The following is a 40,575-nucleotide window of genomic DNA, read 5'->3' as shown; positions in this document are numbered from 1 at the left end:
GCGGCGCTCGATCGCAAAGCCACCCTCACACTAAAGCCCTACACCAGGCCCTCAGTACAACGTGCCGATCAGGCGCCGTGGCACTTCTTGAACTTCTTCTCGCTGCCGCAAGGGCAAGGATCGTTGCGGCCAACGTCCTTCAGGGCGTTACGAACAGGTTCCTGATGGCCGTGGTTGCAGTGCGGGCCGTGCACATGGCCATGGTCGTGATCGTGGTGGTGATCATGATCGTGGTTGCAGTCAGGGCCATGAACATGAGGTTGCTGGGTCATTGCAAAGTTACTCCGGTATGAAATCACCGGGGATTATCTCACCACTGCGCGACAAGTGCAGGTCCCGGTGGAACAGCAACCCGGTGGCCAGCTCGCCCTGCAAGGTGTAATGCAACGGTTGCTCGCTTTTAAGCAGCTTGGCCAGCGGCTTGAGGTGCTGCCACAGGTTGGTCCGCGCGGTGATCTTGAAGGTGCGCCGGGCATGGCCGCCGACGCTGCGCCACACACTGGTCTCATCCTGCACCAGCAGCAGGTCGTTGAGCCGTATCGAATACGCCAGGCTGCGGATGAACAAGCGGCTGTCATTCGGGTTGTCGACGCGCAGGTGCAGCACGAACTCCTGCTCAAGCAGCCTGGCCTTGACCGTTTCGACCCTGACCAGGTGCACCTCAGGTTCGCGCCAGTCGTCGCCGCCCCAGCTGACGCAGCCTGCCAGCAGTGCAAGCAGGGCGCCGAGCAGCAGTACGCGGGCCTGGGCGATCATGCTCAGCTGGCCACGTAACTGGCGCAGCATTTCTTGAACTTCTGACCGCTGGCGCAAGGGCAAGGGTCGTTGCGCCCGGCCTTCAGCCCGACCGTGGGGTCGATGAAGTACCAGCGCCCCTCATGCTGGACGAACGCCGAGCGCTCGCGGTGCTGGTGATCGCCGTCCTCATCGTGCCAGCGCGCGGTGAAGGTGACAAAACCGTGCTCGGGTTGGCCGCCCAGCACCTCGGCGCTTTCCACCTCCAGCCCCAACCAGGTGCTCTGGGCGCTCCAGCTGGCCATGGCGGCGCGGTCCAACGCCGCTTGTTGGGCTGGCAGGGTAGTGCTCACCAGGTAGTCGATCAGGCCCAGCACGTAAGCGCTGTAGCGCGAGCGCATCAGCGTCTGGGCATCCGGCGCCGGGGTTCCGGCATGGTAGTGCCCGCAGCAGGCGTCGAGCAGGTTGCCACTGCCGCAACGGCAGACCGAGACACTCATCATCACCACCAGTACTTTCCAAAATTTTCAGGGTTGGCCCAGAATCGTGCATTGAGCCAGTCCGGGACTTGCTTGTAGTCATGTAGATCATAGGTGAAGAGGCTCAACACCTGCCCTTCACGACGGAATTTTTCACTGGCAGACAAGGCCAGGGCGAAAAAGTCGGTGTCTTGCCAACCGCAGGCCGAGAGGTCGGCCAGCACCGCAACCCGGCTGGCATTAAGGTTACGAATGCCGCCCAGCAGTTCCAGGCCGGTACGCTTGGGCAGGTGCTCCAGGCAGTCCACCAGCACCGCCAGGTCGAAGCGTTGACCGGCAAGGTCTTCCGGCAACGGGCCGGGTGCAGTCGTTGCGATGGCCACCTGCGGGTGTGCCTCGGCAAAGGCGTCCAGTGCGGGGAAGCGCGTGCCTACCAGCAACAGGCGTTGAGGGGTAAAACGCTCGAGCAGGGCCGCCAAGGCCTGCTGGGGCGTGCGCTGGGAAAAACCGTCGGTCATTGCCAATCCTCGTTCAAGTCATCCAAGACTAACGGGCCGCGGCGCCTGGGCAAAGCGGCATGTGACCGCGTCGTGGCTTATTGCTGGCAGGGATGGATTGCGCGGTCTTTACTCCCAGAGATCGGCCTTATGCCGATTCCCCTAGGAGAAGCAACGAAAATGAGCATAGTACGCACAGCGATACCCTTGGTACTGCTCACCAGTGTGTTGACTGGTTGTGCAGGTTTGCAAAAAACCGACTGGCCGAAGTGTGCTGCCGTCGGGGGCGTAGGCGGCGCCGCCTTGGGTGCCATCGAGAGTTCCAGCTGGGCTGGCTGGGGCGCGTTGTTGGGCGGTGGCCTGGCGGCGGGCTATTGCTGGGCCCATGGCGATGGCGACGAGGATGGTGACGGCGTGCCGGACAGCCGTGACAAGTGCCCCGGCACCCCACGCGGTGTGCAGGTCGATGCCAATGGCTGCCCGCCAGAACCGGTCGCGGTGGTCGAGGAAGTCGTGGTGCAGAAGGAAGAAGTCATCGTCATCCGCGATGTGCACTTCGAGTTCGACTCTGCGCGTCTGACCGCCAAGGATAAAGAGCGGCTGAACACCATCGCCACCCGCCTCAAACAGGAAGCACCGAGTGCCCGCCTGAGTGTCAGCGGCCATACCGACAGCGTGGGCTCTGACACCTATAACCAGAAACTGTCCGAGCGCCGTGCCCATTCGGTGACCGATTACCTGGTCGAGAGCGGTGTGCCGCGCAGCAGCTTCGTCTCGATAGTGGGTGCCGGTGAAACCCAGCCAGTGGCTGACAACGCCACGGCCGATGGGCGCGCCATGAACCGTCGCACCGAGATCAAGATCCAGCGGTGACGGCCAGCACCAGCGTCCGCGCCTGGAGCAGTGGCGCGGTCGCAGGCTGCTGGGCAGTTCGATCCGACAAGCGTCACTGCAGGGCCTCTGGCGCACGCCTTGGCATTACAGGTACTGTTGGTCGCACGGCTCGCTCGAACGGGCCGCTTCGACATAACAATAAATGTAGAGGGGCGGGGCTATGAAGTTCATCCTGGGCCTGGGCAAGGTCCTGACCGTTATCTTCTGGGGCGTGGCGCTGTTCAATCTGTTGATGCCGCAACCCTTGCCATTCAATCTTCTGATCAACGCCGCAGGCATTGTCTTGCTGAGCCTGCATGTGCTCGAGGTGTTGTTCTTCAACGCCAGCCTGCGTGGGCGCAGCCACCGCTGGTTCGACCGCTTGCAGATCCTGCTGACGGGGATCTTCCATGTCATGTCCATTCCTCGTGCGCAGGAGGCGCCGCGCAATGCGTAATCTGATGTTGCTGGCGGTGTTGGCCGCGCCCTTGGCCCAGGCCGAAAGCCTTGAAGTGGCTTCCAATTCCATGCTGCGCTTGCCCGACAAGTCGGCCAGCGTGCACCTTGAGTCCCTGCGCGTGGCCGACTCGGCGACGTTGATATTGCCTGCCACGCTTACTGAGTTGAAGGTCGATCACCTGCAGCTGGGGCGTGAGGCGCGTATCGCCATTGCCCCCGCTGACCACCCGCTGCGCATCGAAGCACGCAGTGCCCGGCTGGGTGAGGGCAGCCAGATTAGTGCCCCGGGTGCGCCAGGCACCTACCAGCGTGCGGCCCGTTCCGGGCGAAGCCTGGACTTGAAGCTGGATGAGTTAGAGGCCGAGCAACTGTCGATCGATGCCCGAGGCGGTGCCGGCGCGCCGGGTTATGCAGGCCTCGATGGTGCCAACGGCCAAGCCGGGGGCTGCACCTGGGGCCAGGCCAGCCGCGGCGCCAATGGCGATGATGGCGGCAACGGGCATGACGGTGCGGCGGGTGGGCGAATTCGCCTGAGTGTGCCGCAGGGCTTTGCTCAATCGCGCATTGTGGTGCGCCTGGATGGCGGCGCCCCGGGCCAGGCCGGTACAGCGGGCAAGGCAGGCAAAGGCGGGGCGAGTAAAGGGTGTCTGGTCTATCGCACCGATGCAGGTGCCAGCGGGCGGCCGGGGCAACCGGGCCAGCCAGGTCTGGCCGGTGCCTCGGGTGAGTTGATCCTGCAGCGCCTTTGACCCGCGCGGGCGGCGCGGCACAGGGATCGCGTCGCCTACAGCACCCACCGCGAGCTGGCCACTGCCACCACCGCGATGCCCAGTAGCAGGTTGATGCCGACCATCTGTCGAATCCTGCCCAATACTGCGGCCCCCGTCGCCCAGTCCTCGGCCTGCACGGCTGTTTTCAGCTCTGGCAGCAGCAAGGCCTGGATGCGCATGAACAGGGCGAACATGGCAATGCCGCCACCGATCATCACATGCACGTACTTGGGCGCGGTCTCGAAGCCTGTGAAGCGCATGTGCAACATGCCGATACCGCTGATCGCCAAAATCGCGACAGCCAACCAGACCCATCTGAAGAAGCGTCGGAAAACTTCCACCCACAACCGCAGGCGCGCAGGCCCGTCGAGGGCTGCAACCGTTGCCGGGCGCAGCACTAGCCAGGCGAAGAACATGCCGCCGACCCAGACCAGCGCGGCTAGGACATGCAGTGTGTAGGGGAGGGCAAAGGCAAGCATCCGGATCTCCATGCGGCATAAAGGGCAATAGCGGGGTATGATAGCCGCCCATGCGAAACACTGAAAATATATCCAGCCCTCCGGGCGCCTGCAGACCATGATCAGCAACGAACTCAAAGCCACCATCCAGGGCGCCTACTCGCGTTTTCTCGAAGCCAAGAGCCTCAAGCCGCGCTACGGCCAGCGCCTGATGATCGCCGAAGTGGCCAAGGTGCTCGGCGACATCGCCTGCGACGATGAAGGCCGCCGTGCCGGCGAGCCTGCCGTTGTCGCAGTCGAGGCGGGTACCGGTACCGGCAAGACGGTCGCCTATGCGCTGGCCGCGATCCCGGCCGCCAAGGCTGCCGGCAAGCGCCTGGTCATCGCCACCGCGACCGTCGCCCTGCAAGAGCAGATCGTCTTCAAGGACCTGCCCGACCTGATGCGCAGCAGCGGGCTGAATTTCAGCTTCGCCCTGGCCAAGGGGCGCGGCCGCTACCTGTGTCTGTCCAAGCTCGATGTGCTGCTGCAAGAAGGCCATGCACAATCGGCCACTGCGCAGTTGTTCGAGGAAGAAGGCTTCCACATCGAAGTCGACGAGCGCAGCCAGAAGCTGTTCAACAGCATGATCGAGAAACTGGCGGGCAACCGCTGGGACGGCGACCGCGACAGCTGGTCCGAAGCCCTGGAAGACCAGGACTGGGCACGCCTGACGACCGATCACAGCCAATGCACCGGCCGCCATTGCCCGAACTTCCAGCAGTGCGTGTTCTATAAAGCGCGCGAGGGCATGGGCAAGGTCGACGTGATCGTCACCAACCACGACATGGTCCTGGCTGACCTGGCCCTGGGGGGCGGCGCGGTGTTGCCCGACCCACGCGACACCATGTACGTGTTCGACGAAGGCCACCACCTGCCAGACAAAGCCATTGGCCACTTCGCGCATTACTCGCGCTTGCGCTCCACCGCCGACTGGCTGGAGCAGACCGCCAAGAACCTCACCAAGCTGCTGGCCCAGCACCCGTTGCCGGGTGACCTGGGCAAACTGATCGAACAGGTGCCGGAGCTGGCACGGGAGATCCGCACCCAGCAGCAGTTCATGTTCACCTTGTGCGAACAGGTCGCGGACTTCCGCCCTAGCGAAGACACCGAGGGCCGTGAACGCCCGCGCTATCGCTTCGAAGGGGGCGTAGTGCCAGAGCAGATCCGCGAGGTGGGCATCGAACTGAAAAAGGGCTTCGCCCGCCTCAACGACCTGTTCACTCGCCTGGCTGACCTGCTGAAGGAAGGCATGGACGGTGAAGTGAATATCGGTATCGCCAGCCACCAGGCCGAAGAATGGTACCCGCTGTTCGGCAGCCTGGTGACCCGCGCACAGGGCAACTGGGAGCTGTGGACGGCCTTCACCGCCGAAGACCCCGAAGACAGCCCGCCCATGGCGCGCTGGCTGACCCTGGCCGAAAGTGGGGCGTTGTTCGACATCGAAGTCAACGCCAGCCCCATTCTCGCCGCCGAAATGCTTCGTCGCAGCCTGTGGAGTGTCGCCCACGGCGCGCTGGTGACCTCGGCCACGCTCACCGCCCTGGGCAAGTTTGACCGCTACCGCATGCGTTCGGGCCTGCCGCGTGATGCCGTTACCTGCGTGGTCCCCAGCCCGTTCGTGCATGGCGATGCCGGCCTGCTGCGGGTGCCCGACCTGGGCGCCGACCCACGTGATGCGGCGGCGCACACCGCCGCCATCATCCGCGAATTACCTAACATGCTCGACGATGCCCGCGGTGCGCTGGTGCTGTTCTCGTCGCGCAAGCAGATGCAGGATGTGTTCGACGGCCTGGACCGGGACTGGCGCAAGCTGGTGCTGATCCAGGGCAACCTGTCCAAGCAGGAAACCCTGAACAAGCACAAGGCGCGGGTCGATGACGGCCAGCACAGCGTGTTGTTCGGCCTGGCCAGCTTTGCCGAAGGTGTCGATTTGCCCGGTGCCTATTGCGAGCATGTGGTGATCGCCAAGATCCCCTTCGCCGTGCCCGACGATCCGGTCGAGGCGGCCCTGGCCGAGTGGATCGAAGCCCGCGGCGGCAACCCGTTCATGGAAATTGCCGTGCCCGATGCCTCGTTACGGCTGATCCAGGCCTGTGGTCGGTTGCTGCGGACCGAGCAGGATCGCGGCGTCATCACCTTGCTCGATCGGCGCCTGGTCACCCAGCGCTACGGCAAGGCTATTCTCAATGCGCTGCCGCCCTTCCGGCGGGAGATTTCCTGACGGCCGGAGCACACTGCTCCGGCTTGTTGTCCATCACTCAGTCTTGGGCTCACGAGGGCCCTGAAGGAGAGCCCCAGCCCTATGGTCCGCCGTACCCTGCCTGTCGTATTCGCCCTGTTGTTCAGCTCGCCCTTGCTGGCCGGGCAGCAGACGCTGTTCAGCTTCGTGCGCCCGGCCTCGGTGGTCAACGTGGTGACCGAAGATGCCGGCATGCCGCAGTACAACGCAGAGCAAACGGCCGGGGGGGAGGTGCTGCGGCGTGTGGTGTTCAACCCGGTCGAGCGGCCGACCCTGCGCCTGAGCCCACAAAGCGGTGCCTGGGACTGGTCGGCCGGGCAGTTCCTGACCTTGCGCCTGCAAAGCGCCATGGATTGGGCGCTGACTGTGGATGTCACCGTGCTGGGCACTGATGGCCGCACGCTGACCAGCCGCATCGACCTGCCAGCCGGGCCGGCCCAGACGGTGATGGTGCCGCTCACGGCCACCTCGCCGTTGAGCCAGGGTATGCGCGCTGGCCCGCCAATGCCGTGGATGTATGCCGGCCAGCGCCTGTTGCTGACCAGTAGTGCGGGCGCGGTAGACCTCAAGCAAGTGGCCTCTGTCAGCCTGACGATCCCCAACCCCAAGGTGGCACAGAGCCTGCTGATCGAGAAAGTGGGTATTCAGGATGACGACCAGGCCTACAAAGCTGCCTACCACGAGCTGATTGACGCTTATGGCCAGTCCACGCGTGGCCAATGGCCTGAAAAAATCGGCAGCGACGAGCAGCTCAAGGCTGCCGATGTGCGCGAACAGCAGCAACTCAAGGGCTGGCTGGCAGAGCTTGGCAAGCAGCCCCTGGACACCTATGGCGGGCTGCTGGACGGGGCGGCGTTCGAGGCCAAGGGCTTTTTCCGAACCGAGAAGCGTGATGGCCGTTGGTACCTGGTAACGCCGGATGGGCACCCGTTCTACTCGCTGGGTGTCAACGCCGTGGCCGCAGATGGCGGGCGCACCTACGTCGAAGGCCGTGACGGCATGTTCAAGGCGCTGCCCGGCGATAGTGATCCGCTGGCGGCGTTCTATGGCAAGGGTAACAACGACGACGGCAATGCCTCGTCGCAAGGGCGCAACTTCAAGCAGGGGCGATGGTTCGACTTCTATGCCGCCAATATCCAGCGCACCTATGGCAAACCTTGCCCGCCCAGCGTTGAGGGGCAGCCTGCGGCTGAGTGCCCGCCGGTGCTGCTGGATGCCTCGCGCTGGCAGACGCACGCGCTCGATCGTCTGCAAGCCTGGGGTTTCAACACCCTGGGTAACTGGAGCGATCCGGCGTTCGGCCAGGCCAAGCGCATGCCCTACACCTTGCCGCTGTCGATTGTCGGTGACTACGCCAGCATCAGCACGGGCATGGACTGGTGGGGCAGCATGCCCGACCCCTTCGACCCCCGGTTCGCCATGGCCACCGAACGCGCGGTCGCCATCGCCGCCCGGGACCACCGTGATGACCCGTGGCTGATCGGCTACTTCGCTGACAACGAGCTGGCCTGGGCCGCACCGGGCAATGACCCCAAGGCCCGCTACGGGCTGGCCTACGGCACACTGCGCCTGACCACCGACGTGCCCGCCAAGCGCGCCTTCCTTAAGCAACTGCGGGACAAATACCGCAACCAGGAGGGCCTGTCCAAGGCTTGGGGGATTGAACTGTCCGCCTGGGAGCTGATGGAAGACCCCGGTTTCGAGGCCCCCTTGCCCAACCCGGAGCACCCGGAAATCGAGCGGGATTACCAGTACTTCCAGCAGGTGTTCGCCGAGACCTATTTCAAGACCATCGCTGACTCGTTGAAGTGGCACGCGCCCAACCACTTACTGCTCGGCGGCCGCTACGCGGTGAGCACGCCAGAAGCGGTCAAGGCCTGCGCGGAGTTCTGCGACGTGCTGAGTTTCAACTTCTATACCCTCAAGCCTGAGGACGGTTACGACTTCGCCCGTCTTGCCGAACTGGACAAACCGGTGCTGGTGTCCGAGTTCCAGTTCGGCTCCCGCGACCGCGGGCCGTTCTGGCCGGGGCCGTTGGAGGTGGCGCGTGAAGAAGACCGTGGGCCGGCCTATGGCAACTTCCTCAAGGCCGCGTTGGCGCAGCCGATGATCGTCGGTGCGCATTGGTTCCAGTACCTGGACCAACCGGCCAGTGGGCGGCTGCTCGATGGTGAGAATGGGCACCTGGGGCTGGTGGCCATCACCGATGTGCCCTATCCAGGGTTCGTCGAGGCGGTGCGTAAAAACAACCAGCAGGCCATTGGTCAGTTGCGCGCGCAGTTGGCCAAGCCGCAGCCGTGAGCCATCGGGGCCGTCAAACGGCCCCTTTACCTGCGACCACCCAGCCTAAGCCAGTTTGCAAAACCGCCAACTACTGAAACAATGCACGCCATTTTCAGAAGGTCGTACGGAGAACAGTGGGTGCAGATCCAGGGTCACTATGAGCTGAAGTTCGAGGCGGTGCGTGAAGCCTTCGCCGAGTTGTTCGATGATCCCCAGGAGCGTGGCGCGGCGCTGTGCATCCAGGTGGGCGGCGAGACCGTGATCGACCTGTGGGCGGGCACCAGCGACAAGGACGGGCAGCAGGCCTGGCACAGCGACACCATCGCCAACCTGTTCTCCTGCACCAAGACCTTCACCGCCGTCACCGCCTTGCAACTGGTAGGCGAGGGCAAATTGGCGCTGGATGTTCCGGTCGCGCGTTACTGGCCCGAATTCGCTCAGGCCGGCAAGCAGTCCATCACCCTGCGCCAGTTGCTCAGCCATCGCGCTGGCCTGCCGGCCATCCGTGAGTTGCTGCCTGCCGAGGCGTTGTATGACTGGCAGGCGATGGTCGATGCCTTGGCCGCCGAAACCCCGTGGTGGGCGCCTGGCACCGAACACGGCTACGCCGCCATCACTTATGGCTGGCTGATCGGGGAGCTGATCCGCCGTGCAGACGGCCGTGGCCCAGGCGATTCGATCGTGGCCCGTACGGCCCGGCCGTTGGGGCTGGACTTCCATGTCGGCCTGGCGGATGAAGCGTTTTACCGCGTGGCGCATATCGCACGCGGCAAAGGTAACCCCGGCGATGCCGCGGCCCAGCGCTTGCTGCAGGTGACCATGCGTGAGCCCGAGGCGCTGTCGACCCGTGCGTTCACCAACCCGCCAGCGATTCTCACCAGTACCAATAAGCCCGAGTGGCGGCGCATGCAGCAACCGGCGGCCAATGGCCACGGCAATGCCCGCAGCCTGGCAGGCTTCTATGCCGGTCTGCTCGATGGCAGCCTGCTCGAGTCCGAACTGCTCGACGAACTCACCCGCGAGCACAGTATCGGCCAGGATCGCACCTTGCTGACCCAGACCCGTTTCGGCCTGGGCTGCATGCTTGACCAGCCCGAGGTGGCCAATGCCACCTTTGGCCTCGGTGCCCGTGCGTTCGGGCATCCCGGCGCGGGCGGCTCGGTAGGTTTCGCCGACCCAGAGCACGATGTGGCATTCGGTTTTGTGGTCAATACCCTTGGCCCGTATGTGCTCATGGACCCAAGAGCCCAGAAGTTGGTCCGCGTCCTTGCCAGTTGCCTTTGATCGGGTAATGCGGGTATTGGCTGACCCCTTTGACTATCCTCAATGTCTACGCGTTAAGTGCGTTGGCAAAATTTCCTTCTATTTCATGGTGTATCGCTGATGTCTTCACATAAAACCTTAGCACTCGCCCTGTGCCTGACCGCCGTTACCGGCTGCGCCAGCCACTCCCCGGACGCCGCGAAGGACAGTGGTTTCAACTGGTGGCCTTTTGGGTCGGACCAGGTTGCCGAGCAGGAAGTGAAGCAAGCCGTCACCGAAAAAGTCGCCAAGGCCGATGCCAAGTCCGAGAGTGCCAGCCGCTGGTGGTGGCCGTTCGGTGGCGACGACACGGCCAAAGGGCCTGTTGTACCGAAGATCGACCAGAAAGCCACCCAGGCCTGGTTGGACGAATACGAGCCCAAGCTGCGTGAAGCGATCAAGGACAGCAAGCTGGAACTGGAGCGCCGTGACAACGTGCTGGCGGTGACCATTCCGGTGGACAGCTCGTACAACCCTGATCGCCCGAACATGCTGCTGCCGATGACCCTGGGCCCGATCACCCGTGTGGCCAAGACCGTCGAGGGCGATTCCAAGACCGCCGTGTTGGTGCTGGGCCATGCCGACAGCAGCGGTGTTGCAGTGGCTAACCAGAAGCTCAGCCTGGAGCGCGCCGCCTCGGTGTCGGCGATTTTCCGCCTGAGCGGCCTGCAACGTGATCGCCTGAGCCTGAAGGGGATGGGGTCGGTGATGCCGCGTGCCGCCAACGACAGTGCCGAAGGCCGTGCACTGAACCGCCGTGTGGAATTGCTGCTGACGCCACAGAACACCATGGTCGCGCTGCTGGCCAAATACCAACAGGCCGCGCCAGCACCGACCCCAGCGTCGATGGTCGCGGTTCAGGATGCCAAGGCACCTGCCGCCAAAGCCGTCAGCACCAAGCCGGCTGCCAAGGCCGCTGCCAAACCGGCCGCGAAAAAGCCTGTCGCCAAGGCCAAGGCACCCGCCAAGACGGCTGCAAAAAGCAAAGCCGCGCCGGCCAAGCCCGCTACCAAGAAGGCGACCACCGACAAGAAAGTAGCCGCCAACAGCCCTGCGAAGACCAACTGATCGTCAAGGAAACGCAGCCATGACTCAAACCCTGGCCGATATGCGCCGCGACTACACCCGTGACGGCCTGGCAGAAGCCCAGGCCCCGGGGGAGCCGTTCGCTTTGTTCCACCAGTGGTTCGCCGATGCGGTGAAGACTGAACAACCCCCGGTCGAGGCCAACGCCTTGACCCTCGCCACGGTCGATGGCGAGGGCCGGCCCCATTGCCGCGTCTTGCTGCTCAAGGGGCTCGATGACCGTGGTTTCACCTTCTTCACCAACTACGAAAGTGCCAAGGGCCAGCAACTGCAGGCCAACCCTTTCGCCGCCATGACGTTCTTCTGGCCGGCGCTTGAGCGCCAGGTACGCATCGAAGGGCGTGTGGAAAAGGTCACGGCCAAGGAGTCGGACGACTACTACCAGGTGCGACCGCTGGGCAGTCGCCTGGGGGCTTGGGCCTCGCCGCAAAGCCGGGTAATTACCGGCCGCGAAGCATTGGAAGCGCTGGTAAAGGCGACCGAGGCGCGGTTCTGTGACACTCAGCCGCATTGCCCCGAGCACTGGGGAGGGTACCGTCTGTTGCCTGAGCGTATCGAGTTCTGGCAGGGGCGGGCGAGCCGCCTGCATGACCGGTTGAACTATCGAGTGGTCGATGGGCAATGGCTGCGAGAGCGGTTGGCGCCTTGAAAACCCTGGGGCCGCTTGCGGCCCCAGGTGTTTATTCCGCTACGCCGGGATAAGCCTCGGCCTCACGTGCCAACCAACTCGCCAGCGCCTTGCGCTTGACCTTCTCTCTGCGTGCCTGCTCCAGCCGCTGCAACATGTAGTCACGCTTCTGCGCATCCTTCCCGGCCATCGATAGCGCCAGGTCGCGGTCCATCCAGCGGCGCATGCGCACATACAGCCACCCATGGAAGTACAGCCCTGCGACAGTTGTCACCACGACGATGAAGTAATCCATGGCTATCCTTGGTCTCACTTGAAAGGCCCCACGATACAGTCCATGCAGGCTGTACCCAGGCTGAATGAAAACAATTTTATTGCGTCTGCGTCGTGACAGCCGTCAACGCGCAGCGTCTAATGGACACCGATGACTTTTGGAGATTTTACCTATGCGTAAATCCGCTTTGCTGGTGGCGACCTTTACCACCATGTCGCTGTTGCTGGGGGGCTGTGCCTCGAGCCTGACCGGCGATAGCTACTCCCGTGATGAGGCCCGTCGCGTGCAGACAGTGCGTATGGGTACCATCGAATCCCTCCGTCCGGTCAAGATCGAAGGCACCAAGACCCCAATCGGCGGTGGCGCTGGCGCCATTGTCGGTGGCGTTGCCGGCAGTGCAGTCGGTGGTGGCCGCGGCAGCATCGTTGCGGCCGTAATTGGTGCAGTGGCCGGTGGCCTGGCAGGCTCTGCCGCCGAGGAAGGCATCACTCGCACCCAGGGTGTTGAAATCACCGTGCGTGAAGATGACGGCAGCATGCGTGCCTATGTGCAGGCCGTTCAGGAAAACGAGATTTTCCGGGTTGGCGACCGTGTTCGCATCATGACCGTTGACGGTACCAGCCGCGTCTCGCACTGAGCCTTGACCCGGTTGTAGCGCAACAATAAAAAACCCCGACATGGCCACGCCAGTCGGGGTTTTTAATGCCACAGTTTTTTAGCTTGCGAGGGGTTTGCGGCTGGCCATGGCAGTGACGGCATAGCCGATGACCGCGGCGAAGAACGAGCCCGTGAGGATACCCATGCGGTCCATGCCCGCATAATCGCTACTGCCTGGCACGAATGCCAGCGAGCCCACGAACAAGCTCATGGTGAAGCCGATGCCACAGAGGATCGCCACCCCCAGCAATTGCCCCCAGTTTGCGCCTGCCGGCAACGCGGCCAGGCCAAGTTTGATCGCGATCCAGGTCAGGCCAAAGACCCCTACCATCTTACCCAGCAGCAAGCCAACAGCGATACCCAGCGGTACTGGATGAGTGAAGCTTTCCAGGTTCATGCCTGCCAGCGAAACACCGGCGTTGGCGAAGGCGAACAGCGGCAGAATGGCGTAGGCAACCCAAGGGTGCAGGGCATGCTCCAGGGACAGCAGCGGCGACGTTTCGGCGTTGCGGGTGCGCAGTGGGATGCACAGCGCCAGGGCGACACCCGCCAGCGTGGCGTGAACACCGCTCTTGAGCACGCACACCCAAAGCACCAGGCCGATGATCAGGTAGGGCCCGAGTTTGACCACGCCAAGCCGGTTCATGGCCAGCAGCGCTACCAGGCAGGCGCCGGCCAGCAGCAGCGAGACGCTCGACAAGGTGCCCGAATAGAACAGGGCAATGACGATGATCGCACCCAGGTCATCGATGATCGCCAGGGTCATCAGGAACAGCTTCAGCGAAACCGGTACGCGCTTGCCCAGCAGTGCCAGCACGCCAAGGGCGAAGGCAATGTCGGTGGCGGTGGGGATGGCCCAGCCGGCGACCGCAGCCGGGTCGTCGCGGTTAATGAACCAGTAGATCAGTGCTGGTATCACCATGCCACCCACCGCAGCGGTAGCGGGCAGGACTATCTGCGAGGGCTTGGAGAGGTGGCCGTCGACCACCTCGCGCTTGACCTCCAGGCCGATGAGCAGGAAGAACAGCGCCATCAGGCCGTCGTTGATCCACAGCAGCAAGGGCTTGGCGATTTCCAGCGCGCCAACCTTGACCGCTACCGGGACGTCGAGCAGGCCGTTGTACAGGTAGGACAAAGGTGAGTTGTTGATGACCAGCGCAAGAACGGCCGCGGCGATCAGCAGCAGACCGCTGGCAGCTTCGAGCTGAAAGAATCGGGTGAAGAGGCTACGCACGGGCTATGGGCTCTCCCTGAGAGATTAAGGATGAAACGGGTGTACACCCTAGCCTGTGGCGATATGCTTTCAAACAAAAACTATATTCGTTTTTGTTATATGTTATTGCTGCCTGGGCTGTGGCAAGCCTAGACGGTGTTGCGGAATACGCGGGTAGGGCAAATCTGATTATCTCTGCAGACTTTTCTTGAGCCCCCGCAGACTCGATTCCGTGTAGGAGCAGCCTTGCGCTGCGAAGAGGCCAGTGGCAGCACATAGATCTTCGCTGTTTTCACCGGCCTCTTCGCAGCACAAGGCTGCTCTTACCCGAAGCGGGCCTTATGCGTTCAGCCCGAGCATATCCCGCGCCACCGCCTCGGCAATGCGAATGCCATCGACGCCAGCGGACAGAATACCGCCCGCATAACCCGCACCTTCGCCTGCCGGGAACAGCCCCTTCAGGTTCAGGCTCTGGAAGTCTTCACCCCGGGTAATGCGCAGCGGCGAAGACGTGCGCGTCTCGATGCCGGTCAGCACAGCATCGTGCAGGTTGTAGCCCTTGATCTGCCGATCGAATGCCGGCAGTGCTTCGCGGATCGCCTCGATGGCGAAGTCCGGCAAGCTGGGCGCCAGGTCGCCCAGGGTCACGCCCGGTTTATAAGACGGTTCGACACTGCCCAGGGCAGTGGACGGCCTGCCGGCCACGAAGTCGCCAACCAGCTGCGCCGGTGCCTGGTAGTTGCTGCCACCCATCACGTAGGCGTGGGCTTCCAGGCGCTCCTGCAGCTCAATACCGGCCAACGGGCCACCCGGGTAGTCGCGTTCCGGGTCGATGCCGACGACGATGCCGGAGTTGGCATTGCGTTCGTTGCGCGAGTACTGGCTCATGCCGTTGGTGACGACACGGCCAGGCTCGCTGGTGGCCGCGACCACGGTGCCGCCCGGGCACATGCAGAAGCTGTAGACCGAACGGCCGTTTTTGGCGTGATACACCAGCTTGTAGTCGGCGGCGCCGAGCTTCGGGTGGCCGGCGTACTTGCCCAGGCGCGCCTTGTCGATCAGCGTTTGCGGGTGCTCGATACGGAAGCCGACCGAGAAGGGTTTGGCCTCCATGAACACGCCCTTGGCGTGCAGCATGCGGAACGTGTCGCGGGCACTGTGGCCCAGGGCCAGCACCACATGGCGCGAATGCAGCTGCTCGCCGCTTTCCAATACCACGCCGGTCAGCTGCCCATCATCGGTCAGCAGGTCGGTGACTTTCTCCTGGAAGCGCACTTCGCCGCCCAGGGCGATGATGTCCTGACGCATCTGCTCGACCATGCCGGTCAGGCGGAAGGTACCGATGTGCGGCTTGTTGATGTAGAGGATCTCATCGGGCGCACCGGCCTTGACGAACTCTTCCAGCACCTTGCGGCCGTGGTGCAGCGGGTCCTTGATCTGGCTGTACAGCTTGCCGTCCGAGAACGTCCCGGCGCCGCCTTCGCCGAACTGCACGTTGGACTCCGGGTTGAGCACGCTTTTGCGCCACAGGCCCCAGGTGTCCTTGGTGCGCTGGCGCACTTCTTTGCCGCGCTCGAGGATGATCGGCTTGAAGCCCATCTGCGCCAGCAACAAGCCGGCAAAGATACCGCAGGGGCCGAAGCCGACCACGATCGGGCGTTGCTCGACCTCGGCAGGGGCGTGGCCGACGTACTTGTAGGTAACGTCAGGCGCGACGCCGATGTTGCGATCGTCTTCGAATGTGTGAAGCAGCTCGGCTTCGTTGCTGGCTTCGAGGTCGATGGTGTAGATGAACAGCAGTTCGCTGTTTTTCTTGCGTGCGTCGTAGCTGCGCTTGAACAGGTTGAAGCTGAGCAATTGCTCATCGCGGATGCCCAGGCGCTGGACGATGGCTTCGCGCAGGGCTTCTTCAGGATGGTCCAGGGGCAGCTTCAGTTCGGTGATTCGTAGCATGGCAGGGTCCAGTATCCCGGCCATGGGCGGCCGGCGGCTTTACACAAACCGCCAAGTATAAGCTGTTCGCCACCTTGACTGGCAGGATAAAAGTGCCCGGCGATCAGTTGTCGCGTGCACCACCGTAGTAACCGCAGCCTTGCAGGGTCTTGCCATCGATGCGCAGCTCGGCGCGCAAGTGACGGACTGCCCCGGTCGCGCTGTCCACGCAGCGTTGCGGTGCGACCCAAAGCTCCACGTGCTGGCCGTTGGCTTCGCTGGTCAGGGTCAGGCCGCCACCGGGTACTTCTTCTTCCAGGAACGGCAGGGGCAGCGGCGCCTGGCCTACGCGGCTGACGACCATGCCTTTGCCGCTGGCTTTGATGTCCCAGTCGGGTTCGTGGCCGTTGGCACGCAGGGTCAGCTGTTTGAAGTTGGGGTCTTCGCAGGCCCGGGTCGAGGGCTCCAGGCGGTACAGGCGGCGGACGTCGAGTTGGCCGTCGGTGTTGGCCTGCTTGCTGCCAGTCAGGCGGCCGCGCACGTCGGCGAACAGCTTGTCGCCAGCATCCTTGGCGAGGTTGGCGGCTTCCTGCAGGATGCCAGTGCTGGCGGCGTCGTTGATCACGAAACGGCGGCTTTCATTACAGGGTTTGAACAGCAACTGGCCCCCGGCGGCGCTCAGTTCGCCCTGCATGCGCGTGGTGCCGATGTTCGGGTCGGTCGGCGTGGCAGCCATGAGCTGGCAGCCAGCGAACAGGGGTAGCATGGCGGCGAGCAGCAGGGAGGGGGTGAGGCGCATGGGGCGGGCTCCGGCGATCGTTGCAAAAGAGCTGGCCACGTTACTCAGGGTGCGCGGCGATCACAAGCTTTGTTGATAGCCTGTGCCGGCCTCTTCGCGGGTAAACCCGCTCCCACAGACCCGCAGAGACTTTCAAAGCTGTGCCATACCTGTGGGAGCGGGTTTACCCGCGAAGAGGCCGGCACAGGCCATATAAATGCAGCAGGTAGAACAAAGGGCCCGAAGGCCCTTTGCTCATCAACCACCCAGATACGCGTCACGCACCTTCGGATCACTCAGCAGCGCTTCACCCGTGCCCTGCATCACCACCCTTCCGTTTTCCAGTACATAGGCACGGTCGGCGATCTTCAGCGCCTGGTTGGCGTTCTGCTCCACCAGGAACACGGTCACGCCGTCACGGCGCAGCTGTTCGATGATGTCGAATATCTGCTGGATGATGATCGGCGCCAGGCCCAGCGAGGGCTCGTCGAGCAACAGCAACTTGGGTTTGCTCATCAGCGCCCGGCCAATGGCGAGCATCTGCTGCTCGCCACCAGACATGGTGCCGCCGCGCTGGATATAGCGCTCCTTCAGGCGCGGGAACAGCTGCAGGACCTTGTCCAGCTGCTCCTGGTAATCGCCCTTGTCGGTGAAGAAACCACCCATGGCGAGGTTCTCTTCGACCGTCAGGCGGGCGAACACGCGGCGCCCTTCGGGGACTACAGCGATGCTCTTGCGCATGATGTGCGAGGAGGTCTGGCCGACCAGTTCTTCACCCAGGTACTTGATGCTGCCACTGTGCGCCTGTGGCGAGCCGCACAAGGTCATCAGCAAGGTCGACTTGCCTGCGCCGTTGGCGCCGATCAAGGTGACGATCTCGCCCTGGTTGATTTCCACGTTGACGCTGTGCAGTGCCTGGATCTTGCCGTAGAAGGTGGAAACGTTCTCGAACTTCAGCATTTACGCTTCCCCCAGGTAAGCCTTGATCACATCAGGATTGTCGCGAATCTGCTCCGGCGTGCCGTCGGCCAGGGGGGTGCCCTGGTTGATCACCACGATATGGTCGGAGATGCTCATCACCAGCTTCATGTCGTGCTCGATCAGCAGCACGGTGACGTTGTGTGATTCGCGCAGGTAGGCGATCAGGGCCTTGAGGTCTTCGGTCTCTTTCGGGTTCAGGCCTGCTGCCGGTTCGTCGAGCATGATGATCCGTGGCTGGGTCATCATGCAGCGGGCGATTTCCAGGCGGCGTTGCTGGCCGTAGGCGAGGGTGCCGGCGGTGCGGTTGGCGAATTCGGTCAGGTTGACCTTCTCCAGCCAGTACTGCGCGCGTTCCATGGCTTCCTTCTCGCTGCGGCGGAAGCTCGGGGTCTTGAACAGGCCTGCGAAGAAGTTGGTGTTCAAGTGCCGGTGCTGGGCGATCAGCAGGTTCTCCAGCGCGGTCATTTCCTTGAACAGGCGGACGTTCTGGAAGGTCCGTACCACGCCCTTGCGGGCGATCTGGTGGCCGGCCAGGCCCTGGATCGGCTGGCCATCGAGCAGGATGGTGCCGCCGCTGGGCTTGTAGAAGCCAGTCAGGCAGTTGAACACGGTGGTCTTGCCAGCGCCGTTCGGGCCGATCAGCGCCACCACCTGTTTTTCCTTGACGGTCAGGGCCACGCCGTTGACCGCCAACAAGCCGCCGAAGCGCATGCTCAGGCCGCTGACTTGCAGAATTTCGCGGCTCATCGACGCAGCTCCATGTGTGGACGTTGCATAGGCAGCAGGCCTTGCGGACGCCAGATCATCATCAACACCATCAGCGCACCGAACATCAGCATCCGGTATTCGCTGAACTCGCGCATCAGCTCAGGCAGCAGGATCATCACGATGGCCGCGAGGATCACGCCCAGTTGTGAGCCCATGCCGCCGAGCACGACGATGGCGAGGATGATTGCCGATTCGATGAAGGTGAACGACTCGGGGGTCACCAGGCCTTGGCGAGCCGCGAAGAAGCTGCCGGCGAAACCGGCGAAGCAGGCACCCAGGGTGAATGCCGAGAGCTTGATCACGGTAGGGTTCAGGCCCAGTGCGCGGCAGGCGATTTCGTCTTCACGCAAGGCTTCCCAGGCCCGACCGATCGGCATGCGCAGCAGGCGGTTGATGACGAACAGCGCCAGCAAGGCCAGCAGCAGCGCTACCAGGTAGAGGAAGATCACCTTGTTGATCGAGTTGTATTCCAGCCCGAAGAACTCGTGGAAGGTCTGCATACCCTCGGCGGCACGGCGTTCGAAGGTCAGGCCGAAGAACTCTGGCTTAGGGATGTTGCTGATGCCGTTAGGGCCGCCGGTCCAGTCGGTGAGGTTACGCAGGAACAGGCGGATGATCTCGCCGAAGCCCAGGGTCACGATCGCCAGGTAGTCACCGCGCAAGCGCAGCACCGGGAAGCCGAGCAGGAAGCCAAAGGTGGCGGCCATCAGGCCGGCGATCGGCAGGCAGACCCAGAAGCTCCAGCCCAGGTAATGCGACAGCATGGCATAGCTGTAGGCACCTACGGCGTAGAAGCCCACATAACCCAGGTCGAGCAGGCCCGCGAGGCCGACCACGATGTTCAGGCCCAGGCCCAACAACACGTAGATCAGAATCAGCGTGGCGATGTCGACCGCACCGCGCGAGCCGAAGAACGGCCAGACCAGCGCAGCCACGATCAGCCCCATGATGATCCAGCGCTGGGTCTTGGGCAGGGTCAGGTAGTTGCTCACCGCAGGCGGGACCAGCTTGCGATCCGAGCGGCGGCCCATGACCGAACTCCACTGCTTGTCGAACAGCACGCGCAGGAACATCAGCACCGAGCAGACGGCGATGATGCTGATGGTGAACGACCCTTGGCTGTGAACTGCCAGGCTGATGCCGTCGATGCTCAGTTTCAGGCCGAGCACCGGGAAGGCCACGGCCCAGACCAGCAAGGCGCTGAAGAACGCCTGTTTAAGATTTTTGTTCATACTTTTTCAACCTCCGGGCGGCCCAGGATGCCGGTCGGCCGGAACAGCAGGACAAGTACCAAGAGACCGAATGCCACCACATCCTTGTACTGGTCGCCGAAAATGTCGGCGCCGAAAGCTTCGGCCACACCCAGCACCAGCCCACCGAGCATGGCGCCCGGAATGCTGCCGATGCCACCCAGCACAGCGGCGGTGAAGGCTTTGAGGCCCACCAGGAAGCCGGCGTTGGGGTTGATCACCCCGTACTGCATGCTCAGCAGCACGGCCGCCACCGCCGCCAGTGCGGCACCGATGACGAAGGTGAGGGCGATGATGTTGTTGGTGTTGATGCCCAGCAGGTTGGCCATCTTGATGTCCTCGGCGCAGGCACGGCAGGCGCGGCCCAGGCGGGAACGGGAGATGAACAGGGTAAGCAGCGTCATGGCCACCAGGGTGACGACGAACACCAGGATCTGCATGTAGCTGATCAGTACTTCTTCAGCACCGCCTGGCCCGAAGGAGAAACTCCCAGGGATCAGGTTGGGGATGGATTTGTCCTTGGAGTCCTGCGAAAGCAAGACGGTGTTCTGCAGGAAAATCGACATGCCGATGGCGGAAATCAGCGGGATCAGACGGTTGCTGTTGCGCAGAGGGCGGTAGGCAACCCGTTCGATGCTGTAACCATAGGCACTGGTGACGAAGATCGTCGCGACGAAGGCGACGGTCATCAGGATCGGCAGCGAATGGATACCCATCATGGCCAGGCCCGCCAGGGCGATGAAGGCCACGTAGGAACCGATCATGTACACCTCGCCGTGGGCGAAGTTGATCATGCCAATGATGCCGTACACCATCGTGTAACCGATGGCGATCAAGGCATAGGTGCTGCCGATGGTCAATCCATTAACCAGTTGTTGGAAGAAATGGTAGATCTCAGGCATTACAGCGCTCCTAAAAACCTGATTTGCATTTCACTGGCAGGGGTACGGCCAGGAAACCGCGGGTGACGGTTTTAAGATTTTCAGGTGGACCGGCCCCCGGATCGCGGGGATCAGGCCCATGAACCTCGTAAAACAAAGCCCACTGCTCGCACAGTGGGCTTCTACGGTCAGCTATTTAGTCACGCAGTTACTGAGGGGAAACTTCAGTCTTCGGCTTGCCGAAGTGCCATTCGTAGACGACGAATTTGAAGTCTTTCAGGTCGCCCTTGGCGTCGTACGACAGGTCGCCGGTAGGGGTCTTGAAGGTGCCGTTGTGGATGGCTTCGGCAACCTTGGCGGTGTCTTCGGACTTGGCGGCTTCGATACCTTTGGCGATCAGCTCGACAGCCGAGTAGGCCGGGAACACGAACGGGCCGCTTGGGTCTTTGCCGTCAGCCTTGATGGCGTCGACGATGGCCTTGTTCTCTGGGTCTGCGTCGAACGACTTCGGCAGGGTAACCAGCAGGCCTTCGGAAGCGCCCTGGGCGATCTGCGAAATGGAGTCGTTGCCGACACCTTCCGGCCCCATGAACTTGGCTTTCAGGCCTTTTTCCTGAGCTTGTCGCAGGATCAGGCCCAGCTCTGGGTGGTAGCCGCCGTAGTAGACGAAGTCGACGTTGTTCTGCTTGAGCTTCTGGATGATCGAGGAGAAGTCCTTGTCACCGGCGTTCAGGCCTTCGAAGACGGCAACCTTGGTGCCTTTCTTCTCAAGGGTCTGCTTGACTGCGGTGGCGATGCCTTCACCGTACTGCTGCTTGTCGTGCAGGACCGCAACGACCTTGGGCTTGACGTGGTCGGCGATGTAGTTGCCGGCTGCCGGGCCCTGGGCGCTGTCCAGGCCGATGGTGCGGAAGATCAGATTGTAACCACGGGCGGTGATTTCTGGACTGGTGGCGGCGGGGGTGATCATGATCACGCCTTCGTCTTCGTAGATGTCGGACGCAGGCTGGGTGGAGCTGGAGCACAGGTGGCCGATGACGAACTTGACGCCGTCGTTGACCACTTTGTTGGCGACTGCCACGGCTTGTTTAGGGTCGCAGGCGTCGTCGTATTCCTTGGCTTCGAGCATCTTGCCATCGACGCCGCCCTTGGCGTTGATGTCTTTGATGGCTTGCTTGGCGCCGATGAACTGCATGTCGCCGTACTGGGTGACAGGGCCGGTCTTAGGCCCTGCGATCCCGATCTTGATGGTATCGGCGGCAAACGAATGGCTGGCTACCCCGGCCAGAACCATTGCGGCGAACAGCTTGGAAATCTTGATCATAGTGCTCCACTCATTCTGTTGTAATTCTTATAGTCCTGGCGGCCAGGGCTACAGACCGGGCGGGATTTGCGGCATGGCCACGCCATACTGCATGCCCACCTTCCCCCGGAACATGTCCCGGAACTGTACCGGTACAGTGTAGAGCGCTGTTCGAGCGCTTGAAAAGCGGTCAAAAAGAGCCTGTTTCCTGGGTTGTCGCTTGATCGACACAAAGATACAGAAAGGCGCCATCAATTTGCCTGTATCTGCGGCCCCACCCCACAAGTTCGGGGCCGATCGACCAAATTACATATTTGAAACCGGGTTTTTCTGCAAAAATACCGTCCTTTTTTATTGGCCGATTTTTGCGGGTACAAACCCATGACTGATCAAACAAGCACCCTCTATGCCAAATTGCTTGGCGAGACGGCAATCATCGAGTGGAAAGCACTGGAGCGCTTCTGGGCGAAGGGTGACCTGATTTGGGTCGACCCTAGCCTGGACCTGATCGCCGTTGCCGAAGCAATGGCCGAGAATCGCAGCGAGATCTTCGCCAAGTGGCGCAGTGATGGCACTGTGGGGCCGGTGACTGCTGAGCAGGCATTGGACCTGCAAAACCGCGATCCAGAGATCTGGGCGGTGGTGGTTTCACCGTTTATCGTGATTCAAGCGAAGCGTTCGGAATCGGCGTGATCGTTTTTGGTGCGTGAAAATGCGCAGCCGCCTCAAACGGGTGCTTGAGGGCGATCAGCCGGGTAGAGGTAAGTAACAATTCGGCGTGGCGGTAACAGTTTACGGGATGCGTAATGTGGCCGCTGCGCGCCCCTTCGCGGGTACACCCGCGCCTTAGGCCCTGACTGCGGCCTCAAAAAATAATAATGTGCCAGGAGTCGTTAATGAGTTCACAACTACCTTCGCTAGGATTCGCCGGCATTGGCCTGATGGGCCTGCCGATGTGTCGGCGCCTGCTGGCTGCCGGCTACCCCTTGACGGTGTGGAACCGCAGCCCGGAAAAATGCGCCGAACTGGTGGCGGCTGGCGCGCGCCTGGCAGAAAGCCCGGCCGCGTTGTGCCGCGACAGCGACATGGTGCTGCTGTGCCTGGCTGACACGCCGGTGGTGCGCGAGGTGGTGTTTGGTGAACAGGGCATTGCCCAGGGCGGGCGCAGTGGCCAACTGCTGATCGACTTCTCAAGCCTCGAACCGACCGCCACCCGTGAGATGGCTGCCGAGCTCGCTGCGCTGTGTGGCATGGCCTGGCTGGATGCGCCGGTGTCCGGTGGCACGCCGGGCGCCGAGGCCGGCACCCTGGCAATCATGGTCGGTGGCGAAGCGGCTGACTTGCAACGCGCGCAGCCGGTGCTGCTGACCCTGGGCCAACGTGTAACGCACATGGGCGCCGTGGGTGCAGGCCAGGTGACCAAGGCTTGCAACCAGATGATCGTGGCCTGCAATGCGTTGGTGATTGCCGAAGTGGTGGCGTTGGCCGAGCAATCGGGGGTTGATGCGACACTGATCGCTGAGGCGTTGGCGGGAGGTTTTGCCGATTCGAAACCCTTGCAGATCCTTGCTCCGCAAATGGCCGAAAGCCGCTTCGAGCCGATCAAGTGGCATGTGCGCACGCTGCTTAAAGACCTCGACAGCGCGGTCAAATTCGCCCGCGAGCAGGGCTCGGCGACACCGCTTAGTGGCCTCGCCGCGCAATTGATGCGCTTGCACGGTAGCCAGGGCTACTTGCAAAAAGATCCGGCGACCCTGGTATCGCTGTATCGCAGCAAGGGCTGAGCACGCCTTTGTGGCGCTCCAGCCGCTCCAGGATGGGCCGCAATTCGCCCAACGCCACCGGGCGGCCGAGCAGGTAGCCTTGCAGGTAGTCGCAGCCGTGGGTTTCGAGGAATTCAAGTTGCTCGACGGTTTCCACCCCCTCACTGACTACCTGCAAGTGCAGGGTGTGGGCCATGACGATGATGGCCTGGACGATCTCGCGGTCTTTCTGGCTGCCGGGTACCTCCTGCAGGAAGGTCCGGTCGATTTTCAGCACGTCCAGCGGCAGGCGCTTGAGGTAGGCCAGTGACGAATAACCGGTGCCAAAGTCATCGATCGACAAGGCCACGCCGAGGGCGCGCACGCGCTTGAGCAGGTTGACCGTGCGATGAATATCGCCCATCAAGGCATTCTCGGTGACTTCAAGCTCCAGGTGGCGGGGCGCCAGCGCCGAGTGATACAGCGCTTTCTCCACTTCGCTGGGTAGCTCATCGTGGCTGAGGGTTACTGCCGAGCAGTTGACGGTGACCTTAAGGTCAGCAAAGCCGTGACGGTGCAGTTGCGCCAGGTCGGCGCAGGCGTGGCGCAGCACCCACAGGTCGAGGTCGATGATCAAACCATTGGCTTCGGCGATACCGATGAATCGGTCGGGCCCGAGCAAGCCGTGTTGCGGGTGCTGCCAGCGGACCAAGGCTTCGAGCTTGGCCACCTGGCCATTGCGCAGGTCGAAGATGGGCTGGTAGTGCACGCACAGCCCGCGTTCCTCCAGGAGCGCGATGCGCAGTTCTTCTTCCAGCTGCAGGGCGAGGGTGGCGCGGGTTTTCAGGCTGTCGTTGAAGAAGTTGAGGCTGTTGCGGCCGTTGCCTTTGGACTGGTACAGGGCAAGGTCGGCGTGTTTGAGCAGCTCTTCAGCGGTGTGGCCATCGTCGGGGAAAATGCTGATGCCGATACTGGTGGTCATGACCATGCGCCGGCCACCCAGGTCGATGGGTTCCTTCATCCGTTGCATGATGCGCTGCGCCAGGTGACGTGCCTCGTCACGGTTGTTGAGGCTGGTGACCACGCAAAACTCGTCGCCGCCGAAACGCGCCACCAGGTCGTGGCTGCGGGTGGCTGCCTTGATGTGGTTGGCAATCACCTTGAGTAGTTCGTCGCCGGCGGCATGGCCAAGGCTGTCGTTGATCCGCTTGAAATGGTCGATGTCGAGGAACATCACCGCCAGGCGGTTTTGACTGGTGGTCTGTTCGGCGAGGCGTTCGGCGAATACCTGATTGAAACCGCGGCGGTTGATCAAGTTGGTCAGGGCGTCGTAATGCGCGGCCTGTTGCAGCGAGGCCCGTGCCTGGTCGAGCTGGCTGAGCAGGATGCTGACCCGACGCAGGTCGTGCTCCTTGCTTTGCAGCTTCTTGTCGGCCAGTGCTGCACTGATGCTGGCGCCACTGATCAGCAGGGTAATGAAGGCAATGGTCAGCCCCAGTTGCAGGCTGTTGTCAGTCGAGGGCAGGCGCAGGGCTGTATCGGCGGGGATGACCAGGGTCATGGCCGACATCGCGGTGAAGTGGGTCGCGACGATGCCACCGGCCATCACCAGGCTGGCGCCGTATTTCAGGGCTTGGTGCAGCGTGCCGCTGCCATTGCGGAAATACCGCGCCAACAGCAACGCCGCGAGGCTGGTGAGCATAGCGATGACCACGCAGGCCAGTAACAGCCCGGTCTGGTAGTACTGCCGGGCGCCGGTCTCGAGGGCGGCCATGCCGACAAAGTGCATCAGGATAATACCGGCACCAATCAGCGCGGCACTTTGCAGGTAATGCTGCACTCGCATTTGGCTGCGGTTGAGGCTGTTCATGCCCAGCCAGGCAACGATCAATGCAATGAGCAACGAGAGGACGGTTAGCGAGACGTCGTAGTGGACTTCCACCGGCGCCTGGAAGGCCAGCATGCTGATGAAGTGCATGGCCCAGACACCGCCAGCCAGGCAACAGGCGCCAAGCACGCGCCACTGGCGTTGCGCTGTGGGGTGTTCGTTGTGGGATTGGCGCTCGGCCATGTCCAGGGTCGCGAAGCAAGCCGCGCAGGCCACGCTAAAGGCGAGCAGAACAAGGAAAGGCTCGTGGCGACAATCGATGACGATGCGTCCGGTTGCCGGCAGATCGGCGAACAGTTGCAGTCCCAACCAGTCCATTGCGTGCCTCTTGGCCGAGTTTTCACGCGTCTCCGGTACACCGCCTTGGGAGACTGTCCAGAGGCAGTATAGGAAGAGGTGGTTAGGCCTTCCTGACTAATGGCACTTTGATTTCTACGATTTGGTTATGCGCTCAATAGCAGCCAGGAATATGGCTACTGGTGCCGCGCCACCTGTAGGAGCAGCCTTGCGCTGCGAAGAGGCCGGTAAAGCCACAGCATTGGCTGTGCCTGAACTGGCCTCTTCGCAGCGCAAGGCTGCTCCTACAGGGGCGGGGTGTATCAGCCGGCTACCAGCACGCGAATGGCTTCGAGGCGCAAGGCAGCTTTCTCAAGCATCGCCAGGCCTTCTTCACGCTGCTTGCGCAGGGCGTCGATTTCGCTGTCGCGCACGCTTGGGTTGACGGCTTGCAGGGCAACCATGCGCGCCAGCTCTTCGTCGGCCTCGGCCTGCAAGCGACGCTGCGCTTCGGCCACACGCTCGACGTGGGTCGGCATGATCTTGGCTTCACCACCACTGATGCGCTGGGCCAGCACATCACGTTGCGCCTGGACGAACTTGTTGGCGCTGGCGCGCGGCACGCTTTCGAGCTGGTCGTTGAGCGTTTCGAATGCCACGCGCGACGCCAGGTCGTTGCCGTTGGTGTCGAGCAAGCAGCGCAGGGCTGCCGGAGGCAGGTAACGGCCCAACTGCAGGGCGCGCGGTGCCACCACCTCGCTGACGAACAGCAGCTCGAGCAGCACGGTACCCGGCTTCAGCGCCTTGTTCTTGATCAGCGCAACGGCGGTGTTGCCCATCGAGCCGGACAGCACCAGGTCCATGCCACCCTGAACCATCGGGTGCTCCCAGGTCAGGAACTGCATGTCCTCGCGGGACAACGCCTGGGCGCGGTCGTAGGTGATGGTCACGCCTTCGTCGTCACCCAGCGGGAAGCTGGCGTCGAGCATCTTCTCGCTCGGCTTGAGGATCAGGGCGTTTTCCGAATGGTCTTCGCTGTCGATGCCGAACGCGTCGAACAGGGTTTCCATGTAGATCGGCAGGGCGAACTGGTCATCCTGCTCGAGAATCGCCTCGACCAGTGCCTGGCCTTCACCGGCCCCGCCGGAATTGAGCTCCAGCAGGCGGTCGCGGCCGCTGTGCAGCTCGGCTTCCAGGCGCTCGCGTTCGCCGCGGGCATCGGCCACCAGTGCATCCCAGGCTTTGCTGTCACCGCTTTCAAGCAGCGGCAGCAGGCGAGGGCCGAACTGATGCTGCAGGGCATTGCCGGTCGGGCAGGTGTTGAGGAAGGCGTTGAGCGCTTCGTGGTACCACTGGAACAGGCGCTCTTGCGGGCTGTCCTGCAGGTAGGGCACGTGCAACTGGATGGTGTGCTTCTGGCCAATCCGGTCGAGACGGCCGATACGCTGCTCGAGCAGGTCCGGGTGGGCCGGCAGGTCGAACATCACCAGGTGATGAGAGAACTGGAAGTTGCGGCCTTCGCTACCGATCTCGGAACAGATCAGCACCTGGGCGCCGAACTCTTCGTCTGCGAAGTAGGCGGCGGCGCGGTCACGCTCGAGAATGCTCATGCCTTCGTGGAAGACCGAGGCAGGAATGCCGGAGCGCACGCGCAGGGCGTCTTCCAGGTCCATGGCGGTTTCGGCATGGGCGCAGATCACCAGTACTTTGGTGCGCTTGAGCATCTTCAGGGTATCGATCAGCCAGTCGACCCGAGGGTCGAAACGCCACCAGCGCTCGTCGTCAGTGATGTCGCCCTGCGCCTGGAAGGCGACTTCCGGGTACAGCTCGGCTTTTTCGCCAGGCGGCAGGTCGCGGTACTGCTCCGGCATCGCTACCGGGTAGGCATGCAACTCGCGCTCGGGGAAGCCCTGAACGGCTGCGCGGGTGTTACGGAACAGCACGCGGCCAGTGCCGTGGCGGTCGAGCAACTCGCGGATCAGGCGCGCGCTGGCTTGGGTATCGCCATCGCTGACGGCTGCCAGCAAGGCTTCGCCTTCGGCCCCGAGGAAACCATGGATGGTGGCGTGGGCCTCCGGCGACAGGCGACCTTCGTCGAGCAGCTCCTGTACCGCCTCGGCGACCGGGCGATAGTTTTCGCTCTCGGCACGGAACGCCACAAGGTCGTGGAAACGGTTGGGGTCTAGCAGGCGCAGCCGGGCGAAGTGGCTGTCCTGGCCGAGCTGTTCGGGGGTGGCGGTGAGCAGCAGCACGCCAGGGATCACCTGGGCCAGTTGCTCGACCAGGCCGTACTCGGCGCTGACCTGGTCTTCATGCCAGACCAGGTGGTGGGCTTCGTCGACCACCATCAGGTCCCAGCCTGCGGCAAACAGCGCGTCCTGGGCTTTTTCGTCGTCAACCAACCATTCCAGGGCCACCAGCGCGAGCTGGGCGTCTTCGAACGGGTTGCTGGCATCGCTCTCGATGAAGCGCTCGGCGTCGAACAACGCCACTTGCAGGTTGAAGCGCCGGCGCATTTCCACCAGCCATTGGTGCTGGAGGTTTTCCGGGACCAGGATCAGTACGCGGCTGGCGCGCCCTGAGAGCAGCTGGCGATGGATGATCAGGCCTGCCTCGATGGTTTTGCCCAGGCCGACTTCGTCCGCCAGCAGCACCCGGGGTGCGCTGCGGTCAGCGACTTCACGGGCAATGTGCAACTGGTGGGCGATCGGTTGTGCGCGGCAGCCACCCAGGCCCCAGAGCGATGACTGCATCTGCTTGCTGGTGTGCTGCAAGGTGTTGTAACGCAGGCTGAACCACGACAGCGGGTCGATCTGGCCGGCGAACAGGCGGTCGCTGGCTAGGCGGAACTGAATGAAGTTCGACAGTTGGGTTTCCGGCAGGGTACGCGGCTGGTTTTGCGCGTCCAGGCCGTGGTACACCAACAGGCCATCGACATCGTCGACCTCGCGCACGGTCAGCTTCCAACCGTCGAAGTGGGTGATCTGGTCACCTGGCGAGAAGCGCACGCGGGTCAGCGGCGCATTGCGCAGGGAATACTGGCGGGTGTCGCCAGTGGCCGGGTAGAGCACGGTCAACAGGCGGCCATCCTGCGCCAGGATGGTACCCAGGCCGAGCTCTGCTTCGCTGTCGCTGATCCAGCGTTGCCCCGGTTGATACTGCTGCGCCATACTGCCTGAACTCCCGCGATGAAAAGCCGGCTATGTTAACGGATCGGCCGGTCAGACCAAAGTGTTGAAGTGCACCGAAAGGTGCCGAAGACCAACAGTCTAGCCGTTTCATCGACCAACACCGTCTTGTAGACGAGGGCCGCGCACCAACATGTCCGCCAAGCACCGCTGGTTGAACGTATCCCTGGCCGTGAGCAGCCTTGTGCTGCTGGCCGGCTGCGAGCAAAAAAGCTTCGAGACCTTGCCGGCGATTACGCCCGGGCAGCTTGAGGCACTGGGCGTGCAGACGCCGATCAAGAGCGTGCACTTTCGTGACCGCGACGGCGAAGGCCTGCTGGTGCTGAGCCGCACCGACGGCCAGGCCACCGACGCGGAAAACCAGCAGGAAGTGGACAAGGTGGTGCTCAAGGCCACGCTGTATGGGCGCACGGCCGAAAGCGATGCGTTCAAGGCACGTTGGCAGATTGAGCAGGAAACCACCTGCCCGGGGCTGGACCTGGATGTCGACTTCTATTCCGATGTCAGCGATGTCAGTGACCTGAACAAGGACGGTATCGCCGAACTGACGGTTGCCAGCCATGCCTTCTGCGGCGGCGGCATCGACCCCCACGATATCGCCATCGAAATGCGCGAAGGCCAGGCCATCTACACCATTACCGGCCAATCGCTGATCACCCCGGCGGGCGAGGAGCCGATCGGCGGCGAGCGCGAAGACAGCGCCTCGCTCAAAAGCGCGCCGCAGGTACTGCGCGAGCACATGGACGCAGTCTGGCAGCAGGTCTACAAGCGGCCCTGGAGCGAGGCGAGCCCGCCGAGCGATGACGACCCCGATGACGAAGTCGAATAAGCGTTGTCTCTATTCAAGGTAGGAAAACGCCCGCCGATACAGGGGTAATAGGAGACTTTCCATGTTGCCGCCGATTATTCCGCTCAGTGCAGCCCCGGTAACCTCGCAACAGGACCCGGTCAAACCCACCCCCGACATCAAGCCGGTGGTGCCCGCGCAGCCGACCTCCGGTGAAAGCGCCATCAACCTCAAGCAGCAGCGCGATCCACAGGAGCAGGCCTTGATCCTGCGTGATGAACAGCGTCGTCAACAGCAACGTCGGCAAAAAAGCGACAGCGAGCTTTACAGCGCGTTACCGGGCGATGAAGTCAACGCCGACAACACCGTACCGGTCGCCCCCTTGATGGGCGAGAGCCCACGTCAGGGGCTGTTGGTCGACATCGAAGTCTGACGCGGGGCTGGTCAGGGTCACTGGCTGGCTTCATCATGCAAGTCTCTGTTGATCGTCGAGCCCACCCATGAGCCAAGACAACCTCATCGATTTCGATGCCGAACGTGCCAAGCGCGTCCACGACCTCAAGGAAAAGCGCCTGAACGAAGTGCGCCAGGCCTTCGAGCAAGCCATGCCCTTGAGCGCGGCAAAGAAAAAGAAGCCCAAGGGCAAGCCCAAGAAGCGCTGAAACTTGACGCAGGTCAACCCTGCGCCCGCCCCGCGTGCCCGGTCCCGGGCACCATTGACCCCGGTCAATTTTCCCCGCCCCCACATTCGTTACCTTGCATCCATCGGACAACGGCAAACGAAGAGGGAGGCCGACATGTTCTTCGACAACGTGGTTATCGCAGGTGTGGTAACGGTCGGGTTGATGGTCGCATTCTTTGCCGGTCTGGGCATTTTCATCTGGAAGGACTCGAACAAGCGCAAGCCGCGCTGACCTTCCCGGTTCACGAGCACGCAAGGCATTTAGGGCGACTTCGGTCGCCCATTTTTTTTGCCTGCGAAAAGTCGGGCAGCGCATTTCAATAAAGATGATTAGCTAGCTAATTAATCGTTTCCGCATTATCCTTCGCTTCATTGTCTATCGTTTACCTGATCATCCCCGCAAGGTCCGCCTCGTGCCCATCACTCTCCAGGCCCTGTTCGCACCCAGCAGCCTCGCCCTCAAGTTCGCCATCAAGACCGTGCTCGGTGGCGGCTTGGCGCTATGGCTGGCGATGCGTTGGGGGTTGGAGCAGCCGTCATGGGCTTTGATGACGGCGTTCATCGTGGCTCAGCCGTTGTCCGGCATGGTAGTGCAGAAGGGCCTTGCGCGCTTGGCCGGCACCCTGGTCGGTACGTTCATGTCGGTAGTCTTTATGGGCTTGTTCGCCCAGACGCCAGGCCTGTTCCTGATCACCCTCGCGCTCTGGCTGGCACTGTGCACGGCCGCGTCGACGCAACTGCGCAGTGCCTGGGCCTACGCCTTTGTGCTGGCCGGCTACACCGCCGCGATAATCGCCCTGCCGGCCATCGACCACCCGTTGCAGGTGTTCGACCAGGCCGTGGCGCGCTGCACCGAGATCTGCCTGGGGATTTTCTGCGCTACCGCCACCAGCGCCCTGATCTGGCCACTGCGCGTGGAGCAGCAACTGGGCGGGCAAGCTCGGCAGGCTTGGCAAAATGGCTTGCAGGCGGCCAGTGCCATGCTGGGGGGAGAGGATGAAGCGCGCAAAGGGCTGCTGGAAAGCCTTGGGCGCATCGTCGCCATCGACAGCCAGCGCGAACACGCCTGGTTCGAGGGCAATCGGGGGCGTCAGCGGGCGCGCGCCATTCGCGGCCTGAGCCAAAAGCTGATGGTGCTGCTGCGTATCTCCCGCTCGGTGCGCCGGCAGTGGCGCCAGCTCGATGAAGGCGAAGCTCGGCACCTGGCGCCCTGGCTGGAGGAGGTGCGCGCGCAGTTGGGTGCACCCGACCAACCCGGCCTGTTGCTGTTGCGCCAACGCATCTGGGATGCCGCCCATGATGAGCGGATAAGCGCTGCCGAACATTACTGCCTGGCGCGCATGACGCTGTTGCTGGACTACGCGATGGCCGCGACCCAGGCGCTGGACGACGTTGAAGCGGGCAGGGCGCCCAAGGATGTGTCCCAGGGCCTGGCCGCACACCGCGACTGGTCGCTGGCACTGTTGTTCGGTTCACGCAGCGCGCTGGCGTTTCTGGTGATGAGTGGCTTCTGGCTGGCAACCGCCTGGCCCTCTGCGCCGGGCGGCCTGGTGCTGACCTGTGTGGTCTGCAGCCTGTTTGCCAGCCGCGAAAATGGCGCTCAGATCGGCCTTAGTTTCTTGCGCGGCATCTTTCTGGCGATCCCCGCGGCGTTTCTGGTCGGGCAGATTCTTTTGCCGCAGTGGAGCAGCTTCGCCATGCTCTGCCTGGGCATGGGTGTGCCGCTGTTTCTGGGTGCGCTGGGCATGGCCCACCCGCGTACCGGCGCGACCGCGACTTCTTATTGCCTGCACTTCATCGTGTTGGTATCACCGCTCAATGCCATGCAGTTTGGCGTCGCCAGCATGCTCAACAGCGCGCTGGCGATGCTGGTGGGCGTGTCTGCTGCGGTGATGGCCTTTCGTTTGTTGGTGTTCCGTCACCCGGCCTGGCTGGGCCGGCGCTTGCGGGCGGCGACCCAAAGCGACCTGGTGCGCCTGACCCGGCGCGACCTGCGTGGCGCCGACAGCTGGTTTGGCGGGCGTATGGCCGATCGCCTCTTGCAACTGGCGCGGCATGCCGGCGAATTGCCCGAAAGCGAGCGCAAGCGTTGGGATGACGGCTTGCACGGCCTGGACATCGGCGACGAACTGGTGCACCTGCGCATGTGCCTGGCGGTCGCCCAGGCGCCGTTGGGCCGCGCTGAGCGCGAGTACCTGCAGCAGGTGGAGGCGGTACTGGCCAAGGGGCCGGCGGCGGGCCGCGGGCAACGCCTGGACAGCGCCAGTGAACAATTCATCGCCGCCTTGCGTCGGCTGCCGGCAAGCGACCCGTTGCGCCTGGCTGAAGGTGCAGTGCTGCAGTTGCAGAAGAGCTGGGGCAAGTGGTGCCGCTGGCAGGAGGACGTGCATGGGGTTGCGTGAATGGGCGCTGGGCGGCGTGCTGCTGAGCCCGTTTCTGATTTATGTGCTGCTGGCGCTGGTGCTCACCGGGGTGTTGCGCTTGTTGGTTCAGGCCACGCCGTTGGGGCGCTGGATCTGGCATGAAGCGCTGTTCGACTCGGCGTTGTTCGTGTGTGTGTTGTTCCTGGTGGTGCGAGTACTGGGGGCTGCCTAAAGGCTCTTGTAACGTTTTTTGTAAGGAGTGATTCAATGCGTGCCGCCGTACGTACCCTGGTAACCCTGTGTGTGGTTGCCCTTGCGCTGTTGGCAGGCTACCAACTGTGGCAGTACTACATGCTGACACCCTGGACCCGCGATGCCCGGGTGCGCGCCGACGTGGTGGTGATCGCACCGGACGTTTCCGGTTGGGTGCGCGAGCTGAAGGTGCATGACAACCAGCAGGTCAAGGCGGGCGATTTGCTCATGAGCATCGACCGTGAACGCTTCCAGGCAGCCTTCGACCAGGCCAGCGCCGTGACCGAGACCCGCGCTCAGCAACTGCGCTTGCGCGAGCGCGAAGCGGCGCGGCGTACTGCCCTGGGGCCGGAGGCAATCAGTGCCGAGCTGCGTGAAAATGCCCAGATCAACGCCGCCATCGCCCGCGGTGAACTGCATGAGGCTGAGGCGCAACTGCAAGTGGCCAAGATCAACCTGGCGCGCAGCGAAGTGCGGGCGCCGCGCAGTGGCCATATCACCAACCTGCGCCTGGCCCAGGGCAACTACGTGAACACCGGGGAGTCGGTGATGGCCCTGGTGGACGATTCGACCTTCTATATCCAGGCCTATTTCGAAGAAACCAAACTGCCGCGCATCCGCGTCGGTGGCACGGTCAAGGTCTGGTTGATGGGGGCGGGCGAGGCAATGCAGGGGCATGTGGAGAGCATCAGCCGGGGTATCACCGACCGCAACAGTAATCCGGACAGCCAACTGTTGCCGGAGGTGGAGCCGACCTTCAACTGGGTGCGCCTGGCGCAGCGGATACCTGTGCGGATCCGCCTGGACGAGATCCCGCAGGGCATGAACCTGAGTGCCGGCATGACTGCCAGCGTGCAGGTGCACGAGGACCGGGTTACGCAATGAAGGAATGCCGAACCCTCTTACGGGGCTGCCGGCGGCACGCGGAAAACCTTGGCGAATGTGCGGTGACTTGCGTTAGGCTGGCCGCTGCGAGTTGCCCGGCAGAGGCGACCGTTTGCAGCCCGGCGTGCGTCACTTTCGACTTGATTGCGAGGTTACGGCATGGCCATCACTTCCCAGGACATCTGCAACGCGGCGGAGCAGCTCAACGGTTTCGTTGGCTTTCATGGCAAGCGCGGCATTCATATCGTGCGTTTTTCCGAGGACTCGTTCGGCATGGACGTGGCCGACGACAGTATCACCCCCTGCAGCGAATTCGTCTGGCGGCCCGAGCAAGGCCCGCGTATGGCGTTGTGCCGAGAACGCCTGGCACTGCTGCTGGACCAGCATGTGGATGACCGCTTGAACATTGGCGAGCCCTTGCGCACTTACCTGCGGCGCAGTGATTTGCCCGAGATCGTGGCCGAGCGCAACAAGCGCTGACGCCTTGCTGTTCACTGGGGGCAGCCTTGTTCTACGAAGGCTGCCTTTAAAGCAGGCGCCTGGCCGAGCCCGTGGGCGCCTGTTGCAGCAAGGCTTCGAGCGCCTCTTTAGGCAAAGGCCGGCTCAGAAAATAGCCCTGCACCTCATGGCAGCCGTCCTTTTCCAGTGCTTTGAGCTGCTGTTCACTTTCAACGCCCTCGGCTGTCACGGTCAGCCCCATGGCTTCACCCAGGTTGATGATGGCCTGCACCACGGCGCGATCATTGCCACTGGTGTTGTTCAGCCCGGCAATGAAGCGTTTGTCGATCTTGATGCTGTCGAACGGGTACGTGCGCAGATAGCCCAGCGATGAGTAACCGGTGCCAAAGTCATCCATGTTCAGGCGAACACCCAGCTCCTTTAGCGAAAGCATGGTGCTTAGCGCGCCTTCGATGTCGTTGAGCATCACGTTTTCGGTGATTTCCAGTTCAAGGCGCTGGGCGGGGAACGCGGTTTCCAGCAGGATCTCGCGAACGTCGGCCACCACGTCGCTGCGCAAGAACTGCGCAGGTGACAGGTTTACCGATATCAGCAGGCCCTCCGGCCAGTGGTGGGCCGTGCGGCAGGCTTCGCGCAGCACCCAGCGGCCCAGCGCGACAATGATGTCGCTTTGCTCAGCCAGCGGGATAAAGGTGTCTGGCCCGAGCAACCCCTCCTGCGGGTGCTGCCAGCGCAGCAGGGCTTCGACCGCGACGATGCGCAGGTCGCCCAGGCGATAGCGTGGCTGGTAATGCAACGTGAACTCCTGGTTTTGCAGGGCCCGGCGCAGATCATTTTCCAGTTGTCGGCGGTACTGGATCTGTTTGTTCATTTCGGCGGCGAAGTAGCGCCAGGTGTTCTTGCCCTCCGCTTTGGCCTGGTACAGCGCGATGTCGGCGCAGCGGATCAGTTCGCCGGCATCGAAGCCCAGCGTGCGGCTCTGGGCGATGCCGATGCTGGCGCCGATGTGCAAGGGCTGGTTGTCGAAGAGGATAGGTTGTTGCAGCAGGCTAATGAGGCGGGCGCAGAAACGGTCGACTTCAGTGCGGTTGTCCATGCCATTGAGCACCAGAATGAACTCATCGCCACCCAGTCGCGCGACCAGGTCGACATCGCGGGTGGTGTCGCGCAGGCGTGTCGCCACCTCTTGCAGCACAGCGTCACCGGCGGCATGGCCGAGGGAATCGTTGATCGGCTTGAAGTTGTCCAGGTCCAGCAGCAGCAACGTGAGTGGGGGCGAGTCGCTGCCGCGCAATAACAACTGCTCAAGGTGCCGGGCGAGTTTGTTGCGGTTGGCAAGCCCGGTCAGCGGGTCATGCAGTGACAGGTGCTGGATGCGTGCATGGGCGTCGACCTCGTCAGTGATGTCGCTGGCGGTGCCGCGAAAACCCGTCGGCTTGCCGTCGTACCAGATCGCCCGTGCCGAGATGCGGCAAAAGCGGTTTTGCCCGTTGTGGTCACGGTAGGTACAGCGCAGGTTTGCCAACTGCTGTGGGTCGGCGGCGGCCAACGCGTCCAGCCAGGGTGAGAGTGGCGTGGTGTCGCAGGCCAGCAGCTGGTTCACCGGCTGGCCCAGCCAGTCGTCCACCGGGTAGCCGGTGACGCTGACGAAACGCTGTGAAAGATAGGTCAGGCGTTGTTGTCGGTCGGTTTCCCAGATCCAGTCGGATGCGGCTTCGGCGACGGCGCGAAAACGCTGCTCGCTGGCCTCCAGGGCCTGGTTGCTCTGCTGCAGGCGCGCCAGGCTAAGGTCGATGGCGCGGGAGCTGCGCAAGGCGTGGCGGAACAGGTAAAGCATCACCAGGCCGAGTATCAGCAGCGCGCACAGCAGCGGCGGCAGCATCGCCCACAGCAATTGCTGGCCCGGCAGCGGGCTGGTCCAGGCCAGGTGGAAGCCGGTATCGCCCAGCGCGATACGCTGCTGGCCATGCTCGCCGGTAGCGTCTTTCTCGAGGTGCATGCCCGCCAGGCCGGCGCCGGTACCCAACCGAGTGAGTTTGTCGTCGGTCAGCTGGTCGACGAACAGCATGACGGGTGCCTGGCGCACTTCGCTGTCCGACACGTCCTTGTCTGGCCGTACGGCCGCGGCGCTGAGCACGGCGGGCCATCCGTTGAACAGCACGAACCGGGTGATTTGTTGGCGGGCGCTGGCAGCCCCCCGCGCTTCATTGATGATGGGTTGCAGCGGCGCTTCTATATAAGTGCTGGCGCTCGCTTCACTGGGCTTGCCTTTGAACAGGGCGTAGGTGGTGCGCTGGTCGTCCACCACGAACACACCTTCGTAGCCACTGGCGCTGTATAGCGATTCACCGACGTTCTTCTCTTCATAGGCCCACTGCCAGTCCGCCTTGCCGGCCAGGTGTTCAAAGGCGGCATCCCACACGGCATAGCTGGACAGGAACTGGCGTGAGGCGAGCAGCCGTTGCTCGAGGGCTTGCGAGGCATGGAAGGCGCTGCGCTGTTGCTCTTGGTGATCGAGGGTGGCGGCGATGTTGAGCAATGCGCCCAAGGTGACTAGGCAGGCCAGGCCGAAAACCGCGCAAAAGCCTGCAATCAAGCGGCGAACTTGAAATCGGGGTGTGGGTAGGGTGGGTGGAAGGTTGGCGGTCCTGGCCATGTGCGGGTGACTCCTTCAAGAACAGCAGCCTCCCGCAAGGCAATCAGGAAGGAGGTTCAGTCAGGATAGGCCAGCCTGAGGCCGGTGGCCTCGCGTTGCGCGAAATTGACCTGGTCGCGGCCAGCGTGCTTGGCGGTGTAGAGCGCCTTGTCGGCCTGTTCGAGCCAGTGTTCGGGGGATTCAAGGTCGGCGTCGAAGGCAGACAGGCCGATGCTGAGGCTGATCCGCAAGTGTGGTAATTGCGGGTTGCGGTAGCTCGCCACCCGCTCGCGCAAGCGCTCCATGGCCAGGCAGGCCTGAGCCTCGTTGGTGTCCGGCAGGATCACGCAAAATTCGTCGCCACCGTAGCGCCCGGCCTGGTCGACCTCACGCAGGTTGCGTTTGAGCTCTTCGCTCATCTGGCGCAGGACGCAATCGCCGACTACGTGACCAAACGTGTCGTTGATGGTCTTGAAGTGGTCGATGTCGATCAGGGCGATGACCGCCTGTTGCTGCTGTTGCTGGCAGGTCTGGAACTTGAGCAGCAGCAGGTCTTTCCAGGCACCGTGGTTGAGCAACCCGGTCAGGCTGTCGGTAAGGCTCAGCGCACTGAGGCGGCGCTTGTGCTCTGCCAGTTTGATTGCCAGGCGGTAGCAGACCCAGCCCAGGGCCAGCGGGTAGAGCGTCAGCATTGGCAAGCACGCGTAAACCTGCAAGGGCGTGGCAGTGAGTTGCAAGCCAGGGCCGAGCACGAGCGTGGCCAGGAGCATGCCGGCAAGCTGGGCCAGCACGCCACGAACGACCAGGCGTTTGCCGCCCGCGGCCACGTTGTTCATGGTCATCATCGACAGCACGGTCACGCTGGGCAGTGGGTTGAAGTGCATGGCGGCGGTCCAGAAGCCGCCCATCAGCGAGTCCAGCAGCAGGTTGCGCTGTTCTGCCTGATAAGGCGCTGCCGAGCGCATCGCCCACAGGTAGGCTAAATGCGGCCAGACAATCCCGTTGAACAGCACCAGCAGCCAGACCCAGGTAGGCGGCGATAGCGGCGCCATGGCGGCCATTACACTGAACAGGCCGATGCCCATGCCGATGATGCGCGGCAGGTAGATGCGCTTGACGAAAGAAAGGCCCTTGCCGCTGCGGTTGTCCATCATGGTCATCGTTCTTCTGCTAAGGCGCCGTTTATCGCATAACGCGTGTGAATATTGTTGAACAGTGTTTCATCTATGAAAAATGACCTTACAAGCCAATTCACGGTTGATCTGATCACTGTGGGGTAATATGAAGGCTTTCCTGTTGCTTGGAGTGCTCATGCTCATGGTTCCCATGGCTAACGCTGCCGGCGAATCGGCGCCTCAACGGGACGGTCGTTTCCATAATCAGGCCCGTCTACCTCAAGACGGCGTGATGAAGAAGCTGCACATCGGCCTCAAGTACCTGTTTTTGCGCAAGCCGCCCGACACTCGGCCCTCCACCCCCCTCCATGTGCAGCCCATGACCCGGCAGCAGGTGCTTGATGCACCTGATCACAGTCTGTGGCGCCTTGGCCATTCGACGATATTGCTGAAGTTGCGCGGGCGCTTCTTTATTACCGACCCGGTATTCGCCGAGCGCGCCTCACCGGTGCAGTGGGCAGGGCCGCAACGTTTCCATGCGCCCCCGCTTGGCCTGGACGAACTGCCGCCATTGGCCGCGGTGATCCTGTCCCATGATCACTTCGATCATCTGGATGAGCAGGCGATTCGACGGCTTGCCCCGCGTACGGGGGTGTTTCTGGCACCGCTTGGGGTGGGTGACCTGCTGATCGAATGGGGGGTTGCAGCAGACAAAGTGCGCCAACTGGATTGGTGGCAGGACACTGAAGTTGAAGGGGTGCGCTTTGTCGCCACCCCAGCACAGCACTTTTCAGGGCGTGGCCTGTTCGACAGTAACCGGACCTTGTGGGCGTCCTGGGTGATGATCGATGAGCAGCTGCGGTTGTTTTTCAGCGGCGATACAGGCTACTTCGAGGGCTTCAAGCAGATCGGTGAGCGTTTCGGGCCTTTCGACCTGACCCTGATCGAGACCGGGGCCTATAACGTCGCCTGGCCGAGCGTGCACATGCAGCCGGAGCAGAGCCTGCAGGCACACCTCGACCTGCAGGGGCGCTGGATGCTGCCGATTCATAACGGCACCTTCGACTTGTCCACCCATGCTTGGCAAGAGCCATTCGAGCGCATCCTGGCCCTCACTGAGCAAGCGCAGGTGCGGCTATGCACCCCGCAGATGGGCGAGCGGGTCAGCCTGGACTCGCCGCATGCCGGGCAAAACTGGTGGCAGCCCAAGCCTGCGCATCAGCGAGAGCGGTCGACAGAGCGCGCCGTGGCGGTGCGCTGAGGGTCATTTTTCAGCGTCTCGCTGGCGAGGCGGCTTCTGGTCCTCCAGTAAACGCGAAGGCGGTTTGCCGCTGTCACTGCGCACCTGCGCATGGCTTATCAGCGCGAAGATGAAGCTGCCACCGATGATGTTACCGGCGAGGGTCGGCAGGGCGAATGCCAGCAAGAAGCTGCGCCAGGTTTCTTCACCGGCCCAGACCAGGTAGGACACTTCCACCGAACCGACGACAATATGGGTGAAGTCACCCAGCGCCATGAAGTAAGTGATCATCAGGATGATCCAGATCTTGGCGTGCTCCATCGACGGGATCATCCAGACCATGGTGGCGATCATCCAGCCCGACACAATGCCTTTGGCGAACATCTGGCCGATATCGTTCTTCATTACCTTGCGCCCGACCTCTAGGAAGGCCACGTCGGTCTTGCCGTCGAATATCGGCAGTTCCAGCATGACCCAGGCCACCAGCAGGGTGCCGGCCAGGTTGCCGAGCAATACCACGCTCCATAGGCGCAGCAGGCGACCCAGGTTGGCCAGGGTAGGCGAGGTCATCACCGGCAGCACGGCGGTGAGTGTGTTCTCTGTAAACAGTTGCTGGCGGGCCAGGATCACCGCCAGGAAACCTGCACTGTAGCCAATGCTTGCAATCACCTGGGCGCTGTCGCCCTCGGGGAGGCGGGCATAGAACAACCCCATGGCCATGAGCGAGAGCCCCATCGACAACCCGGCAGCCAGTGCTGACCACCACAGGGCTGCGATCGTGCGCTCAAGCTCTTGGTCGCCCTGGTAGCGAATGATCTCGTGCAGCACCGCTGCCCTTGGCGGCTGGTTATGGCTGACCTCCTGCTCTTCGTCCGCCGACAGGCCTGGCGTTTTCTCGCTTTGCGTCTCGCTCATGGTTGCCACGCTCCGTGGGGTGTTTATCTACAGATCGGTTGCGTGTTCATTAGTTGCGAAGGGCGGGCAAACACTACTGGAAAGTTTTTTAGATCAGGGTGTTGACTCTGATTTCAAAGCGCGTATTATTCGCCTCCTCGCAGCGATGAACGCTTCGGGGCAAGCGGCAAGTTGTTGAAGTTGAAAGCTTTCGAAAGAAAGCGAAGTTAAAAAACTTCAAAATAAACGCTTGACAGCAAATGAGGAAAGCGTAGAATGCG

At 62.6% G+C, this 40,575-nt stretch carries 39 protein-coding genes; 20 read left to right on the top strand and 19 right to left on the bottom strand.

Going from position 1 to position 40,575, the window contains the following annotated elements:
• Positions 1–68 precede the first annotated feature (68 nt).
• Genes MFF34_RS22350 through MFF34_RS22335 form a run of 4 tightly spaced genes read right to left on the bottom strand, consistent with a single transcriptional unit; the run spans position 69 to position 1,732 of the window.
• Entirely contained in the window at positions 69–272 is a 204-nt protein-coding gene (locus MFF34_RS22350; protein WP_033694179.1) for an SEC-C metal-binding domain-containing protein, read from the bottom strand.
• A gap of 7 nt (positions 273–279) precedes the next feature.
• Positions 280–756: an LEA type 2 family protein gene (locus MFF34_RS22345; protein ID WP_186682779.1), complete on the bottom strand. Its 477-nt coding sequence runs from the start codon at positions 754–756 to the stop codon at positions 280–282.
• Between the two features lie 2 nt (positions 757–758).
• Positions 759–1,235 (bottom strand): YchJ family protein, encoded by a 477-nt coding sequence (locus tag MFF34_RS22340; RefSeq protein ID WP_238216505.1) that lies wholly within the window; start codon positions 1,233–1,235, stop codon positions 759–761.
• Positions 1,236–1,237: 2 nt separating this feature from the next.
• The gene (locus MFF34_RS22335; protein ID WP_238216503.1) at positions 1,238–1,732 is read right to left on the bottom strand and encodes a DUF6231 family protein; all 495 of its coding nucleotides are present in this window, start codon (positions 1,730–1,732) and stop codon (positions 1,238–1,240) included.
• Between the two features lie 159 nt (positions 1,733–1,891).
• Between MFF34_RS22335 and MFF34_RS22330 the strand changes: the two genes are divergently transcribed.
• The 3 genes from MFF34_RS22330 (at position 1,892) to MFF34_RS22320 (ending at position 3,792) form a co-directional block, all read left to right on the top strand.
• A complete protein-coding gene (locus tag MFF34_RS22330; protein ID WP_027594222.1) occupies positions 1,892–2,584 on the top strand; it encodes an OmpA family protein in 693 nt (230 codons plus the stop codon).
• Between the two features lie 181 nt (positions 2,585–2,765).
• Positions 2,766–3,041 carry a DUF1145 domain-containing protein gene (locus MFF34_RS22325; protein WP_027594223.1) on the top strand — a complete coding sequence of 92 codons (276 nt, stop codon included), beginning with the start codon at positions 2,766–2,768 and terminating at the stop codon, positions 3,039–3,041.
• On the top strand, positions 3,034–3,792 hold the full coding sequence (locus tag MFF34_RS22320; RefSeq protein WP_238216501.1) for a collagen-like protein: 759 nt from the start codon (positions 3,034–3,036) through the stop codon (positions 3,790–3,792). The genes MFF34_RS22325 and MFF34_RS22320 overlap by 8 nt, the downstream gene beginning before the upstream one ends.
• 35 nt (positions 3,793–3,827) lie before the next feature.
• On the opposite strand, the gene MFF34_RS22315 is transcribed toward MFF34_RS22320, so the two are convergent.
• Entirely contained in the window at positions 3,828–4,292 is a 465-nt protein-coding gene (locus tag MFF34_RS22315) for a CopD family protein (protein WP_238216499.1), read from the bottom strand.
• A gap of 97 nt (positions 4,293–4,389) precedes the next feature.
• Here MFF34_RS22315 and dinG point away from each other — a divergent pair, with 97 nt between their 5' ends.
• From dinG to pdxH, 5 genes are all read left to right on the top strand, one after another.
• Positions 4,390–6,534, top strand: a complete 2,145-nt coding sequence (dinG, locus tag MFF34_RS22310) for an ATP-dependent DNA helicase DinG (RefSeq protein ID WP_027594226.1) — start codon at positions 4,390–4,392, stop codon at positions 6,532–6,534.
• Between the two features lie 81 nt (positions 6,535–6,615).
• Positions 6,616–8,853, top strand: coding sequence for a beta-galactosidase (locus MFF34_RS22305; RefSeq protein ID WP_238216497.1), 2,238 nt, complete (start codon positions 6,616–6,618; stop codon positions 8,851–8,853).
• A 120-nt stretch (positions 8,854–8,973) separates the two neighbouring features.
• Complete coding sequence (locus MFF34_RS22300) at positions 8,974–10,119, top strand: serine hydrolase domain-containing protein (RefSeq protein ID WP_238216495.1); 1,146 nt, start codon at positions 8,974–8,976, stop codon at positions 10,117–10,119.
• A gap of 99 nt (positions 10,120–10,218) precedes the next feature.
• On the top strand, positions 10,219–11,205 hold the full coding sequence (locus MFF34_RS22295) for an OmpA family protein (protein WP_238216493.1): 987 nt from the start codon (positions 10,219–10,221) through the stop codon (positions 11,203–11,205).
• 19 nt (positions 11,206–11,224) lie between these two features.
• On the top strand, positions 11,225–11,872 hold the full coding sequence (pdxH, locus tag MFF34_RS22290) for a pyridoxamine 5'-phosphate oxidase (RefSeq protein ID WP_238216491.1): 648 nt from the start codon (positions 11,225–11,227) through the stop codon (positions 11,870–11,872).
• A 31-nt stretch (positions 11,873–11,903) separates the two neighbouring features.
• Here pdxH and MFF34_RS22285 read toward each other — a convergent pair whose 3' ends face one another.
• Complete coding sequence (locus tag MFF34_RS22285; RefSeq protein WP_085273541.1) at positions 11,904–12,146, bottom strand: 30S ribosomal protein S3; 243 nt, start codon at positions 12,144–12,146, stop codon at positions 11,904–11,906.
• 151 nt (positions 12,147–12,297) lie between these two features.
• Between MFF34_RS22285 and MFF34_RS22280 the strand changes: the two genes are divergently transcribed.
• Positions 12,298–12,762 carry a glycine zipper 2TM domain-containing protein gene (locus MFF34_RS22280; RefSeq protein ID WP_027594232.1) on the top strand — a complete coding sequence of 155 codons (465 nt, stop codon included), beginning with the start codon at positions 12,298–12,300 and terminating at the stop codon, positions 12,760–12,762.
• A 78-nt stretch (positions 12,763–12,840) separates the two neighbouring features.
• Here MFF34_RS22280 and nhaA read toward each other — a convergent pair whose 3' ends face one another.
• The 8 genes from nhaA to MFF34_RS22240 all read right to left on the bottom strand — a co-directional run bounded on the left by nhaA (position 12,841) and on the right by MFF34_RS22240 (position 21,909).
• Positions 12,841–14,016: a Na+/H+ antiporter NhaA gene (gene nhaA, locus MFF34_RS22275; RefSeq protein ID WP_238216489.1), complete on the bottom strand. Its 1,176-nt coding sequence runs from the start codon at positions 14,014–14,016 to the stop codon at positions 12,841–12,843.
• 318 nt (positions 14,017–14,334) lie between these two features.
• Positions 14,335–15,948: an NAD(P)/FAD-dependent oxidoreductase gene (locus tag MFF34_RS22270; protein WP_238216487.1), complete on the bottom strand. Its 1,614-nt coding sequence runs from the start codon at positions 15,946–15,948 to the stop codon at positions 14,335–14,337.
• A gap of 103 nt (positions 15,949–16,051) precedes the next feature.
• Positions 16,052–16,726 (bottom strand): COG3650 family protein, encoded by a 675-nt coding sequence (locus MFF34_RS22265; protein WP_099430246.1) that lies wholly within the window; start codon positions 16,724–16,726, stop codon positions 16,052–16,054.
• Between the two features lie 237 nt (positions 16,727–16,963).
• The gene (locus tag MFF34_RS22260; protein ID WP_085273538.1) at positions 16,964–17,665 is read right to left on the bottom strand and encodes an ABC transporter ATP-binding protein; all 702 of its coding nucleotides are present in this window, start codon (positions 17,663–17,665) and stop codon (positions 16,964–16,966) included.
• A complete protein-coding gene (gene livG, locus MFF34_RS22255) occupies positions 17,666–18,433 on the bottom strand; it encodes a high-affinity branched-chain amino acid ABC transporter ATP-binding protein LivG (protein ID WP_027594237.1) in 768 nt (255 codons plus the stop codon).
• Positions 18,430–19,686, bottom strand: coding sequence for a high-affinity branched-chain amino acid ABC transporter permease LivM (locus MFF34_RS22250; RefSeq protein WP_085273537.1), 1,257 nt, complete (start codon positions 19,684–19,686; stop codon positions 18,430–18,432). Before MFF34_RS22250 ends, livG begins: the two co-directional genes overlap by 4 nt.
• Positions 19,683–20,606: a high-affinity branched-chain amino acid ABC transporter permease LivH gene (gene livH, locus MFF34_RS22245; RefSeq protein WP_008097482.1), complete on the bottom strand. Its 924-nt coding sequence runs from the start codon at positions 20,604–20,606 to the stop codon at positions 19,683–19,685. The genes MFF34_RS22250 and livH overlap by 4 nt, the downstream gene beginning before the upstream one ends.
• 187 nt (positions 20,607–20,793) lie before the next feature.
• Positions 20,794–21,909 (bottom strand): branched-chain amino acid ABC transporter substrate-binding protein, encoded by a 1,116-nt coding sequence (locus MFF34_RS22240; RefSeq protein WP_238216485.1) that lies wholly within the window; start codon positions 21,907–21,909, stop codon positions 20,794–20,796.
• Positions 21,910–22,269: 360 nt separating this feature from the next.
• Here MFF34_RS22240 and MFF34_RS22235 point away from each other — a divergent pair, with 360 nt between their 5' ends.
• Both MFF34_RS22235 and MFF34_RS22230 read left to right on the top strand, forming a co-directional pair.
• Complete coding sequence (locus MFF34_RS22235; RefSeq protein WP_027594241.1) at positions 22,270–22,581, top strand: DUF2288 domain-containing protein; 312 nt, start codon at positions 22,270–22,272, stop codon at positions 22,579–22,581.
• 203 nt (positions 22,582–22,784) lie between these two features.
• Positions 22,785–23,672 (top strand): NAD(P)-dependent oxidoreductase, encoded by an 888-nt coding sequence (locus MFF34_RS22230; RefSeq protein WP_238216483.1) that lies wholly within the window; start codon positions 22,785–22,787, stop codon positions 23,670–23,672.
• On the opposite strand, the gene MFF34_RS22225 is transcribed toward MFF34_RS22230, so the two are convergent.
• Both MFF34_RS22225 and rapA read right to left on the bottom strand, forming a co-directional pair.
• Positions 23,572–25,836, bottom strand: a complete 2,265-nt coding sequence (locus MFF34_RS22225; protein WP_238216481.1) for a bifunctional diguanylate cyclase/phosphodiesterase — start codon at positions 25,834–25,836, stop codon at positions 23,572–23,574. The two genes, MFF34_RS22230 and MFF34_RS22225, sit on opposite strands and share 101 nt — an antisense overlap.
• Positions 25,837–26,117: 281 nt before the next feature.
• A complete protein-coding gene (gene rapA, locus MFF34_RS22220) occupies positions 26,118–28,964 on the bottom strand; it encodes an RNA polymerase-associated protein RapA (protein ID WP_027594243.1) in 2,847 nt (948 codons plus the stop codon).
• Positions 28,965–29,115: 151 nt separating this feature from the next.
• On the opposite strand from rapA, the gene MFF34_RS22215 reads away from it, so the two are divergent.
• The 8 genes from MFF34_RS22215 (at position 29,116) to MFF34_RS22185 (ending at position 34,431) form a co-directional block, all read left to right on the top strand.
• Positions 29,116–29,811, top strand: coding sequence for a M949_RS01915 family surface polysaccharide biosynthesis protein (locus tag MFF34_RS22215; protein WP_027594244.1), 696 nt, complete (start codon positions 29,116–29,118; stop codon positions 29,809–29,811).
• Positions 29,812–29,872: 61 nt separating this feature from the next.
• Positions 29,873–30,202, top strand: a complete 330-nt coding sequence (locus MFF34_RS22210; protein WP_085273530.1) for an aspartate-semialdehyde dehydrogenase — start codon at positions 29,873–29,875, stop codon at positions 30,200–30,202.
• A 67-nt stretch (positions 30,203–30,269) separates the two neighbouring features.
• Positions 30,270–30,431 (top strand): hypothetical protein, encoded by a 162-nt coding sequence (locus MFF34_RS22205; RefSeq protein WP_077068735.1) that lies wholly within the window; start codon positions 30,270–30,272, stop codon positions 30,429–30,431.
• A gap of 135 nt (positions 30,432–30,566) precedes the next feature.
• Complete coding sequence (gene ccoM, locus MFF34_RS28175) at positions 30,567–30,683, top strand: cytochrome c oxidase subunit CcoM (protein ID WP_003254862.1); 117 nt, start codon at positions 30,567–30,569, stop codon at positions 30,681–30,683.
• A gap of 181 nt (positions 30,684–30,864) precedes the next feature.
• Entirely contained in the window at positions 30,865–32,853 is a 1,989-nt protein-coding gene (locus MFF34_RS22200; protein ID WP_238216479.1) for an FUSC family protein, read from the top strand.
• Entirely contained in the window at positions 32,840–33,046 is a 207-nt protein-coding gene (locus MFF34_RS22195) for a DUF1656 domain-containing protein (protein WP_238216477.1), read from the top strand. Before MFF34_RS22200 ends, MFF34_RS22195 begins: the two co-directional genes overlap by 14 nt.
• A 35-nt stretch (positions 33,047–33,081) precedes the next feature.
• On the top strand, positions 33,082–33,951 hold the full coding sequence (locus MFF34_RS22190; RefSeq protein ID WP_238216475.1) for an HlyD family secretion protein: 870 nt from the start codon (positions 33,082–33,084) through the stop codon (positions 33,949–33,951).
• Positions 33,952–34,110: 159 nt separating this feature from the next.
• The gene (locus tag MFF34_RS22185) at positions 34,111–34,431 is read left to right on the top strand and encodes a DUF2025 family protein (RefSeq protein ID WP_238216473.1); all 321 of its coding nucleotides are present in this window, start codon (positions 34,111–34,113) and stop codon (positions 34,429–34,431) included.
• 46 nt (positions 34,432–34,477) lie between these two features.
• Here the strand turns inward: MFF34_RS22185 and MFF34_RS22180 are convergent, their stop codons facing one another.
• On the bottom strand, positions 34,478–37,066 hold the full coding sequence (locus MFF34_RS22180) for an EAL domain-containing protein (protein ID WP_238216471.1): 2,589 nt from the start codon (positions 37,064–37,066) through the stop codon (positions 34,478–34,480).
• 56 nt (positions 37,067–37,122) lie between these two features.
• Positions 37,123–38,196 (bottom strand): diguanylate cyclase, encoded by a 1,074-nt coding sequence (locus tag MFF34_RS22175; protein WP_238216612.1) that lies wholly within the window; start codon positions 38,194–38,196, stop codon positions 37,123–37,125.
• Between the two features lie 130 nt (positions 38,197–38,326).
• On the opposite strand from MFF34_RS22175, the gene MFF34_RS22170 reads away from it, so the two are divergent.
• Positions 38,327–39,421 carry an MBL fold metallo-hydrolase gene (locus MFF34_RS22170; RefSeq protein WP_238216469.1) on the top strand — a complete coding sequence of 365 codons (1,095 nt, stop codon included), beginning with the start codon at positions 38,327–38,329 and terminating at the stop codon, positions 39,419–39,421.
• A 3-nt stretch (positions 39,422–39,424) separates the two neighbouring features.
• Here the strand turns inward: MFF34_RS22170 and MFF34_RS22165 are convergent, their stop codons facing one another.
• On the bottom strand, positions 39,425–40,315 hold the full coding sequence (locus MFF34_RS22165) for a formate/nitrite transporter family protein (protein WP_238216467.1): 891 nt from the start codon (positions 40,313–40,315) through the stop codon (positions 39,425–39,427).
• Between the last annotated feature and the right edge of the window lie 260 nt (positions 40,316–40,575).

The sequence above is a fragment of the Pseudomonas sp. PAGU 2196 genome, from assembly GCF_022179005.1.
GTDB lineage: Bacteria > Pseudomonadota > Gammaproteobacteria > Pseudomonadales > Pseudomonadaceae > Aquipseudomonas > Aquipseudomonas kermanshahensis.
The sequence above is the reverse complement of the archived record's forward strand: the minus strand, read 5'-3'. Positions and strand labels throughout refer to the sequence as shown.

What these genes read in the sequence shown, in the direction of transcription:
- MFF34_RS22270 (WP_238216487.1), bottom strand. Translation starts at nt 15,948, where the DNA reads ATGCTACGAATCACCGAACTGAAGCTGCCCCTGGACCATCCTGAAGAA.
- MFF34_RS22295 (WP_238216493.1), top strand. Translation starts at nt 10,219, where the DNA reads ATGTCTTCACATAAAACCTTAGCACTCGCCCTGTGCCTGACCGCCGTT.
- MFF34_RS22235 (WP_027594241.1), top strand. Translation starts at nt 22,270, where the DNA reads ATGACTGATCAAACAAGCACCCTCTATGCCAAATTGCTTGGCGAGACG.
- MFF34_RS22215 (WP_027594244.1), top strand. Translation starts at nt 29,116, where the DNA reads ATGTCCGCCAAGCACCGCTGGTTGAACGTATCCCTGGCCGTGAGCAGC.
- MFF34_RS22180 (WP_238216471.1), bottom strand. Translation starts at nt 37,066, where the DNA reads ATGGCCAGGACCGCCAACCTTCCACCCACCCTACCCACACCCCGATTT.
- MFF34_RS22195 (WP_238216477.1), top strand. Translation starts at nt 32,840, where the DNA reads ATGGGGTTGCGTGAATGGGCGCTGGGCGGCGTGCTGCTGAGCCCGTTT.
- MFF34_RS22320 (WP_238216501.1), top strand. Translation starts at nt 3,034, where the DNA reads ATGCGTAATCTGATGTTGCTGGCGGTGTTGGCCGCGCCCTTGGCCCAG.
- MFF34_RS22250 (WP_085273537.1), bottom strand. Translation starts at nt 19,686, where the DNA reads ATGAACAAAAATCTTAAACAGGCGTTCTTCAGCGCCTTGCTGGTCTGG.
- MFF34_RS22350 (WP_033694179.1), bottom strand. Translation starts at nt 272, where the DNA reads ATGACCCAGCAACCTCATGTTCATGGCCCTGACTGCAACCACGATCAT.
- MFF34_RS22170 (WP_238216469.1), top strand. Translation starts at nt 38,327, where the DNA reads ATGAAGGCTTTCCTGTTGCTTGGAGTGCTCATGCTCATGGTTCCCATG.
- rapA (WP_027594243.1), bottom strand. Translation starts at nt 28,964, where the DNA reads ATGGCGCAGCAGTATCAACCGGGGCAACGCTGGATCAGCGACAGCGAA.
- livG (WP_027594237.1), bottom strand. Translation starts at nt 18,433, where the DNA reads ATGAGCCGCGAAATTCTGCAAGTCAGCGGCCTGAGCATGCGCTTCGGC.
- ccoM (WP_003254862.1), top strand. Translation starts at nt 30,567, where the DNA reads ATGTTCTTCGACAACGTGGTTATCGCAGGTGTGGTAACGGTCGGGTTG.
- MFF34_RS22260 (WP_085273538.1), bottom strand. Translation starts at nt 17,665, where the DNA reads ATGCTGAAGTTCGAGAACGTTTCCACCTTCTACGGCAAGATCCAGGCA.
- MFF34_RS22285 (WP_085273541.1), bottom strand. Translation starts at nt 12,146, where the DNA reads ATGGATTACTTCATCGTCGTGGTGACAACTGTCGCAGGGCTGTACTTC.
- MFF34_RS22330 (WP_027594222.1), top strand. Translation starts at nt 1,892, where the DNA reads ATGAGCATAGTACGCACAGCGATACCCTTGGTACTGCTCACCAGTGTG.
- dinG (WP_027594226.1), top strand. Translation starts at nt 4,390, where the DNA reads ATGATCAGCAACGAACTCAAAGCCACCATCCAGGGCGCCTACTCGCGT.
- MFF34_RS22305 (WP_238216497.1), top strand. Translation starts at nt 6,616, where the DNA reads ATGGTCCGCCGTACCCTGCCTGTCGTATTCGCCCTGTTGTTCAGCTCG.
- MFF34_RS22225 (WP_238216481.1), bottom strand. Translation starts at nt 25,836, where the DNA reads ATGGACTGGTTGGGACTGCAACTGTTCGCCGATCTGCCGGCAACCGGA.
- pdxH (WP_238216491.1), top strand. Translation starts at nt 11,225, where the DNA reads ATGACTCAAACCCTGGCCGATATGCGCCGCGACTACACCCGTGACGGC.
- MFF34_RS22325 (WP_027594223.1), top strand. Translation starts at nt 2,766, where the DNA reads ATGAAGTTCATCCTGGGCCTGGGCAAGGTCCTGACCGTTATCTTCTGG.
- MFF34_RS22280 (WP_027594232.1), top strand. Translation starts at nt 12,298, where the DNA reads ATGCGTAAATCCGCTTTGCTGGTGGCGACCTTTACCACCATGTCGCTG.
- MFF34_RS22335 (WP_238216503.1), bottom strand. Translation starts at nt 1,732, where the DNA reads ATGACCGACGGTTTTTCCCAGCGCACGCCCCAGCAGGCCTTGGCGGCC.
- MFF34_RS22165 (WP_238216467.1), bottom strand. Translation starts at nt 40,315, where the DNA reads ATGAGCGAGACGCAAAGCGAGAAAACGCCAGGCCTGTCGGCGGACGAA.
- MFF34_RS22345 (WP_186682779.1), bottom strand. Translation starts at nt 756, where the DNA reads ATGATCGCCCAGGCCCGCGTACTGCTGCTCGGCGCCCTGCTTGCACTG.
- MFF34_RS22190 (WP_238216475.1), top strand. Translation starts at nt 33,082, where the DNA reads ATGCGTGCCGCCGTACGTACCCTGGTAACCCTGTGTGTGGTTGCCCTT.
- MFF34_RS22185 (WP_238216473.1), top strand. Translation starts at nt 34,111, where the DNA reads ATGGCCATCACTTCCCAGGACATCTGCAACGCGGCGGAGCAGCTCAAC.
- livH (WP_008097482.1), bottom strand. Translation starts at nt 20,606, where the DNA reads ATGCCTGAGATCTACCATTTCTTCCAACAACTGGTTAATGGATTGACC.
- MFF34_RS22175 (WP_238216612.1), bottom strand. Translation starts at nt 38,196, where the DNA reads ATGGACAACCGCAGCGGCAAGGGCCTTTCTTTCGTCAAGCGCATCTAC.
- MFF34_RS22205 (WP_077068735.1), top strand. Translation starts at nt 30,270, where the DNA reads ATGAGCCAAGACAACCTCATCGATTTCGATGCCGAACGTGCCAAGCGC.
- MFF34_RS22230 (WP_238216483.1), top strand. Translation starts at nt 22,785, where the DNA reads ATGAGTTCACAACTACCTTCGCTAGGATTCGCCGGCATTGGCCTGATG.
- MFF34_RS22210 (WP_085273530.1), top strand. Translation starts at nt 29,873, where the DNA reads ATGTTGCCGCCGATTATTCCGCTCAGTGCAGCCCCGGTAACCTCGCAA.
- MFF34_RS22340 (WP_238216505.1), bottom strand. Translation starts at nt 1,235, where the DNA reads ATGAGTGTCTCGGTCTGCCGTTGCGGCAGTGGCAACCTGCTCGACGCC.
- MFF34_RS22240 (WP_238216485.1), bottom strand. Translation starts at nt 21,909, where the DNA reads ATGATCAAGATTTCCAAGCTGTTCGCCGCAATGGTTCTGGCCGGGGTA.
- MFF34_RS22315 (WP_238216499.1), bottom strand. Translation starts at nt 4,292, where the DNA reads ATGCTTGCCTTTGCCCTCCCCTACACACTGCATGTCCTAGCCGCGCTG.
- MFF34_RS22265 (WP_099430246.1), bottom strand. Translation starts at nt 16,726, where the DNA reads ATGCGCCTCACCCCCTCCCTGCTGCTCGCCGCCATGCTACCCCTGTTC.